We start from the raw sequence: 57,212 nt of genomic DNA, 5'->3' as shown, positions 1-57,212 counted from the left end.
CCTGCCGTTAGAAGACGCCAGCCAATGCTCGATGTATCCCGCCCTACCCCTCCGCCAGTCGCCAATGCTGTGTTCCAGGCCGTGCAGCAGCATTTTCACAAGGTGATCGTGCCCCTGTGGCAAGGGCCGGGCTGGAACCCGCAACTGGCGCTGCCCTACGAGGCGCTGGACACCGAGCACCAGCCCCTGCCGCCGCAGCGCTATCGGGCCATGGCCTGCGCCCGACAGTTGTACGTGTTTTCCCAACTGATCGGCGAGGCCAGCGCGCCCTTCGCCGCGGAGCGCGCCGCAGCACTGTTCCGCTCGCTGCAACGGCATTTCCACGATGCCGAGCACGGCGGCTGGTTCTACAGCATCGACCCCGAAGGCGCGCCGCTGGACCGGCGCAAGGACCTCTACACCCACGCGTTCATCGTCTTCGCCTGCGCCCACTACTGGGCCAGGGTCCGCGAACCGCTGGTGGAGTCGACACTCAATGCAGCCCTGGAAGTGGTGGCCCAGCGTTTCGCCCAGGGCGAGGGGCTCTACGAAGCCAGCCTGGGCGAGGATTGGTCCTTGCTGGGCAGCGGTCCGTTGCAGAACCCCTCGATGCACCTGGCCGAGGCCTTCCTCGCCACCCTCGCGGCCCGTGACGATGCCTCGGTGGAGGCAGCCTTGCTCGAGTTGTGCCAGGCCATGCAGCAGCACTTCATCGAGCCACAGCAGGGCGTGATGATGGAGAAACCCCTGTGGGCTGTGGATAACTGGTTCGAGCCAGGACACCAGTTCGAGTGGTATTTCCTCCTCGCCTCCTCGCCCCTGCTGCGCCAGGGGCCGCTGCACGCCTGCCTGGAACGGGCCTTCACCCTCAGCGAACGGCTGGGGGTCGATCCCCAGAGCGGCGCGGTATGCGCGATGCTCGAACTGCCCCCCCAGGCCAGCCCCAGGGATGCCACCCAGCGTATCTGGGCCCAGGCCGAATATCTGCGCGCGCTGACCTTGCGCACCGATGGCCAGGCCTTCCTGGAGCGCCAGCTACAGGCGCTGCAAGGCAACTTCCTGCATGCCGGCGGCTGGTACGAATGCCTGGACGCCAATGGCGCGGTCAGCCGCCAGGACATGCCTTCGACTACGCCTTATCACCTGGCCACCTGTTATCAGGCCCTGGCTGGCTACTTCGGCTGAAACGCCTGGCCGGCCCACAGGCCGGTCAGGCGATCCACTTGCGATCGCCGGTGAAGCTGATGGTCAGCCAGCGTGCGGCATCGGCTCCGCCCAACTGGCGGGAGATGTCCTCGCGCAAGCGGTCCAGGGTCGCGACATCCTGTAGCGGATAGTCGGCCGGCAGCACCACGTGGATCTCGATGAAACGCGCCCGGCCGTGCTTTTGCACATAGCTGACATAGTCCTCGAAACCATGGGTGGCCTTGGCTTGTTCCATCACTGTGCGCACGGTCTCGTCCAACTGGTCGGGAGCGATGCCCAGCACCTCGCGCAAGGCCGGGCGCAGGATCTTCAGGGCCGGCGCCAGCATGCTCAGGGCCAGGGCGATCAGGATCAGCGGGTCGACATACACCGCCCACTGGTCATGGCCGTAGTGTTTGAGCAACAAGGCGCAGAGGAAGCTCACCAGCAGGCCCACCGACAGCATGGCGTCCACCAGCCAGCTGATATTGTCGAACTGGATCAGCGACGACTTGAGCTTGCGGTTGCGATGGCGCACGTAGAAGAAGTAGGCGAACTCCACCACGGTGAACACTGCAGCGTAGACGATCACCAGGCCAAGCTCGATTTCCCGGCCCCCATTGATGATGCCGAACACACCGTTGAGAAAGGCGTAGATGGCGATCAGCAGCAGGAAGCTGCCCTCGATCAACAGCACCATGGGTTCCAGGTGCCAGAAGCCGAACTGGAAGCGCTGGTTGCCCGGCTTGGTGATCAGCCTGGCGGTGATCAGCATCAGCACCTTGATGAAGGTGGCGATCAGAGAAAAGAAACCATCGAACAGGATGGATTGGGCGCCAGAAACAAAACCTGTGGCGATACCGGCGATCGCCACGGCGAACATCAGTACGGTCGATTGCTTGAGCAGAGCCTGCTCACCTCGGTTACTCACGATTCCTCCCACGGAACTTGGAAAACACCGCCTCGATAACAGCGGCAGTACAAATTTAGGGGAGGAATTCTAGCGTGCCTCGGCTTCGGCAAGCTGAAACGAATCAGCTTATATATTTCCGCGTGCGTCCAACCTCGCTGCGAGGCTGTGGATAACGGCTGTTGCTGGGCATGATCATGAGCGCCGTGCAAGGTCCCGCGGACCTTGGCGCAGCCTCGCCAGCTCAGCAGCGGCAAGAGTACCGCGCACTGCCCGCGAAGCTGCACCGTGGCAGGTCAGGCCTTGGCGTTGCGGTCGATGGCGAAACCGGCCCAGGACTGGCTGACCGGCATCAGTTCCAGGCTGTTGATGTTGACGTGGGCCGGGGTGTTCATGACCCAGAAGATGGTCTCGGCGATGTCTTCGGGCTGGATCGGCTCGGCGCCAGCGTAGGTGGCGTCATAACGGGCCTGGTCGCCGGCGAAGCGCACCAGCGAGAACTCGCTTTCGCATAGGCCCGGCTCGATGTTGGTCACCCGTACCCCAGTGCCCTGCAGGTCGCAGCGCAGGTTCAGGGAGAACTGTTTGACGAAGGCCTTGGTGCCGCCATACACATGGCTGCCAGGGTATGGGTAGTTGCCGGCGACGGAGCCCAGGTTGACGATCCCGGCACCACGGCCATGGGCGATCAGCCGCGGCAGCAGCAGGCGGGTGCTGTACATCAGGCCCTTGATGTTGGTATCGACCATGGTGTCCCAGTCGTCCAGGTCGCACTTGGGCGCCGGATCCGTACCCAGGGCCAGGCCGGCGTTGTTGATCAGGCCGCGCAGCTTGGCGAACGTCGGCGGCAGGTTGTCGATGGCCTGTTCCATGGCCTTGCGGTCCCGCACGTCCAGCACCAGGCCATGGACTTCGGTCTGCTTGGAGAGCTCCGCGCACAAGGCATCGAGGCGCTCCTGGCGGCGACCGGTCAGTACCAGCGACCAGCCGGCCTCGGCAAAGCGCCGGGCACAGGCCTCGCCAAAACCGGAAGTCGCGCCTGTGATGAACAGAGTGGAAGTCATGGTGTTCTCCTTGCTGGGGGGCGGGCCGCCATTTCAATAAAAAAGCGTTTCGCAGCATGCCCGGCCCGGCCTCGGGCGGCAACCGGCCCTGAACCCAGGAAGCGTCATGGCCACAGCGCCCACAGTCGCAGTGGATATCCCCAGGTGCCTGTACAAAAAACAACCACCAGGCGCAAAGCCAGGCCCTGCGGGGCCTGTAGCCAGGTGCGCGCACCTTATCCACAGGCCGGTCCACAGTCTTTGGGGGCAACTGGCAAATACTCCAGGCCACGATCCACAAGGCCTGCGCGGGTACAGGCAAAGTTTTTCCCTTGACCTGGGCCGGCCGTCCGTGCCGCCGCAGCCTGAAAAGATGACCGAACGGTCAAACAATAGAAGGCCAGAGGCCAGTAACCACGCCGCCCCGGGAGTTCTTTCCAGAGTTTAATCACAGACTTATCCACAGGCTTGTACAGGGCTTCGCCCACCGCCTGCTGCGACAATAAAAAGGTTGACAAAGCCGTCCTGAAGATCGCCAAAAGCCACTGATCAAAAAACCAACGATTGCCTACAAGCCACGTCCTGCAAGGCTTTCAGCCAGCTACTCCCACGTTACCCACAGCCCGTTCCACAACAAACGGGGACAACTCAAAACGGTGGAAAAACAACCGTTTGCGGCATCTTCATGCGGCGTTTTGGCAACTTGCCCAAGAGGTTTTCCACAATTGTCGGACGCAAATCAGTACCCTCCTCACAGCCAGCCCCGGAAATCAGGCTGAACCTGCGGGTGTGGATAAAAAAGGCCCCGCCGGCGCGAACCGGCAGGGCCTTTTCATCCACAGCCGGTCAGTGACCGCCCAGGTAGGCGTTGCGCACCTCCTCGTTGACCAGCAGTTCCTTGCCGCTGCCGCTGAGACGGATCTCGCCGTTGACCATCACGTAGGCGCGGTCGGACAGCTTGAGTGCATGGTTGGCATTCTGCTCCACCAGGAAGATGGTCATGCCGCTGGCCGCCAGCTCCCGCAGGGTGGCGAAGATCTGCTTCACCACGATCGGCGCCAGGCCCAGGCTCGGTTCATCCAGCAACAGCAACTTGGGCCGGCTCATCAAGGCCCGGGCGATGGCCAGCATCTGCTGCTCGCCGCCGGACATGGTCATGGCGCGCTGGTTGCGCCGCTCCTTGAGCCTGGGGAACAACTCGAACATGCGCTGCATGTCCTCGCTCGCGTACTTGTCGCCGATGGGAATGGTGCCCATCAGCAGGTTTTCCTCCACGGTCATGTCGGGGAACACCCGGCGCCCTTCAGGGGACTGGGCGATGCCGTTGGACGCGATGTAGTGGGACGACTTGCGGGTGATGTCCACACCGCGATAGAGGATCTGTCCGGACTCGGCCCGGGGCTGGCCGAAAATCGACATCAAGAGGGTCGACTTGCCAGCGCCGTTGGAGCCGATCAGGCTCACGGTTTCCCCTTCGTCGATGTGCAGCGAGACCTTCTTCAAGGCCTGGATCGGCCCGTAGTACACATCCAGGTCCTTGAGCTCGAGGATAGGTTGAGTCATGCCAGTTCCTCTTCGTCGGCACCCAGGTAGGCGGCGATCACCTTCGGATCGTTGCGGATCGCCTCCGGCCCGCCTTCAGCGATCACGTTGCCGTGGTCCAGTACCACGATATGGTCGGAAATGCTCATCACCATGCCCATGTCGTGCTCGATCAACACCACGGTCAGGTCATGTTCGTCGCGCAGCAACCGGATCATCGCGCTCAGCGCCTCGGTTTCCTGGGGGTTGAGGCCCGCGGCCGGTTCGTCGAGGCAGATCACCTGCGGCCGCGTGCACATGGCCCGGGCGATCTCCAGGCGCCGCTGCTGGCCGTAGGACAACTCGCCGGCCAGGCGGTTGGCGCAGTCCACCAGGTCCACCACTTCCAGCCAGTAGAAGGCCTGGTCCAGGGCATCGCTTTCCGCCTTGCGATAGCCCCTGGTGTTGAGCACTCCCGCCAGCAGGTTGCGATTGACCCACATGTGCTGGGCCACCAGCAGGTTCTCCACCACCGACATTTCCCGGAACAGGCGGATGTTCTGGAAGGTCCGCGCCAGGCCGGCCCGGTTCACCAGGTGGGTGCCGCCGAACATCTTGTAGTACAGGCGGCTGGAGAAGTTTTTCGGCGACACGAAGTCGCTGGCACGGAACGGCTCGCCCAACAGCTTGATGACGTTGGTCTGCTGGCCCCGGGTATTGAGTTCGATGCGGCCACCGGATGCCTTGTAGAAACCGGTGAGGCAGTTGAACACCGTGGTCTTGCCGGCACCGTTGGGGCCGATCAGGGCGAAGATCGAGTTGCGCTTGACCTTGAGGCTGACATCGCTGAGGGCCTTGATGCCGCCGAAATGCATCATCAGGTTCTCGACCGAAAGAATGTATTCGCTCATGGTGCGCTCCTTGGGGTCAAAACGCCTTTGCGCGGGGTCACCCCGGTGCGGCTGATGCGGATCAAGCCCCGCGGCCGCCAGATCATCATCAACACCATGAGGATGCCGAACAGCAGCACCCGGTATTCGGAGAAGCTGCGCAGCAGTTCAGGCGCCACGGTGAGCACGAATGCGGCGATCACCACGCCCACGGTGGAACCCATGCCCCCCAGCACCACGATGGCGAGGATCAGCGCCGACTCGAAGAAGGTGAAGGACGACGGGTTGACGAAGCCCTGGTAACTGGCGAAGAACACCCCGGCCAGGCCCGCGGTGGAGGCACCCAGGGTAAAGGCCGAGAGCTTCACCAGTACATGGTTCAGCCCCATGGCGCGGCAGGCGATCTCGTCCTCGCGCAAGGCTTCCCAGGCCCGCCCCACGGGCATGCGGGTCAGCCGGTGCTTGATGTAGAGCACCAGCAGCACCACCAGGAACAGCACGATGTAGATGAACAGGAACTTCAGGTTGGGGTTGTATTCCAGGCCGAAGAACTCATGGAACGGCACTCCACCGTCCTTGGCCTTGCGCCCGAACTCCAGGCCCAGGAAGGTCGGCGACGGCACCGGCATGCCGTTGGGACCACCGGTGAAGGACAGCCAGTTGTTGAGTACCAGGCGGATGATCTCGCCGAACCCGAGGGTCACGATGGCCAGGTAGTCGCCATGCATGCGCAACACCGGGAAGCCCAATATGCATCCCGCCAGTGCCGCGGCGACCGCCGCCAGCGGCAGCACCGTCCAGAAGCCCAGGCCCAGGTACTGGTAGCCCAGGGCCAGGCCGTAGGCACCGATGGCGTAGAACGCCACGTAGCCAAGGTCCAGCAGCCCGGCCAGGCCCACCACGATGTTCAGCCCAAGGCCCAGCAGCACGTAGATCAGGCCGAGGATCACCACGGTCAGCAGGTACTTGTTGGCGAAGAACGGAAAGACGATGGCGATCACGATCAGCGCCGGGATGATCCAGCGCAGCCGCGATTTGTAGTCCGGCGCCAGCACATGCACGCCCGAGCCACTGCTTTCGAAACCCTGGAGGATCTTCAGCCCGCGCGGGGTCTGCAGGAACAGGCTCAGGGCCAGGCGCCCGGCCATGACGATGGCCACCAGCCAGGCGACCCGGGTCGGTTCCAGGTTGAAACTGTAGCCGTCCAGGACCACGCCCACGATGGGGCCGAACACGATCAGCGAGATCAGCCCGGCGAGCACGGCGTCGACGACGCTCTTCTTGATGTCTATCGGTTTATTGGCAGCAGACATACTTACACCTTCGCCACGAGTGGGCGACCCAGCAGGCCTTGGGGACGGAAGATCAGGATCAGCACCAGCAGCGAGAAACTGAACACGTCTTTGTAGTCGGAGTTGATCAAGCCGGAGAACAACGACTCGGAGATACCGAGGATGATCCCGCCGAGCATGGCCCCGGGCAGCGAGCCAATGCCGCCAAGCACCGCGGCGGTGAAGGCCTTGATGCCGATGACGAAGCCGGCGTAGAAGTCGAAGGTGCCGTAGTTCATGGTGATCAGCACCCCGGCCAGGGCGGCCATGGCCGCGCCGATGATGAACACGTAGGAGATCACCCGGTCGGTGTTGATCCCCAGGATCGAGGCCATCTTGCGGTCTTGCTGGGTGGCCCGGCACATGCGCCCGAGCTTGGTGTACTTGATGATGTAGGTCAGCAGTGCCATGCCGGCGAAAGCCGCCACCAGGATGAAGATCTTGGTGTAGGTCAGTTGCACGAAGCCACTGCCGATATCCACCTTCCAGGCTCCGGCCAGCAGGGTGGGCACGCCCTGCTGCTTGGCGCCCTGGCTGATCTGCGCGTAGTTCTGCAGGATCAGCGAGATGCCGATGGCGCTGATCAGCGGCGCCAGGCGGGTGGAGTTGCGCAGGGGCTTGTAGGCGACGCGCTCGATGACCCAGCCGTAGATCCCGGTGACCACGATGGTGAAGATCAGGGTGCCGAGGATGAGTAGCGGGAAGGATTCGATGCCGAAGTAGGCCAGCAAGGCCAGGCTGATTGCCGCCAGGTAGGCGGAAATCATGTACACCTCGCCATGGGCGAAGTTGATCATGCCGATGATGCCATAGACCATTGTGTAGCCGATGGCGATCAGACCGTAGACGGACCCGAGGGTCAGTCCGTTGATCAGTTGCTGCAGGAAAATACCATCCATAACGCAATCTCACGGACTTGAGAGACGGCACAGGGCGTCGACGCCGGACAGGGATCACCCATCCGCGCAACACGTCCGTTGTGCAGCTCTACGAGAAAAGGCAAGTACTGCACGAGTACGGACCGATACCAGGGGCCGGTATCGGTCCGTGCGGACTCATGTCACTTCTGTTTTTCCAGCTGGTGGTATTTGCCGTCCTTGTCCCACTGGTAGACCACGTAGTCGGAGACCTTCAGGTCGCCCTTGGCATCCCAGGTCTTCTCGCCCATCACGGTCTTCACCGGATTGGCCTTGAGCCACTTGGCGGCGTCCTCGCCCTTGTTCGACTTGGCACCATTGAAGCCGGCGGCCAGGGCCTGGATCGAGGCGTAGGCGTACAGGGTGTAGCCCTCGGGCTCGGTGCCGGCCTTGCGGAAGGCGTCCACCACGGCCTTGCTGTCCGGCAGCAGGCGTGGGTCGGCGCCGAAGGTCATGTACACGCCATCGACGTACTGCGGGCCACCGGCGGTGGTCACCAGTTCGTCGGTGACGATACCGTCGTCGGACATGAACTTGACGTCCTTCAGGCCCTGCTCGCGCAGTTGGCGCACCAGCGGGCCGGCCTCGGGATGCAGGCCGCCGAAGTACACCACGTCGGCACCGGCGGCGCGGATCTTGGTCACCACGGCACTGAAGTCCTTCTCGCCCCGGGTCAGGCCCTCATACAGCACCGGGGTCACGCCGCGCTTGGTCAACTGCGCCTTGGTGGCGTCGGCCAGGCCCTGGCCGTAGGTGTCCTTGTCGTGCAGCACCACGACCTTCTTGCCCTTGAGCACATCGATGATGTAGTCGCCGGCCACCACGCCTTGCTGGTCGTCACGCCCGCACATGCGGAACATCGCCGACAGGCCACGCTCGGTGACCTGGGGGTTGGTGGAGCCCGGAGTGATGGCAATCACCCCGGCGTCGCTGTAGACCTCGGAAGCCGGGATGGTCGACGAGGAGCAGAAGTGCCCGACCACGCCGGCCACCTTGTCCTGGTCCACCAGGCGGTTGGCCACTGCGACCGCCTGCTTCGGCTCGCAAGCGTCGTCGCCCTTGACCAGGACGATCTTCTCGCCGTTGACCCCGCCCTTGGCGTTGATTTCGTCAGCCGCTGCCTGTGCACCCTTCATGTACTGCTCGCCAAATGCCGCGTTGGCGCCTGTCATGGGACCCGCTACGCCGATCTTCAGGTCGGCTTGAGCAAACGCAGAAACACCCAGCGCAGTTGCCACTGCGAGGGCCAGGAAGCCTTTCTTGTAAAACGTCTGGGACATGAGGTGATGCTCCAAGGTTTTTTTAGTTGGCACTGCGACTTACATCAATGCTCAGAGCAAGCGCCGTGCCAGTGGTTTTTTATTCTTAGAAAAGTCGCTGTCTTATTGTTATTTCGACTGTTTCGAGCCCATTTTCATTGGGCGTGCAACCGTCTAAACCGCGGAAGGTAAAACCCTGTTTTCCAGTGGGCGCAACCCACTCGTGCCATCATTGCAACCGCGACACAATTCAACGTGCAACCCTCTTGTAACAGCCTGCGTCACCGAACTGCACACCAGTGGTGCGCAACTGCTACGAGCCGCACCACTACAGGCTAGTCGCTGCATCGAAAAGCGTCGTCAATGGCTGTGCATTTCCTCATTCAGATAACGATTCGCAGGCATTGGCCGGCGTGGTAGAGAGAGAACCCGGCCTCGTACAGGCAACTGCGCAGGGCCGCGCCAGGCAACGGCTGCATGGGCGCAAAGGGGATCGGCAAGGCCTGCGGGTCGCCATTGCACAGGTAGTCGGCGAAAGCCTTGCCGACCACGGTGCCGGTGGTCACCCCACGGCCGTTGTAACCGGTGACGGCCACCAGCCCCGGGGCCGGCTCGAACAGGCGCATCAGGTGGTCGGGGGTGAAGGCGATGCAGCCGGTCCAGGTGCACTCCCACTCCACTGGCTTGAGGTAGGGGAAGTAATGCTGTTGCACCCGGTCGGCCCAGGCCTTGAGGAACCACAGGGGCTTCTGGTTGCCATTGCCCAGGCTGCCCAGCAGCAAGCGGCCCTCGGCATCCCGGCGGATGCTGCTCAGCACCTGGCGGGTATCCCAGGAACCCTGGCCACCGGGCAGGATCTGCTGGGCAGCCTCTTCGGTCAGCGGCACCGAGGCCACCTGGTAGTAGTAACCCGGGAAGAAATTGCGCCGCAATTCGGTCCAGTCGCCCTCGGTGTAGGCATTGGAGGCGATCACCACCTGCTCGGCCAGCACCGAACCCTGGTCGGTCTGCACCGACCAGCGCTGGCCCTGGCGTTCCAGGCGGGTTACCGGCGAATGATCGAACAGCCGGCCGCCCAGGTCGGCCGCGGCCTTGGCCAGGCCGCTGACATAGGCCATGGGGTTGATGGTCCCGGCCCGGCGATCGAGCAAGGCCGCGGCGATCTTCCTGGTCCCGGTGGCGGTTTCACAGGCCGCGCCGGTGAGCAACTCCACCGGCGCGCCCCGACGCTTCCATTGCTGCTCGCGGCTGCGCAGGTCGGCCTCGCCCCGGGCGTTGTGGGCCATGTGCAAGGTGCCTTCGCGGCGCAACTGGCAATCGATGCGGTACTTGTCCACCAGGCTGAACACCAGCGATGGCGCCGCACCGAGCATGCGATTGAGCTGGCTGCCGACTTGTTCGCCGAAGCCGGCCTCGATCTCGTCCGGTGGAATCCACATGCCGGCATTCACCAGGCCGACGTTACGCCCCGAGCCCCCCTGCCCGGCACGCTGGGCCTCCACCACGCAGACCCGCTTGCCCTGCTCCAGCAGATGCACCGCCGCCGACAAGCCGGTGAAGCCGGCGCCGATGATGCAGACATCCGCCGTCTGCTCGCCCCGCAGCGGTGCGTGATCAGGCCTTTGCGGAGTCAATCGTTCCCATAGACATTGTTCTTGTAGTGCCATCGCCAACTCCGAAATCAACCCACATGGACCAACCGCCCCTGGCACGCCTGGCCGGCAGGCGTGCCGCGCGGGGCTCAGTCGAAGGTAATGCCCTGGGCCAGCGGCAGCTCGCGGGAGTAGTTGACGGTGTTGGTCTGGCGACGCATGTAGCCACGCCAGGCATCGGAGCCGGACTCGCGCCCGCCGCCGGTTTCCTTCTCGCCACCGAAGGCACCACCGATTTCCGCACCGCTGGGGCCGATGTTGACGTTGGCGATGCCGCAGTCGCTGCCCACCGCCGACATGAAGCGCTCGGCCTCACGCACATCGGTGGTGAAGATGCACGAGGACAGGCCCTGGGGCACGGCGTTGTTCAGGCGCAAGGCCTCATCGAAGTCCTGGTAGCCGATCACGTAGAGGATCGGGGCGAAGGTCTCGCTGCACACCACGTCGCTCTGCTCGGGCATTTCCACGATCGCCGGCGACACGTAGTAGGCGTTGGGGTACTGGTCCTGCAACTGGCGCTGGCCGCCGAACACCCGCCCGCCCTCGCTCAGCGCCTGCTCCAGGGCATCCTGCATGGCCTCGAAGCTGTGCTTGTCGATCAGCGGGCCGACCAGGTTGCCTTGCAGCGGATGGCCGATGCGTACCTTGGCATAGGCGGTCTTGAGGCGAGCGACGATCTCTTCCTTCACCGATTCATGGGCGATCAGGCGGCGCAGGGTGGTGCAACGCTGGCCGGCGGTGCCGACGGCGCTGAACAGGATCGCGCGCACGGCCATGTCCAGATCGGCGCTGGGCCCGAGGATCATGGCGTTGTTGCCACCCAGCTCGAGAATGCTGCGGGCGAAGCGCGCGGCGACCTTGGGCGCCACTTCACGGCCCATGCGGGTGCTGCCGGTGGCGCTGACCAGGGCCACGCGCGGATCGTCCACCAGCGCCGCGCCGGCATCGCGACCGCCGATGATCACCTGGCTCAGGTATTCGGGGGCGTCATGGAAGTTCTTCAGCACTCGCTCCAGCAAGGCATGGCAAGCCAGGGCGGTCAGCGGAGTCTTTTCCGAGGGCTTCCAGATCACCGGGTTACCGCAGACCAGGGCCAGGGCGGTGTTCCAGGACCAGACCGCCACCGGGAAGTTGAAGGCGCTGATCACCCCCACCACCCCCAGTGGATGCCAGGTTTCGCGCATGTGGTGGCCGGGGCGCTCGGAGGCGATGGTCAGGCCATAGAGCTGGCGCGACAGGCCGACGGCGAAGTCGCAGATGTCGATCATCTCCTGCACTTCCCCCAGGCCTTCCTGGGTGATCTTGCCGGCCTCCCAGGACACCAGCTCGCCGAGGTCGGCCTTGTGCTCGCGCAGCACTTCGCCGAACTGCCGCACCAGCTCGCCACGGCGAGGGGCCGGGACATTGCGCCAGAGGGCGAATGCATGCTCGGCGCGACTGACCTGCTGCTCCACTTCGGCGGCCCCCTGCCAGTTCACCGCGGCGATCCGGCTGCCGTCGATGGGCGAATGCACAGGGTGTGCGCCCGACTGGTAGAGGGCCGGGTTCACGCCCAGACGATCAAGCAATGCGGCAACCATGGGTGACTCCTTACAGGTGGCAAGCGAAAGACCAGGACCGCCGTGGCGGTCGTCGAGACCTGTAGTTGTAGCTGGCCGCAGACTTGCCAACAAACGACCTTTAAGCGAGATATCATTCCGTTTATTCATGCTGGGCCGGCATCCAGCACCGATAAGAACAAGGACAAGCCATGCTGAACAAACGCTACCTGCCGTCGATCACGGCCCTGCAGTGCTTCGAGGCCGTGACCCGGCACCTGAGCTTCACCCGCGCGGCCGAGGAGCTGAACCTGACCCAGAGCGCGGTGAGCAAGCAGGTGGCGCAGCTGGAAGAGCTGCTCCAGCACTTGTTGTTCCGCCGCGTGCGCCGGCGCCTGCAGCTGACCCCGGCCGGCGACCTGTACCTGGTGGAAGTGCGCAAGATCCTCACCCAGGTGGAGATGTCCACCCACTACCTGCGCTCCTACGGCGGCGAGACCGAAGTACTGCGGGTCTCCACGCCCTATACCTTCGGCGCCCGCTGGCTGGTGCCAAGGCTCAAGGGCTGGCGCCTGCGCCACCCGCACATCCACCTGGACCTGTGCAACGAACAAGAGCCCGACGAACTGCTTCAGGGCCATAGCGACCTGGCGTTCTACTTCGGCCAGGGCGCGCGCCCCGGCACCGAGAGCCTGAAGCTGTTCAGCGAGGAATTGGTGGCAGTATGCGCCCCCGACAGCCTGCCGGCCGAACCGCTCACCGATCCCCGGCAACTGGCCGACCTGGTGTTGCTGCAAAACGCCTCGCGGCCCCAGGGCTGGCACGAGTGGTTCGAGCAGCAGGGCTACCAGACCGAGCACAGCTACCACGGCCCGCGCTTCGAGACCTTCTACATGTGCATCCGCGCCGCCCAGGTCGGCTGCGGTGTGGCCCTGCTGCCGCGGTTCCTGGTGGAGGAAGAACTGGCCGAGGGCAAGCTGGTGATCGCCTGGGAGTACGCCATGCCCAGCCAGGATGCCTACTACCTGGCCTACCCCGAGCATGCGGCGGAAGTGCCCAAGGTTCGCGATTTCGTGCGCTGGATGCTGGAGCGGATCGATCCGTAGTTCCCCGACTTCAGCCCCGGGCGAAAAAACACTGGCAAAGCCCAAGGCGTCTATGCGCCACTAGCGCCTTCACTGAAAGAGCTGAGTGCCGCACCTGTCAGTCGCGGCCAGCATGGAGATTCCCGTTATGAGCGAGAGTGTGTTTGCCGATCGCATCGTGCAGAACCTGCTCGACACCGACTTCTACAAACTGACCATGATGCAGGCGGTGCTGCACAACTACCCCAACGCCGAGGTGGAATGGGAGTTTCGCTGCCGTAACAGCGAGGATCTGCGGCCCTACCTGGCGGAGATCCGCTATCAGTTCGAGCACCTGGCGGAGTTGAGCCTGAGCCCCGACCAGCTGGGCTTTCTCGAGCGCATCAGTTTCCTCAAGGCGGATTTCCTGCGCTTTCTCGGGCTGTTCCGCTTCAACCTGCGCTACGTGCACACCGGCATCGAGAACGGCGAGTTGTTCATCCGCCTGCGTGGCCCATGGCTGCATGTGATCCTGTTCGAAGTGCCGATGCTGGCTATCATCAGCGAGGTGCGCAATCGCTACCGCTACCGGGAAACCCAGCTGGTGCAGGCCCGTGAGCAGTTGTATCGCAAGTTCGACTGGCTGACCGCCAACGCCAGCAGCGAGGAGCTGGGCGAACTGCAGGTGGCCGACTTCGGCACTCGCCGGCGCTTTTCCTATCGCGTCCAGGAGGAGGTGGTGAATGTGCTCAAGCATGACTTCCCCGGACGTTTCGTCGGCACCAGCAACGTGCACCTGTCCCGCGAGCTGGGCATGAAGCCCCTGGGCACCATGGCCCATGAATGGATCATGGCCCACCAGCAGCTGGGGCCACGGTTGATCGACAGCCAGATCGCCGCCCTCGATTGCTGGGTCCGCGAGTACCGGGGCCTGTTGGGCATCGCCCTGACCGACTGCATCACCACCGATGCGTTCCTGGGGGATTTCGACCTGTTCTTCGCCAAGCTGTTCGACGGCCTGCGCCATGACTCGGGGGACCCGATCCTCTGGGCGGAAAAGGCCATCGCCCACTACCACAAGCTGGGCATCGACCCGATGAGCAAGACCCTGGTGTTCTCCGACAGCCTGACCCTGCCGCGCTCCCTGGAGATCTTCCGGACACTGCGCGGGCGGATCAATGTCAGCTTCGGCATCGGCACCAACCTGACCTGTGACATCCCCGGTGTGGAGCCGATGAGCATCGTGCTTAAAATGGCCGCCTGCAATGGCCAGCCCGTCGCCAAGATCTCCGACGAAGCGGGCAAGACCCATTGCAAGGACCCGAACTTCGTCGCCTATTTGCGCCACGTTTTCCAAGTACCTGCCCTACCTGGCAAGGAGTGAATCATGCAAGCCGTACAGCTTGAGATTGCGCAGCAGCTCAAGGTCCAAGCACCTTTTCCCGACCACGCCGCCCTGGAAGCGGAAATCGCCCGGCGCGTGCGCTTCATCCAGGACTGCCTGGTCAATTCCGGCCTCAAGACCCTGGTATTGGGCATCAGCGGCGGGGTCGACTCGCTGACCGCCGGCCTGCTGGCCCAGCGGGCCATGGTCGAGCTACGTGCCAGCAGTGGTGACCAGCGCTACCGCTTCATCGCCGTGCGCCTGCCCTACGAGACCCAGTTCGACGAGCATGACGCCCAGGCCGCGGTGGACTTCATCAACCCCGACGAGCGCCACACGGTGAACATCGGCCCGGCGGTCAAGGCCCTGGCCAATGAAGTGGCGGCCTTCGAAGGCCAGCACGCGGTATCCCGGGACTTCGTACTGGGCAACACCAAGGCGCGGATGCGCATGGTCGCCCAGTACACCATCGCCGGCGCCACCCAGGGACTGGTGATCGGTACCGACCATGCCGCCGAGGCCGTGATGGGCTTCTTCACCAAGTTCGGCGACGGCGCCTGCGACCTGGCCCCCCTGAGCGGCCTGGTGAAAAACCAGGTGCGCGCCATTGCCCGGTATTTCGGGGCCCCCGAGTCGCTGGTGGAGAAGATCCCCACCGCCGATCTCGAGGACCTGTCGCCGGGCAAGCCGGACGAAGCCTCCCATGGCGTCACCTATGCCGAGATCGATGCCTTCCTGCACGGCCAGCCAGTGCGCGAGGAAGCCTTCAAGACCATCTGCGACACCTATCGCAAGACCCACCACAAGCGGGTCATGCCCTTCGCGCCCTGAGCGCCAGGCACAAAAAAGCGCCCCTAGGGGCGCTTTTTCGTTGCAGCCGGGCCTGATTACTTCAGGATCACGGCGCCTTTCATCATCGAGTTGTGGCCCGGGAACGAGCAGAAGAACTGGTAGCTCTCGCCAGCGGTCAGCTTGGACACGTCGAAGGTCACCGAATCCTTTTCACCGGCACCGATGATCTTGGTGTGGGCGATGACGCGGGTGTCGCCTTCCTTCAGGTAGTTCTTGTCGATGCCAGCGGCCATGCCGTCGGCAGCGATGCCAGCCATGTCTGCGGTCTTGCTCAGTACCCAGTTATGACCCATGACGTTCTTCGGCAGGCTGCCGGAGTGGCCCAGGTTCACGGTGAAGGTCTTGCAGCTCTTGTCGATGGTGATTTCCTTGGTGCTGAAGGACATCTGGTCGGTAGAGTCGACGTCGATCTTGCACTCGGCGGCCATCAGTTGGCTGCTGGCCAGTGTCAACAGGGATGCTGCAACGAGTTTGGCAAACATGGTGAATCTCCAAGGCAGGGTTAACAAAATCCATCTGAATCCATGGGAGGCAAGACTGCCTGAATTTCTCGCTACTGCCTATGATTTGCATCAAGAAACTGTATACAACTCTCTGCTATCAGGCCGATCGAAACAATCAAGCAGTCAGCCCCGGGAGCTGTCCCTAGAATCACCGCCACCACCCCACCGGAGCCTGGATCATGTCGTTCAACAGCCTGTTTCGCAGCTTGCTCGCCGCCTACGCCTGTGGTGCCAGTGGCACCCACGAGACCCCGCAACGCGACGTTTAATGCTTGGACTCGACTCATCGAGCCTTTACCCTGAGGCGATCTTTGAGCTGGGAGCAAGACATGTCGTTAACTTCAGTCTGTGTATTTTGCGGCGCCAGCGCCGGCGCCAATCCTGCCTACCGTGAAGCCGCCCAGGCCATGGGCCGGGCCATCGCCGAACGCAACCTGACCCTGGTCTACGGCGGTGGCGCGGTGGGCCTGATGGGCATCGTCGCCGATGCGGCCATGGCCGCTGGCGGGGAAGTCGTGGGCATCATTCCGCAAAGCCTGAAAGACATCGAGATCGGCCATAACGGCCTGACCCGCCTGGAAGTGGTGGATGGCATGCATGCGCGCAAGGCACGCATGGCCGAACTCAGCGATGCCTTCATCGCCCTGCCCGGAGGCCTTGGCACCCTGGAAGAACTGTTCGAAGTCTGGACCTGGGGCCAGCTGGGTTACCACCGCAAGCCCCTGGGGCTGCTGGAAGTGAACGGCTTCTACGAAAAACTCGGAGGTTTCCTCGACCATATCGTCGGCGAGGGGTTCGTCAGTACTGCGCACCGCCAGATGCTGCAGATCAACCAGTCGCCGGCCGGCCTGCTGGATGCCCTGAGCGCCTGGCAACCTTCGGTCTCGGCCAAGTGGGTCGATTCAAAGCCGAGCTGAACCACTCCCCCAGGCGCCCCACAGTGATTCTCAGGGGCGCTTGCGCTGCGGCTTCAACGACGCCTTGAGCAGTTGCCGCTGATGGCGGATCTCCACCAGCTTTCCACGCATTTGCCGGTGACGGCGGCTGTTGAGCAAAAGTAATCCCAGCAAGGGCAGCAACAGCCCCACCAGGTAGATGCTCTGGTGGGGATGGTATTGGAACATCGGCGCCACCAGGGCCAGGCACAGGGCGAAGTAACCGGCCACCAGCCACACGCCCCAGGCAATGCCGCGCACCACCAGCAGATTGCCAACCACCAGCAGCAGGATCAGTACCAGCAGGCCCAGGCCCATGTAGTCGTTGCTCTGCTCTGGTGCCATGCCGCGCCAGTAGGTGACTTGCGCCAGCGACAACAGCAACGATGCGCTGAAGCAGCCCAGCAGCACCGTGAGCATGAAGGTCGGGAAATAGCGCGCCAGGAACTCGCGCATGCTGCCCCCGCCGATCATTCGTCGAACTCCTCGTAGAGCCCCACGGCCAGGGTCTTCGCCGTGCCCAGGTTGCCGGAACGAATGCTGCCGGTGGTGCTCAGGACCGCGCCCAGGGCATCTTGCATCTGCGTCAGGGTCGCGTGCCTGATCTGCGTCGTCGAATAGCGCTTGGTCAATCCTTCGGTGCGCTGCTTGAGCTTCAGCAACTTGGGGGTCAGGCTCGGATCGCGCAGGGTCAAGAGCTCCTTGGTCAGCCTGGCCCGCTCCTGGCGGTTGAGGCCCTTGAGCAACTGGGTCCAGCTCTTGCCGGTATTGGCCGCCTTGCTGGCCTTGAGCAGCTTGACCGTGGTCAGCGCGGAGCCCCCCACGCCTACCAGGGAAATGCCATCCAGGATCGGCGAGACGATGGTGTACCACTCGGCATCGTCCATCCGGTCGTTGGCCGCCGGGTCCTGGATCTCGTTGATCACCCGCGCCCCGCCGATCACGCACTGGGCGGTCCCGGCCACCGCCGCCGACACCCCGAGCGCCACCATCCAGGCGCTGGCACCGGCGGTGAAGGGCACGGCGACGGTGCCGCTGAACACCACCAGCCAACCGATCACCGCGGCGGCACAGGACAGCGAGGTATTGAAGGATTCGGTAGCCAGGCGTGACTCGCGGGGGTTGTTCTTCACCTGGTCGACGAACTGCTGGGGCGCGATGTACCTCTTCGCTTCCCGCAGGACCACACGCTTGGGGGTGATGCTGCAAATCGGCCTGAACTCGCGCAGGGTAATCACGTTGAAGTCGGCATCGATGTACACCACCCCCGCCCCGGCGATCGCCGGATCGGTATCGATGGCGGCGAACAGCCGTGGCAGGTTGAGCTGGCTTTCGATCCGCTGGCGGGCGAGGACCTGGGTGATGTTGAGGTCCCTGATGACTCCGTCGATAACGCTGGCCACGAGATTCGTCCTTGGTCTGGCGGTGGAAGGTTGCCTGATGGCTTGAGGCCACCTCGGCATCACACTGAATGCAGGTCGCCAACCTTAACAAAGCACCGGGCTTTTGTTGCCCTGTACCCGTTAAAAATCCATGGGGGAGAAAGCAAGACGCCAGCTTCACAGCTGGCGTCTTGTTGTATCAGCGCGGCACCACCGGCTTGCGGGCCGGCTTCTTGCCCTTGCCCTTGGCAGCGTCCGCTCGCTCCTTGGCAGCCTGCTTGTTGCGGGCGAAGGCCGCGGCCTTGGCCTGCTCGCGCTTGTCCCAGGCGTTACCGCCATCGCTGGCACGGGGCGGCAAGCCGGTGTGCTGGGTCAGGATCCGGGTTTCCTTGGCCACCTTGTGGCTGCCGGCCGGGGTCGAGTTCTTGCGTCGGGCACTCTGGTAGCTATCGGTAGACGGCTGGTGCGCCGGGATCAGCTGCTGCTTGCCCGAACCGATCAGGTCGCCACGGCCCATGCGCAGCAAGGCCTCGCGCAGCATCGGCCAGCCCTTGGGATCGTGATAGCGCAGGAACGCCTTGTGCAGACGGCGCTGCTCCTCGCTCTTGACGATGGTCACCGCGTCGCTCTTGTAGGTGACCTTGCGCAGCGGGTTCTTGCCCGAGTGGTACATGGCGGTGGCGCTGGCCATCGGCGACGGATAGAACGCCTGCACCTGGTCGGCGCGGAAGCCGTTGCCCTTGAGCCACAGGGCCAGGTTCATCATGTCTTCGTCGGTGGTGCCCGGGTGGGCAGCGATGAAGTACGGAATCAGGTACTGCTCCTTGCCCGCTTCCTTGGAGTACTTCTCGAACATCCGCTTGAAGCGGTCATAGGTGCCGATCCCAGGTTTCATCATCTGGTTCAGCGGACCTTCCTCGGTGTGTTCCGGGGCGATCTTCAGGTAGCCACCGACGTGGTGAGTCACCAGCTCCTTGACGTATTCCGGCGATTCCACCGCCAAGTCGTAACGCAGGCCGGAAGCGATGAGGATCTTCTTCACGCCAGGCAAGGCGCGGGCACTGCGGTACAGCTGGATCAGCGACGAGTGGTCGGTGTTCAGGTTCGGGCAGATGCCGGGGAACACGCAGGACGGCTTGCGGCACGCGGATTCGATTTCCGGGCTCTTGCAGGCGATGCGGTACATGTTGGCGGTCGGGCCGCCAAGGTCGGAAATAACTCCGGTAAAACCCGGGACCTTGTCACGAATTTCTTCGATCTCGCGAATGATCGACTCTTCGGAGCGGTTCTGGATGATCCGCCCTTCGTGCTCGGTGATGGAGCAGAAAGTGCAGCCACCAAAGCAGCCACGCATGATGTTCACCGAGAAGCGGATCATATCGTAGGCCGGGATCTTCTCCTTGCCATAGACCGGATGCGGGATGCGCTGATAAGGCATGCCGAACACGTAGTCCATTTCCTCGGTGGTCATGGGGATCGGTGGCGGGTTGAACCAGACATCCTGTTCCCCGTGCTTCTGCACCAGCGCACGGGCGTTGCCCGGGTTGGTCTCCAGGTGCAGCACGCGGTTGGCGTGGGCATAGAGCACCGGGTCGTTACGCACCTTTTCCATGGACGGCAGGCGGATCACGGTCTTTTCCCGGGTCATCTTCGGGCTGGCCAGGATCTGCACCACCTTGGCTTCGTTCGGATCCTCGACCGGGCCCTTTTCCTGCTCGATGGCGCAGGCGGCGGTGTCCTGGGTGTTGACGTAGGGGTTGATGATCTTGTCGATCTTGCCCGGACGGTCGATGCGGGTGGAGTCCACTTCGTACCAGTCCTTGGGCGTGTCACGACGGATGAACGCGGTGCCGCGCACATCGGTGATGTCTTCGATCTTCTGGCCGTAGGACAGGCGCTGGGCCACCTCGACGATGGCGCGCTCGGCGTTGCCGTAGAGCAGGATGTCGGCGCTGGCATCGATCAGGATCGAGTTGCGCACCCGGTCCTGCCAGTAGTCGTAGTGGGCGATTCGGCGCAGGGAAGCCTCGATGCCGCCGAGGATGATCGGCACATGCCTGTAGGCTTCCTTGCAGCGCTGGCTGTACACCAGACTGGCGCGGTCCGGACGCTTGCCCGCCAGGCCACCCGGGGTGTAGGCATCGTCGGAGCGAACCTTCTTGTCGGCGGTGTAGCGGTTGATCATCGAGTCCATGTTGCCCGCCGCGACACCGAAGAACAGGTTCGGCTCGCCGAGCTTCATGAAGTCGTCCTTGGACTGCCAGTTGGGCTGGGCGATGATCCCTACGCGAAAGCCCTGGGCTTCCAGCAGCCGGCCGATGATCGCCATGCCGAAGGACGGGTGATCGACATAGGCATCACCGGTGACGATGATGATGTCGCAGGAGTCCCAGCCGAGCTGATCCATCTCCTCCCTGCTCATGGGCAGGAACGGTGCTGGCCCGAAACATTCGGCCCAGTACTTTGGATAGTCGAATAACGGCTTGGCTGCTTGCATGTCGATGACCGGTGTTGGCGCAGATAAGGACGCGCTGAATGACAGGGAAATTCGCGGGCGCGGAATATAGCACAAAAAATGACCAATTCCGACTGCGCCAGTCGGAATTCATGGCCAGGACAATCCGCGGCGAAGAGACCTGCGCTCTCGCCGCATTCAACCGGTGCCGGAAGAGACGTGGTTACTCGTCGTCGTCGAAGTTGTAGCTGCCCGGGGCCAGGTTCTCGAAGCGCGTGTACTTGCCGATGAAGGCCAGGCGGATGAAGCCGATGGGACCGTTCCGCTGCTTGCCGATGATGATTTCAGCGATGCCCTTGTGCTCGGTCTCCGGGTGATACACCTCGTCCCGGTACACGAACATGATCACGTCGGCGTCCTGCTCGATCGCTCCGGATTCCCGGAGGTCGGAGTTCACCGGACGCTTGTTGGGACGCTGCTCCAAGGAGCGGTTGAGCTGGGACAGCGCCACCACTGGGCAGTTGAATTCCTTGGCCAGGGCCTTGAGGGAACGGGAGATCTCGGAAATCTCGTTGGTCCGGTTGTCGCCGCTGGAGCCCGGGATCTGCATCAACTGCAGGTAGTCGATCATGATCAGGCCGATATCACCGTGCTCACGCACCAGGCGCCGGGTCCGGGCCCGCATTTCCGAAGGGCTGATACCTGCGGTGTCGTCGATGAACAGCTTGCGGTCGTTGAGCAGGTTGACCGCCGAGGTCAGGCGCGGCCAGTCATCGTCTTCCAACTGGCCGGAACGGACCTTGGTCTGGTCGATCCGGCCGAGGGAGGACAGCATACGCATGATCAGCGATTCGCCTGGCATCTCCAGGGAGTACACCAGGACGGCCTTGTCGCTACGCAGCACCGCATTCTCCACCAGGTTCATGGCGAAGGTGGTCTTGCCCATCGACGGACGGCCGGCGACGATGATCAGGTCGGCCGGCTGCAGGCCACTGGTCTTCTCGTCAAGGTCGGTATAGCCGGTGGAAAGGCCGGTGATGGCGTCGGACGTGTTGAACAGGGTATCGATGCGGTCGATGGCCTTGGTCAACAGTTCGTTGACACCCACCGGACCACCGGTCTTGGGCCGCGCTTCGGCGATCTGGAAGATCTGCCGCTCGGCCTCGTCGAGGATTTCCTCGGCGGTACGCCCCTCGGGGTTGAACGCGCTGTCGGCGATCTCGTTGCTGATGCCGATCAGCTGGCGCAGGGTCGCCCGCTGGCGAACGATCTGCGCATAGGCCTTGATGTTGGCGACCGACGGGGTGTTCTTCGCCAGTTCGCCCAGATAGCCAAGGCCACCGACCTGGGAGGTCTGGCCTTCCTTGTCCAGTTGCTCGGACAAGGTCACCACGTCGATGGGCAGGTTCTGGTCGGCCAGGCGGGCGATGGCGCGGAAAATCAGGCGGTGGTCATGTCGATAGAAATCGCCGTCGGAGACCTGATCCAGCACACGCTCCCAGGCGTTGTTGTCCAGCATCAGACCACCGAGCACGGCCTGTTCGGCCTCGATGGAGTGCGGCGGCACCTTCAGGGCAGCGGTTTGCAGATCGTATTGCTCGGGAGCGGAAATATCGTTCATGGCCACTTGGAATTCTAGAGACGGAAATCAGGATCGGCAGAAAGACAAAGGGCACGACCTGTGAACAGGATCGTGCCCGATGTTAACCGTCAGCCACACGAGGTGCCAGACGATTTAGTACTGCTTAAGCAGCCACCACGACAACGCGTACGGTAGCTTCGACTTCAGCGTGCAGGTGCACGGCTACGTCGAACTCGCCCACGTTACGGATGGTGCCGTTCGGCAGACGAACTTCGCTCTTGGCAACTTCAACGCCAGAGGCGGTCAGTGCGTCAGCGATGTCGTGGGTGCCGATCGAACCGAACAGCTTGCCTTCGTCACCAGCGGTGGCAGTGATGGTCACTTCCAGCTCAGCCAGTTGCGCAGCGCGAGTTTCGGCAGAAGCCTTCTTCTCTGCAGCCAGTTTTTCCAGCTCGGCACGACGCGCTTCGAATGCAGCCAGGTTGGCAGCGGTAGCAGCGGTGGCTTTGCCGAAAGGCAGCAGGTAGTTACGGCCGTAACCAGCCTTAACGTTTACCTTATCGCCCAGGTTGCCCAGGTTGGCGATTTTTTCCAGCAGGATCAGTTCCATTTGGTAATAACCTCTTAACTTTTAACCTTCACCGTTCGCAGAACCGTTATCGGCGTCTTTCGGCGCCAAACGACCGCGAAAATCAATCAGGCTGTCGACAATGGCCAGGACCACGAGCAACGGATAGATCAGCTGCATGAACGGCAGCATCGTGATGTACACCCCAACCAGCCAGAACCTGGCCAGTCGCCCTTGCGCCACCAGCCCGTGGATCAGGGCCAGCCCGGCGAAGGCCAGCGGCACACTGCACATCGGCGTCAGCATGGCCAGTTGCGGCCCGAAACTCGGCCCGACCAGCATGCACGCCAGCAGCAACATCGCTGGCCCAAGGGGGATTCTGATGGCGCGAAACTCGCGACCAAAACCACCCGGGTTATACAACACAGCTTGCCAGTAACGCCCAAGAATCAGGCTCAGCACGCTGATGGCTTGCAGCAAGGCCGCTATCAGGCCGGTCAGGATCGGGGCGATCAGCGTGGCGAGGCGCGCTCGCTCTTCCACCGAAAGCTGCTGGTAGACCTCACCCAAGGCCATCGGCAGGATCTTGATCAGTTCCTGTGACAGCGCTTCGATCTGAGGGCGGAATGCCGCACCCAGGACTCCAGCGAACACCAATCCCATCGCTATGCTGACCAGCAGCACGCGGTTCCAGGATTCGCTTGCGCGTAAAACCAACGCAAGGCTCGAAGACCCCAGCAGCACCAGAAGCGCTCGTGGATCATCGAACGTCAGCCACCAGAGCAACGCCGGCAGCACTCCCAGAGCCAGGACACCAATGGCGCCCTGCAACCCGCGCCGCAGCAGCACAAGGCTTGCAGCGGCAGCACCCAACCAATACAACAACGGCAATGCCGAACAGCCAGCCACTACCAGAGTGGCCTGCACACGACCGCGCATGATGAACTCAGCTAAGGCGCGCATGCATTCAATCCCTTACTACTTGTCGACTGCCCGGTCTCAGCGGCCGTGGCTGTCGGTGTAGGCCAGCAGGGCCAGGAAGCGGGCGCGCTTGATAGCGGTGGCCAGCTGACGCTGATAACGAGCTTTGGTACCGGTGATGCGGCTTGGAACGATTTTGCCGGTCTCGGATACGTAGGCTTTCAGAGTGTTGAGATCTTTGTAATCGATCTCTTTCACGTCTTCAGCGGTGAAGCGGCAGAATTTACGACGACGGAAGAAACGTGCCATGTGATTGGCTCCTCAAAAGATCCGTGGATTACTCGTCAGCGTTATCGCTGTTGTCGCTGTCATTGCTGTCGTCGCCATCGGCGCTGTCAGCATGCTCAGGACGGTCACGACGCTCACGGCGCTCGCTGCGGTTTTCTTCGGCCTTGAGCATCTCGGATTGGCCAGTGATGGCTTCTTCGCGACGGATGACCAGGTTACGGATCACTGCATCGTTGTAACGGAAGTTGTCTTCCAGCTCAGCCAGGGCTTTACCGGTGCACTCAACGTTCAGCATCACGTAGTGAGCCTTGTGAACATTGTTGATTGCGTAGGCCAGTTGACGACGGCCCCAGTCTTCCAGACGGTGGATCTTGCCGCCGTCTTCTTCGATCAGCTTGGTGTAACGCTCAACCATGCCGCCGACTTGCTCGCTCTGATCCGGGTGGACCAGGAAGATGATTTCGTAATGACGCATGAATGCTCCTTACGGGTTGTAGCCTGCCGCCTGTAAGCGGTCAGACAAGGAGTGAATGACACTTTGTGTGTCTTGCCTGGTCGCAGGCCCCCAAGAAACGAACAAAGGGATACCTGCCGTACGGCAAGGGGCGCAATTGTAGAGAAGGGGAAACAGCGGCGCAAGGAAATTGGTGAATATTTGAACAACAACTGCAAACCATGGGTCGCGAGCGACAGGCAATAGCACCTGCCGCCCATGACTCGCCGCTTGTTACTTGCGCGCGGCCTTGGCCTTGGCGCCGCGCTGGCGCATGGCCTCGAACAGGCAGACGCCTGTGGCCACGGAGACGTTGAGGCTGCTGACACTACCGGCCATCGGCAAGCGCACCAGATAGTCGCAGTGCTCGCGGGTCAGGCGGCGCATGCCCTTGCCCTCGGCACCCATGATGATGATGGTCGGCCCGGTCAGGTCCTGATCGTACAGTTCCTGCTCGGCTTCGCCGGCAGTGCCGACGATCCACAGGCCACGCTGCTGGAGCTTCTCCAGGGTGCGGGCCAGGTTGGTCACCGCCACCAGCGGAATCACTTCTGCAGCGCCACAAGCGACCTTGCGCACGGTTGGCGTCAGGGTCGCCGACTTGTCCTTGGGCACCAGCACCGCCAAGGCCCCCGCAGCATCGGCGGTACGCAGGCAGGCACCGAGATTATGCGGGTCGGTCACGCCATCGAGCACCAGCAAGAGCGGTGCACCCTCAGTGCGATCCAGCAGCTCATCGAGCATGGCTTCGCCCCAGACCTGGCTGGGACTGACTTCCGCCACCACGCCCTGGTGTACGCCTTCGACCCAGGCGTCCATCTCACGACGCTCGGCCTGGCCGACCGCAACCCGGTTCTGCCCCGCCAGGTCCAGCAGCACCTGGACCCGGGGATCACTGCGGCCTTCAGCCAGCCAGATCTGCTTGACCCGCTTGGGATGGTGACGCAGCAATGCTTCCACGGCATGTACGCCGTAGATCTTTTCCAACTGACTCATGGCTTGGCCTTAGGTTTACGCGCCCCACCGCTCTTTGCGCCGGAGCCTGACTTGGACGGCCCCTTGCGATGCTTGGTGGGCTTGGCAGGCTTGTCGAACGCCGGCTTGCCGGACTTTCCAGCCGCGGGCTTGCCGCCGGCCTTGGCCTCGGCCAGCAACGCCTTCTTCATCTCCCGGCTTTTGCGCACCTCGGCGTTTTTCGCCGCGGCATCGCTGGGACGGTAGGCATCGGAGGCCTTTTCCTTGCTGGAACTGCGCCGAGCGGGTTTGGCCGGAGCGCGCTCCTCGACCACCTTGCTCGCCGGAGCATCGGCCGCGCCGCGCTTCTTGCGGCCAACAGGGGCGCTGAAGGTTTTTTCCGCCATTTCGAAGTCGATCTTGCGCTCGTCCAGGTCGACGCGCATGACCCGCACTTCCACCGTGTCGCCCAGGCGGAAGCTGCGACCCGTGCGCTCGCCCGCCAAGCGGTGGTGCACAGGGTCGAAATGATAGTAGTCCGCCGGCAGCGCGGTGACGTGCACCAGGCCCTCGACATAGATATCGGTCAGTTCGACAAACAGGCCGAAACCAGTCACGGCGGTGATCACACCTGGGAAGGACTCGCCTACGCGATCCTTCATGAACTCGCACTTGAGCCAGTTCACCACGTCCCGCGTGGCTTCGTCGGCACGCCGCTCGCTCATCGAGCATTGCTCGCCGAGCTGCTCCAGGATGGCTTCGTCGTATGGATAGATACGCGCCTTGGGGATACTCGTCGCGCCAGCACGACGCACATGCGGCGTCTCCTGCCGGGAGTGGATGACGCTGCGAATGGCCCGATGGGTCAACAGGTCCGGATAGCGACGGATCGGCGAGGTGAAGTGGGTATAGGCTTCGTAATTCAGGCCGAAGTGGCCCTGGTTATCGGCGCTGTACACCGCCTGGCTCAACGAGCGCAGCATCACGGTCTGGATCAGGTGGTAGTCCGGGCGATCCTTGATCTTTTCCAGCAGGGCCTGGTAGTCCTTCGGCGTCGGACCTTCCTTGCCCTTGTGCAGGGTCAGGCCAAGCTCGCCGAGGAAGGCCCGCAGTTTTTCCAGGCGCTCCGGCGGCGGGCCATCGTGCACCCGGTACAACGCTGGAATTTCATGCTTCTTGAGGAACTCGGCGGTGGCCACGTTGGCCGCCAGCATGCACTCCTCGATCAGCTTGTGGGCATCGTTGCGCGTAGTCGGCCGGATCTCGGCGATCTTGCGCTCGGAGCCGAAGATGATCCGGGTTTCCTGGGTCTCGAAATCGATGGCGCCACGGGTATGGCGCGCGCCCAGCAACACCTTGTACAGCGCGTAGAGCTGCTTGAGGTGCGGCACCACGTCGGCATATTCGCCGCGCAGTTGCTTGGCTTCGCCGGTCTTGGGGTGCTCGAGCATCGAGCTGACCTTGTTGTAGGTCAGGCGCGCCTTGGAGTGGATCACCGCTTCGTAGAACTGGTAGTCGGTCATTTCGCCGGACTTGGAGATGGTCATTTCACAGACCATGGCCAGGCGATCGACCTTCGGATTCAGCGAGCACAGGCCGTTGGACAACTCCTCCGGCAGCATCGGAATCACGCGCTCGGGGAAGTACACCGAGTTGCCGCGCACCTGGGCCTCGGCATCCAGGGCCGAACCGATCTTCACGTAGCTGGAGACGTCGGCGATCGCCACGTACAGCTTCCAGCCACCGCCGAACAGGCGCAGCTTGCCGGGCTTGGCTTCGCAATAGACCGCATCGTCGAAGTCCCGGGCGTCCTCGCCGTCGATGGTGACGAAGGGCAGGTCTCGCAGGTCGATGCGTTTTTCCTTGTCCTTCTCTTCTACCTCCGGCTTGAGCCGGCCGGCTTCCTTGAGCACGGCCTGGGGCCAGACATGGGGGATATCGTAGGTGCGCAGGGCGACATCGATCTCCATGCCCGGCGCCATGTAGTTGCCGACCACTTCGATTACATCGCCTTGCGGCTGGAAGCGCGGGGTTGGCCAATGGGTGATCTTCACCGCGACGAACTGGCCGATCTTGGCATTGGCATTGCGGCCCGGGGTCACCAGCACTTCCTGTTGGATCTTCGGATTGTCCGCGACCACGAAGCCGATGCCACCTTCTTCGAAGTAGCGACCCACGATGCTTTCATGGGCGCGCGATACCACCTCGACGATCACGCCTTCACGACGACCGCGGCGATCCACGCCGGAAACCCGGGCCAGAGCCCGGTCGCCGTCGAATACCAGGCGCATTTGCGCCGGGCTCATGAACAGGTCTTCGCTGCCGTCGTCCGGCACGAGGAAGCCGAAACCGTCGCGGTGACCGCTGATGCGGCCGAGAATCAGGTCGAGCTTGTCGACCGGCGCATAGGTGCCGCGGCGGGTATAGATCAGTTGAGCGTCGCGCTCCATGGCACGCAGGCGGCGGCGCAGGGCTTCGAGCTGGTCTTCGGTGGTCAGACCGAACTCTTCCACCAACTGCTCGCGACTAGCTGGCGAACCCCGGTCAGCCAGATGCTGGAGGATGAGTTCGCGGCTAGGAATAGGGTTTTCGTATTTTTCCGCTTCACGAGCGGCCTCGGGATCGAGGGACTGCCAATCGGCCATTAGATAGATTTCACCTTGTCTATATCCCGGTTAGTTTGGCATACGCGTATTGAAACGGGAAATTTCAGGCTTGGACAAAGCTGGAAAACACCTCGTCACTCCCCTGATACATCCTTCCGTCTACCCCCGGAGCATTTTTTCAAACTTTTTTGAATCCAGGGGTTTACAGCTCAAAACAGCGTCCGTATAGTGCGCGCCATCGACGACGGAGACGTCAGCGATACTGCCCAGATGGTGAAATTGGTAGACACGCCAGCTTCAGGTGCTGGTGGCCGCAAGGCCGTGGAAGTTCGAGTCTTCTTCTGGGCACCAATTCAAGAGCTTGAGATTAGATCAATTTCAAGACTCGAACAAAAACCCGCGAAAGCGGGTTTTTGCGTTCTAAGCCCCTGATTTTATTAAGTATTTGATTTAATAAAAGCAAAACAGGGGTTTACAGATCAAAATACTGCCCGTATAGTTCGCCCCATCAACGACGGAGACGTCAGCGATACTGCCCAGATGGTGAAATTGGTAGACACGCCAGCTTCAGGTGCTGGTGGCCGCAAGGCCGTGGAAGTTCGAGTCTTCTTCTGGGCACCAATTCAAAGCTTCAGGATTTTTTCTGAAGTCTCACAAAAACCCGCGAAAGCGGGTTTTTGCGTTTCTGTCCTCCAATTTTTTCCTCTCTCCACCAGACTCGCCCTCCGCAAAGCGCACATGAGAAACGATATCGTTTATGATTGTTACAAGTTTTTGCAATGCAAGAGTGAGGAAACCTGCGAATGATGTTCAGAAATACCCTCCTACCGACATCCCTTCTGCGTGGCTTGACCATCACTTTGCTGGGATTGACCCTGGCAACCCCAATCACCCAAGCCGCTGAACCCGTTTCCCTGACCCTGTACAACGGCCAGCACAAGGAAGTCGGCGAAGCGGTCGCCAAGGCCTTCGAAGCCAAGACCGGCATCCACGTCAATGTTCGCAAGGGCAGCAGCAACCAGCTGGCCAGCCAGGTAGTCGAAGAAGGCGAGCGCTCCCCCGCCGACGTGATCTATTCCGAAGAATCCCCACCCCTGAACAAACTGGGGGAACAGGGGCTGCTGGCCCAGACCGACACCGCCACCCTGGCCGTACTGCCCAAGGAGTATGTGGCCAGCAACGGTACCTGGATCGGCATCACCGCCCGCGTCCGCGTGGTGGCCTTCAACCCCAAGCTAGTCGCTGAAAAGGACCTGCCCACATCGGTACTGGAATTCTCCCAGCCCCAATGGCAAGGCAAGATCGGCTTCGTCCCCACCAGCGGCGCTTTCCAGGAACAGGCCGTGGCGATCATCAAGCTGCACGGCATGGACGCAGCCGAAGAATGGCTGACCGGGCTACGAGCGTTCGGCAAGGTCTACAGCAACAACATGGTCGCGCTCAAGGCCGTGGAAAACGGCGAAGTGGCCGCGGTCCTGGCAAACAACTACTACTGGTTCGCCCTGCAACGGGAAAGAGGCCAGCTGGACTCCAAGCTGCACTACTTCACCAATGGCGACGCCGGCGGCCTGATCACCGTCTCCAGTGCTGCGGTACTCAAGTCCAGCAAGCATCCCAAGGAAGCCCAGCAATTCCTCGCCTACATGGCCAGCGAAGAAGGCCAGCGCGTGATCACCCAGACCACCGCGGAATATCCGCTGCACAAGGGCATGGAGTCCAACCGCGGGCTCAAGCCCTTCAGCGAGCTGAACCCTCCACGGGTGACACCCGCCGACCTGGGCAATGCCGAACAGGCCCTGGAGCTGGAACGTGATGTCGGCCTGAACTGATGGGCCCTTCGTTTTCCGCCGCACGCGCCCATCGCGCACCGGGGCGCAAGCCCCCTCCTGCCTGGCTGCTACTGCCGGTCCTGCTATTGGTCTGCCTGAGCCTCCTGCCCCTGGGTTATGTGGTGCTCAAGGCCTGGCAAGCCGGCTGGGCAGAAGCCTGGCACCTGCTATGGCGCCCCTACGTATTCCGCCTGCTACGCAACACGCTGTTGCTGATGTTCGGAACGACCGGCGCCTGCGCGATCATCGGCCTGTCCCTGGCCTGGCTGCTGGAGCGCAGCGACCTGCCGGGCCGGAGGATCTGGGGCGTGGTGCTGTGCCTGCCGTTCGCCGTGCCGGCTTTCGTCAGCAGTTTCACCTGGGTATCCCTGAGCGCCAGCTTCGAAGGATTGGGCGGGGCGATCCTGGTGATGACCCTCTCCAAGTACCCGCTGGTATTCCTGCCAGTAGCCGCCACGCTGCGCAATCTCGACCCATCCCTGGAGGAGTCCGCGCGCACCCTGGGGCAGGACCGCTGGGGAGTGTTCTTCAAGATCACCCTGCCCCTGCTCTGGCCATCGCTACTAGCGGGATCGCTGCTGATTGCCTTGCACATGCTGGTGGAGTTCGGCGCCCTGTCGATCATGGGCCTGCAGACCTTCACCACGGCGATCTACCAGCAATTCGAGCTGGAATTCAGCAACGCCAATGCGGCGATGCTGTCGGCCGTCCTGCTGCTGTTGTGCCTGGCCCTGCTGTGGCTGGAGCTGCGAGCCCGCGGCAAGGGCCGACACGTACGCATCGGCCAGGGAGTCGCCCGTCATGCCGAACAGGTGCGCCTGGGAGCCTGGAGCCTGCCCGGACAGCTCTATTGCCTGGCACTGGCACTGATCGGCAGCGGCGTTCCCCTGGCAATGCTGGCCTACTGGCTGGCGATAGGTTCATCGGCCGCCTTTCCCATGGCCGCCATCGGTGAAGCCCTGCTTTCATCCCTGGCGCTCTCCCTTGGCGGCGCGGCGCTGTGCCTGCTGCTGGCGGTACCGGTGGGCCTGCTGGTGGTGCGCTACAAAGGGCGACTGGCGATCTGGGCCGAACGCCTGCCTTACTTGCTGCACGCTTTGCCAGGCCTGGTGATCGCCCTGACCCTGGTGTACTTCGCCTTGCACTATGTGCCGGCGCTGTACCAGACCTCGGCGCTGCTACTGATCGCCTACGCCTTGCTGTTCCTGCCACTGGCCCAGGCACCGATTCGCACAGCCTTGAACAAGGCAGCACCACAGCTGGAAGAGGCGGCGCGAACCCTGGGAGCTTCGTCGTTCAGGGCCTTTTGCCGGGTCACCCTGCCGATCATCTTCCCGGCACTGGGTGCGGCCTTCGCCCTGGTATTCCTGGATGCGATGAAGGAACTCACCGCGACCCTGCTACTCAGCCCCACGGGGCTGAACACCCTGGCCACCGCAGTCTGGGCCCATACCTCGAACCTGGAGTTCGCCGCAGCGGCGCCCTATGCGGTGCTGTTGATCCTGGTCTCGGGCCTGCCGGTGTACCTGCTGACGACGCGCATGTACCTGAGCCGCTGAAAGCACCCTACCGGCCGATGGCTCGCCAGAGCCATCGGCCAGTACCGACCTCAGGCGCGAAACTGGCCCAGGCTGGCCTTGAGCTGCGCCGCCAGGCTGTCCAGCACCTTGCCGCTAGCGGTGGTTTCCACCACTGCCTGGGCCGCACGCTCGGCCTGGGCATGAATGGTCTCCACTCGCCCACGCACCGCCTGCGCGCCCTGGGCTTGTTGCGCCGCAGCCTGGGTAGCCAAGCCAATGGCAGCGTGCACCTGCTCCACCGATGACTGCACCGACTGCTGCAATCGAGCGCTGTCGCGCAGCACCAGCAAGCCTTCGCTGGCCTGGCGCCCAGCCTGGCCGATAGCCGCCACCGCTTCGCGCGCACCTTGCTGCAGAGCGCCGATATGGGCCTGGATATCGCCAGTGGAACTCTGGGTCTTGCTGGCCAAGGCCCGTACTTCGTCCGCCACTACCGCGAAACCGCGTCCGGTCTCGCCGGCCCGAGCCGCCTCGATCGCCGCATTCAGCGCCAGCAGGTTGGTCTGCTCGGCGATGCCATGGATCACCGTCAGCACCACCTCGATCTGCTCGCTTTGCTGGGCCAAGCGCTCGATCACCTTGGCCCCGGTATCCACCTGCCCGGCCAGGGCCTCGATCAAGCTACCGACCTGCTCCGAAGTCCGGGTGGTCTCATCAGTGGCCTGGCGGATCTCCACCACCTGCTGCAACGCAGCCTGCATGGCCTGGCTTTCCGCCTGGGCCTCGTCAGCCATGTGCGACAGGGCCCGCAGGCTCTCCGCCACCTCGTCGCGCTGGGCCTCGGCCGCCGCATCGGCGCCGGCATTACGCAAGCTCATCGCGCCAATCTCGACGCCAGTGCGCTGCGCCACATCACCCGCCTCACGGACGATCGGCTGCAACTTGTCGACGAAGCGATTCACCGCCGAGGCCATGTCGCCGATCTCATCGTTGCTGTTGAGTGGCACGCGCTTGGTCAGGTCGCCCTCACCGGCCGCCAGGTCATTGAGCGCGGCAATCAGCAGGTGCAGCTTGTTGACCACCCGCCGCCCCAGCACAACCGCCAGCAACAGCAGCAACGCCAGGCCTACCAAGGCCAGGCCTACGCCAATCTGCCAACGCAGGGTGGCCGCCGCCTCTTGCACGGTACTGGCAGTGTTGGCCTGCATCTCGGCCGCCGTGCCCTGGGCCGACTGCAGCCGTGAACGCATCGCCGCCGAACTGTCGGCGGAGGCCCCCTTGAGACTGTCGCCAACGAGTTGGTCGCTGCTCGCGATCAAGGCCGTGAAGCGCTGGTCCAACGCCGCGATGTCTGCCTCCACGGAAGCCGTGGATACCCCCATCAGCACCTTGCCGATCTCCACCCCATTGGGATTGATCGAGGCCTCGATGTAGTAGACCGAAGGATCGTTCTTCGCCGCATCCAGGACCTTGTCCAGGGCCCGATCGCCCTTGCCCTTCTCTAGCAGGGCGCGGTTGATGGGGTTTTCACGGTTCAGGTAGCGAGTCAGGTGCGCCCCCGTGGCATCGTCATACACCACGAAGAGCACGCTAGGATTGCGCTGGGCCCGCCGCGCGAACTCGGACAAGGTTGGCACATCGTTGTCCCACATGGCCCGAGGCGCCACCGAGGCCAGCAACTGGGCCATATCGTTGGCGGAATCCTTCAGGTCTTTCTCCAGCGCATCGCGCAGCTGTACCTGCTCCTCCTTGAGCCGCGACGACAAGCCAGCCGTAAGCCGCTGGCGAGTACTGGCGGACAGGCTCTCCAGGCTGGAGGTGACCTCCTTGCCCGCCTGTTCCAGCTCACCCGCGAGCTTCTGGCTGTCACCGCCCAGGCGCGAAGCCAGGTTTGCCTCCAGGGCTGTCACCGTGCTCCGGGTCAGGGCAACGGCGACCAGCACTTGCACCAAAAGGGCGATACCGAGAGTAACGAATACAGGCCGTAGTAAACGGCTTTGTAACAGTGAGAGAACGGCCGACACAGGAAATCCCTCTACTTTTGACGCCATTATTCTGATGGCACTCTAGAAGTGGATTTCCCAGCAAGGGTCGTGCCGTGCGGCAGGCAGAAACGACAAAGGGCCCCATGAGGGGCCCTTTGTTTGCTACATCAACAGCTTATCAAGCGAACGGATGGCGCAGGACGATGGTCTCGTTGCGGTCCGGGCCTGTCGAGATAATGTCGATCGGCGCGCCGACCAGCTCTTCGATGCGCTTGATGTAGGCCAGGGCGGCGGCCGGCAGCTCTTCCAGGGTCTTGACGCCCAGGGTCGACTCGCTCCAGCCCGGCATCTGCTCGTACACCGGCTCCAGGCCGATGTAGCTGTCGGCGTCGGTTGGCGCGTCGATGACTGCACCATCCTGGTTCTTGTAGCCAACGCAGATGTTGATGGTTTCCAGGCCGTCCAGTACGTCCAGCTTGGTCAGGCACAGGCCCGAAATGCTGTTGACGTCGATGGCGCGACGCAGGATCACGGCATCGAACCAACCGCAGCGGCGGGCACGGCCAGTGGTGGCGCCGAACTCGTGGCCACGCTTGGCCAGGAAGGCACCGACGTCATCGAACAGCTCGGTCGGGAATGGGCCCGAGCCAACACGAGTTGTGTAGGCCTTGGTGATGCCCAGGATGTAGTCGATGTACATCGGACCCACGCCAGAACCGGTGGCAATGCCGCCAGCGGTGGTGTTGGAGCTGGTGACGTATGGATAGGTACCGTGGTCGATGTCCAGCAGCGAACCCTGGGCGCCTTCGAACATGATGTCCTTGCCATCGCGACGCAGCTGATGCAGTTCGGCGGTGACGTCGAGCATCATCGGCTTGAGCTGCTCGGCGTACTCCATGCACTCGTCCAGGGTCTTCTGGAAGTCGATGGCCGGCTCTTTGTAGTAATTGACCAGGACGAAGTTGTGGTAGTCCAGCAACTCGCCCAGCTTGGCGGCGAAACGCTCGCGGTGGAACAGGTCGCCGATGCGCAGGCCGCGGCGAGCCACCTTGTCTTCGTAGGCCGGGCCGATGCCACGACCGGTGGTGCCGATCTTGGCTTCGCCGCGGGCTTTCTCGCGGGCCTGGTCCAGCGCTACGTGGTAGGACAGGATCAGCGGGCAGGACGGGCTGATGCGCAGGCGCTCGCGTACCGGTACGCCTTTTTCTTCCAGCTTGACGATTTCACGCATCAAGGCATCCGGAGCCACCACTACGCCGTTGCCGATCAGGCACTGCACGCCTTCGCGCAGCACGCCGGACGGGATCAGGTGCAGAACGGTCTTCTCACCGTCGATCACCAGGGTATGGCCGGCGTTGTGGCCACCTTGGTAGCGCACTACGGCGGCGGCATGTTCGGTCAGCAGATCAACGATCTTGCCTTTGCCCTCATCACCCCACTGGGTGCCCAGGACTACGACATTCTTACCCATAACATTTGTCCTCATTCGCGCAAACTTGGTGCCGGCGAGAGCCGGCAGGAAAACTCAGGAAACCAGTGGCAATACTTGCCAAATACCATCTTGCTGAACCAATTGCCGGTCGCAGTCCGCTTCCGCGGCAGCGGCCAAGGGTTGCCCAGGCAAGGCTTGGACTACGCGCTGGCCTTCGCTGCGCAACTGGCAGACGGTCTGCCAGAGTGCTGCGTCGGTGTTGTCGGGCATCCAGATACCACCCGACGGCAATTCGATCTCGGCACGCCCCAGGGTCACCAGGGTCTTGAGGTCGGTGGAGAAACCGGTAGCCGGCCGGGCACGCCCGAAATCCGCGCCGATGTCATCGTAGCGACCGCCCTGGGCGATGGATTGACCCACGCCAGGGACGAATACCGCGAACACCACGCCGGTGTGGTAGTGATAGCCACGCAGTTCGCCAAGATCGAAATACAGCGGCAGATCCGGGAAACGCACCGACAGGCGCTCGGCAATCGTCAGCAGCTCATCCAGGGCCACCAGCACCGGAGTCGGCGCGCCGGCCAGGCGACGGCGAGCATCGCTCAGCACTTCACGGCTACCGCACAGGTCCACCAGGGAACGCAGCATCTGCGCCAGGTCCGCCGGCAGCCCTTCGGTCAGGCTGATGACTTCATCGACCGCCTTGCGCTGCAAGGCGTCGAACAATTGTTGCTCCACGGCGCCGGACAGGCCGGCAGCCTGGGCCAGGCCGCGGTAGATCCCCACGTGGCCCAGGTCCATGTGCACATCCGGCACCTCGGCCAGCTGCAGCATGGCCAACATCAGACTGATGACCTCGACGTCGCTGCTTGGGCTCGCGTCGCCGTACAACTCGGCACCCAGCTGGATCGGGCTACGGGAAGTCGACAGGGCCCGCGGCTGGGCATGCAGCACGCTGCCGGCGTAGCACAGGCGGCTCGGCCCTTCACGACGCAGGGTGTGGGCGTCGATACGCGCCACTTGTGGCGTGATGTCGGCACGGAACCCCATTTGCCGGCCCGATTGCGGATCGATGACCTTGAAGGTGCGCAGGTCCAGGTCCTGGCCGGCGCCCGTCAACAGGGATTCCAGGTATTCGATATGGGGAGTGACGACAAACTCGTAACCCCAGCTCTGAAACAGATCCAACACCTGACGACGCGCTACTTCGATGCGCGCCGCTTCCGGCGGCAATACTTCTTCGATGCCATCTGGCAGCAGCCAGCGGTCTACCGTTGCCATTACGCCATTCCCCTATGGTCCGGGCGGCAAGCCTGGGGCCAGCCTTAGAGTGAAGCAGAAAACAGTCGCATCCGACGCGAGCTCAGCCGGACAGGCAGCCAGAAATCGGCTGTACAGACCCTTTTCCTCGAAAAATCTCGCCGGACTCTTGAACGAGCCACGGCCAATCAAACATGCAGACGCAAAAAAGCCGGGAATTTCCCGGCTGCCGCATCATACACCCGTTTTCCCAAAGGATCACCCCGCGAGGCGTTTTAGCCGCCCGGCGGGGTGCCCTTGGGTCAAGGGCGGATCAAGGCTTGGACTTTTCCAGGTAGTGGAAGAAGTCGCTGCTCGGATCCAGGACCATGACGTCGGATTTGTTCGCGAAGCTTTCACGGTAGGCTCGCAGGCTACGGTAGAACGCGTAGAACTCCTGGTCCTGGCCGTAGGCCTTGGCATAGATAGCCGCAGCCTGGGCATCGCCATCACCGCGCGCCTCTTCGGACTCACGATAGGCTTCGGCCAGCAGTACACGGCGCTGACGATCGGCGTCGGCACGGATACCTTCGGCCAGCTCGTTACCCTTGGCACGATGCTCGCGAGCCTCACGCTCACGTTCGGTGCTCATCCGCTCGAACACGCTGCGGTTCACTTCCTTGGGCAGGTCGATAGCCTTGACCCGGACATCCACGACTTCGATGCCCAGTTCCTTCTCCGCCATCTTGTTCAGCGAGCCGGTGATGTCGGCCATCAGCGCATCGCGCTCGCCCGACACCACTTCGTGCAGGGTGCGCTTACCGAACTGGTCGCGCAGGCCCGATTCCAGACGGCGGGACAGGCGCTCGTCAGCGATCTGCTTGAGACCGGAAGTCGCGGTGTAGAAACGCTCGGCGTCCTTCACCCGCCACTTGGCATAGGCATCCACCATCACCGCTTTCTTTTCCAGGGTCAGGAAGCGCTGAGTCGGTGCATCCAGGGTCATCAGGCGTGCATCGAACTTACGCACCTGGTTCACGTAGGGCACTTTCACATGCAGGCCAGGCTGGACATCGGCCTGGACCACACGACCGAACTGCAGCAACACCGCGCGCTCGGTCTGAGCCACGATGTAGAAGCTGTTCCAGGCAACCACCGCCACGACTACACCCACGATCAGGGCGATCAGCGATTTATTGCTCATCAGCGACTCTCCCTAGAACGCGTCTGCTGCTGTTGCTGCATATGCTCAACCGCCGCGCGCGCATTCGCTTCATTGCTGGAGGTAGAAGCAGAGCCCGCTACCGGGGAGCCACCGCTACGACCACTGTCGATCATCTTGTCCAGCGGCAGGTACAGCAGGTTGTTCTGCCCGCCCTTGCCACCGGTCACCAGCACCTTGCTGGTATTGCTGAAGACTTCCTGCATGGTGTCCAGGTACAGGCGCTGGCGAGTGACCTCTGGCGCCTTGCGGTACTCGGCGACCAGCTTGGTGAAGCGATCGGCCTCACCCTTGGCGCGCGAGACCACCTCGTCGCGGTAACCGTTGGCATCCTCGAGAATGCGCTGGGCCTGACCGCGAGCTTCAGGAACCACGCCGTTGGCGTAAGTTTCAGCCTGGTTGCGCGAACGCTGCTCATCTTCACGAGCACGGATCACGTCGTCGAAGGCTTCCTGCACTTCACGCGGGGCCGCCGCGCTCTGCACGTTCACCTGGGTCACGGTGATACCGGTGCGATAGTTGTCGAGGAAACGCTGCAGACGCTCCTTGATCTCGCTGGCCATGAGTTCACGACCCTCGGTCAACACCTGGTCCATGGCGGTGGAGCCCACCACATGGCGCAGGGCACTGTCGGTCGCGTGCTGCAGACTGATCTCCGGCTGGTCGACGTTCAGCACGAAGTCCTGCAGGTTACTGATCTTGTACTGCACGGTCAGCGGCACCTCGACGATGTTCTCGTCCTCGGTCAGCATCTGGCCCTGCTTGGTGTAGGCACGCTCACGCGTGACGTTTTCCATGTACTTGCGATCGATCGGCGGGAAATAGATGTTCAGGCCCGGGCCAACGGTCTCGTAATACTTGCCGAAGCGCAGCACCACGGCCTGCTCCTGCTCGTCGACGACGTAGACGGCGCTGTACAGCCATGCCGCCGCCAACACCACAAGACCAATGCCCAGCAAGCCGAAACCACCGCCCTTGCCGGAGCTGGGGCCGTCATCACCACGTTTCTTACCACCACCGAACAACCCATTCAGGCTTTCCTGCAGCTTACGGAAGGCCTCGTCGAGATCTGGCGGGCCCTTGCGATCGCCGTTATTGCGGCGCTTACCGCCCCAAGGGTCCTGATTATTCGAGTTGCCACCCGGCTCATTCCAAGCCATAGCGCTCTCCATCTGATAAAGCAAAGACGCGCCCACGGCGCGCCGGCCAATGCTACAGAATGCCTGCTACAGCGGCACAACCGCATGCCCAGGCTTTTATTGCAAAGTGTGTTGCTCGATGAAGTCCGACGGTTGCCATCCTTCGCGACTGACCAGCCGATTCAACTCGGTACGGGGCAGGCGAACGGCCAGCAAACTGACACCCTCGTCGTCGTGGTCTTCTTTCTGCACAGCGTTCAACTGGAAAAACTGTGCTCGCAGTCGAGCAAAACGCTGGGGCAAGCGCAAGGTGCCCACGAACAAATCTTCACCCAAAAGCTCGGCGATGGCCTGCTTGAGCAGGTCAAGCCCTTGCCCGTCACGGGCCGAAAGCCAGACCCGCTGCGGCTTGCCATCGGGATCACGCTGGATCTGCGGCTCAACCCCCTCGAGCAAATCGAGTTTGTTATAGACCTCCAGGATCGGCAAGTCTTGAGCCCCGATCTCTCCCAGCACCACCATGACCTGCTCGATCTGGGCCATGCGCTCAGGCTCATGGGCGTCGATCACATGCAGCAGCAAGTCGGAGTTGCTCGACTCTTCGAGAGTCGCACGGAACGCCTCGACCAGTTTGTGCGGCAAGTGACGAATGAAGCCCACGGTATCGGCCAGCACGATCGGCCCCAAGTCATCCAGCTCAAGCCGGCGCAAGGTAGGGTCGAGGGTGGCGAAAAGCTGATCTGCCGCGTAGACATCGGACACGGTGACAGCGTTGAACAGGGTGGATTTACCGGCGTTGGTATAACCCACCAGCGATACCGAGGGGATATCGGCCCGTTTGCGGCCGCGACGAGCCTGCTCACGCTGGCTGCGGACCTTTTCCAGGCGCGCCTTGATCTGACGCAAACGCACTCGCAGCAGGCGTCGGTCGGTTTCCAGCTGGGTTTCCCCCGGACCACGCAGACCGATACCGCCTTTCTGTCGTTCGAGGTGAGTCCAGCCACGAACCAATCGGGTGCTCATGTGCTCAAGCTGGGCCAGTTCGACCTGGAGCTTGCCTTCATGAGTACGGGCTCGTTGAGCGAAGATATCGAGAATCAGCCCCGTGCGGTCGATCACGCGACACTCGAATGCGCGTTCGAGGTTGCGTTCCTGGCTGGGCGTGAGGACGTGATTGAAAATCACCAGGTCTACCTGTTCGGCTTTGACCAGGTCGCGCAATTCCTCGACCTTGCCGCTGCCAACCAGGTATTTGGCGGTTGGCCGATGACGCGGCACGCTGATAAACGCGACGGTCTCGGCGCCGGCCGATACTGCCAGCTCCTGAAACTCCTGCGGATCTTCGCGCGCCTCAGGGTCCTGACCTTCCAAGTGAACGAGGATGGCTCGCTCACCACCACCGTGGCGCTCAAAGAACAAAGGAGACTCCTATCAGGCGTTACCTGGCTCAGCGTCACCCTGTTCGGACTCGGATGCACTAGGCAGGCGAATCGGGCGAACTGGAACCACTGTCGAGATAGCGTGCTTGTACACCATCTGGCTGACGGTGTTTTTCAGCAGGATGACGAATTGGTCGAAGGACTCGATCGTACCTTGCAGCTTGATGCCGTTGACCAGATAGATGGAAACCCCAACTTTCTCTTTACGCAATGTATTCAAGTAAGGGTCTTGTAGCGAATGCCCTTTTGACATGTGCCGCACTCCTTTAAGGATCAATAATAAAAACCGGAAAACAGATGGCCAAAGCCGTCACACCCCCAAGGATAGACGGCAATTGCAAGGACTCAGCCCAATATGGAGATCGTCCCTAAGTATTTCAAGGCGCGTGGCAGATTGTCGCAATCCAAGCTGTCCAACCATTGCAGGCCGGACCAGCTGCGTAACCAGGTAAACTGGCGTTTCGCCAATTGGCGCGTGGCGATGATGCCCCGCTCCTGCATTTCGGCGAACGTCAACTTGCCATCCAGGTGATCCCAGACTTGGCGGTAGCCCACTGCACGTATAGACGGCAACCCGGCATGCAGGTCACTTCTGGAACGCAGAGCTACGACCTCATCGATGAATCCCTGTTCCAACATTTGTGTGAATCTTTGTGCAATACGTTGGTGCAGTACCTGGCGATTCGCCGGAGCGATGGCCAGATTGGCGACAGTATAGGGCAATTGGCCGTGTCCCGAAGCGCCTGCTTCGGTACTTTGCGCCAATTGACGCTGGCGATGGGCGGTCATCGTCAGGCCACTGGCCCGATAGACTTCCAATGCCCGGGTCAAACGCTGGGGATCATTGGGATGGATTCTCGCCGCGGACTCCGGGTCTACCGCCGCCAACTGGTCGTGCAGCGCCTGCCAACCAAGGCGCGCCGCCTCTTCTTCCAGCTCGGCGCGGATCTGCGGGTCCGCCGGCGGCATATCCGCCAGGCCTTCGAGCAGCGCCTTGTAATACAGCATGGTGCCCCCCACCAGCAGCGGGATTTTGCCCCGAGCGGTGATATCGGCCATCGCCGTCAGGGCATCGGTACGAAAATCCGCCGCCGAATAACTTTCGGCCGGGTCGAGGATATCGATCAGGCGATGGGGAAACTGCGCCAGCAGCTCCCTGGAGGGCTTGGCGGTACCAATATCCATGCCGCGATAGACCAGCGCCGAGTCGACACTGATCAATTCGCAGGGCAATACCTTGGTCAGCTCGATGGCCAGGTCGGTCTTGCCCGCCGCGGTCGGGCCCATCAGGAAAATCGCGGGAGGAAGCTGGGTCATCAACGGCCGCGCAAAAAGAGTTTGTCCAGGTCGTCCAGGCCCATCTGGGTCCAGGTCGGCCGGCCGTGGTTGCACTGGCCGCTACGCTCGGTGTTTTCCATGTCGCGCAGCAGTGCGTTCATCTCCGGGATGGCCAGGCGCCGATTGGCGCGCACGGCACCATGGCAGGCCATGGTTCCCAGTAATTCGTTGAGGTGGGCCTGGATACGATCACTGGTACCGTATTCCATCAGGTCCGCCAGTACGTCCTGCACCAGGCGGTTGGCCTCGGCCTGCTTGAGCAACGCGGGAATCTGCCGGATCGCCAGGCTCTCAGGACCCAGGCGCTGCAATTCGAAGCCCAGGCGCTGGAACCACTGGGAGTGCTCCTCGGCGCAATCGGCTTCGCGCTGGCTCAACGCCAACGACTCGGGCACCAACAACGGCTGGCCACTGAGCCCCTCGCTGGCCATGGCCACCTTCAGCCGTTCGTACATGATCCGCTCATGGGCGGCATGCATGTCCACCAGCACCAGGCCAATGGCGTTCTCGGCCAGGATATAGATGCCCTTGAGCTGGGCCAGGGCATACCCCAGGGGAGGGATGTCGCCCTGGCTTTCCGGCAACGCGCCGCTCGCGCTCGGGGCATTTTCCAGCGGCGCATAGAATTCGCGGTAGACCGCCTGGCTCTCCTCGGCATTCACTGGCTGCGCTGGGCGTGGCGTGTACTGATATTGATAACCCACACCCGCTGCGCTCGAGGAAAACGCCGGACGTTGCTCGCCCTGGGGCTGCTCGAGTACCGGCGAAGCCAGGCGCATCTCGCCCTGGGGCCCGAACTCACCAGCCTGCAGGCCGCTTGGGCGGACCATTTCGGCAGTCGAGGCAGGTGCCGCCAGCTGATCCTCCGGACGCACATCAGCCAAGGCCCGGTGCAGGGTGCCATACAGAAAGTCGTGGACCATCCGGCCTTCACGAAAGCGTACTTCGTGCTTGGTCGGATGCACGTTGACGTCGACCCCAGTAGGATCGAGCTCTAGGAACAGCACGAAAGTCGGGTGCCGGCCGTTGAACAGCACGTCACGGTAAGCCTGGCGCACCGCGTGGGCCACCAGCTTGTCGCGGACCGCGCGGCCGTTGACGAAGAAGTACTGCAGGTCCGCCTGGCTGCGCGAGAAGGTCGGCAAGCCGACCCAACCCCACAGGCGCAGGCCGTTGCGTTCGACTTCGATCGGCAGCGCCTGCTCGAGGAAGCCCGGACCGCAGATGGTGCCCACGCGCCGGGCCCGAGCCATCTCGTCGGCGGCCTCGTGCAGGCTGAAGATGGTCTTGCCATTGTGGCGCAGGTGAAAAGCCACGTCGAAGCGCGCCAGCGCCAGGCGCCGGATAACTTCCTGCAGGTGATCGAACTCGGTCTTCTCAGCCTTGAGGAACTTGCGCCGGGCCGGGGTATTAAAGAACAGGTCGCGCACTTCCACCGAGGTGCCGACCGGATGCGCCGCTGGCTGCACCCGCGGGGTCATGTCGCGGCCTTCAGTCTCCACCTGCCAGGCCTCGCTGGCCTCGGCAGTACGTGAAGTCAGGGTCAGCCGGGCCACCGAACTGATCGACGCCAAGGCCTCGCCGCGAAAACCGAGGCTGAGCACGCCTTCGAGATCTTCCAGCTCACGAATCTTGCTGGTGGCGTGACGTGCCAGGGCCAGCGGCAAGTCGTCAGGGGCGATACCACCGCCGTTATCACGTACCCGCAACAGCTTCACGCCACCTTGCTCGACCTCCACCTCGATCCGCCGGGCGCCGGAGTCAAGGCTGTTTTCCAGCAGTTCCTTGGCCACCGAGGCCGGGCGCTCGACCACCTCGCCGGCGGCGATCTGGTTGGCAAGGCGCGGGCTGAGCAGCTCGATGCGCGAACCGCCGACTACTGACTCACTCATTCCTTGGCCGCCAGTTCAGTACCGGGGATGGTCAGGACCTGCCCCACTTTCAATTCATCGCCCTTGAGGTTGTTGGCACTGCGCAAGGCAGCGGCCGGAACCTGGTAGCGCACCGCGATCATGGCCAGGGTTTCTCCCGGGTTGACCCGGTGGTCACGGGGACCCTGGGCGATCTTTCCGGAATCCCGCAGCCAGGCGATATAGGTGCCTGGGGGCGGATTCTGCTGGAAGAACTGCCGCACGCCGCTGCTGATGGAGCGCGCCAGGGCCTGCTGGTGGCTGGCGGTGGCCAGTTTCGAGGCCTCGTTGGAGTTGGAGATGAAGCCGGTCTCCACCAGGATCGAAGGAATGTCCGGCGACTTGAGCACCATGAACCCGGCCTGTTCCACCCGCTGCTTGTGCAGTGGCGTGACCCGGCCGATGTTGTTCAACACCTTCTGCCCGACGTTCAGGCTGGAGGTCAGGGATGCGGTCATCGACAGGTCCAGCAGTACCCCGGCCAGCATCCGGTCCTTGTCATCGAGGCTGACGTTGCCGGCACCACCGATCAAATCGGAACGGTTTTCGCTATCCGCCAGCCAGCGCGCGGTTTCCGAAGTGGCACCGCGCTCGGACAGGGCGAACACCGAGGCACCGAAAGCCGCCGTGGACGGCGCGGCGTCGGCGTGGATCGAAACGAACAGGTCGGCGCCCTTCTTGCGGGCGATCTCGGTCCGGCCACGCAGAGGAATGAAGTAGTCGCCGGTACGGGTCAACTCGGCACGGTAGCCCTTGACGCCGTTGATCTGGCGCTGCAGTTCGCGGGCGATGGACAGCACCACGTCCTTCTCGTGCTGGCCACGGGATCCGGACGCGCCCGGGTCCTCGCCGCCGTGACCGGCATCGATCACCACGATGATGTCGCGCTTGCCCGCCGGGGCCGGAGGCAGCTTTATCGCCGGTTCTGCCGGCGTGACAGGCACTGCCGGGACGGTAGCCACGGCTGGCGGCGGCGCAGTCGGTGGCGCTGCGTCGGCCGGGTTGTCGAACAGGTCGACCACCAGGCGGTTGCCGTACTGGGCATTGGGGGCCAGGGTGAAGCTCTTCGGCGTGACGGCCTTCTTCAGATCCACCACTACCCGCAGGTCCGTGGGAGTCCGCTGCGCCGAGCGCATGGCAGTGATCGGGGTATTGGCCGTGGCGACATTCAGCGAACCACCGAGGGTGGCGCCATTGATATCGATCACCAGGCGATCCGGGGCCGTGAGGGTAAAGACGCTGTGTTGAACCGGGCCGGAGAGGTCGAATACCAATCGCGTGTTATCCGGTGCCCGCCAGAGGCGGACGCTGCGAACCTGTGTAGCGGCCACAGCATCGACGGCCAATGCCGTAAGCAACAGTCCTACGACAGCAACCAACGCGCGAATGCGCATACCTAACCCCATCAATTATTTGAATTCCAACGCCAAAGCGGCACACCAGGACTCGCCTCGCGAGCCTTGGGACAATAGATGTACGCAACGCCCATTGTTTTGCGGGGTAATGGTAATGGTCAGGTCGGGCTTTGGCAAAAAGCCTGCACCGCGCTGGGGCCACTCCAGAAGGCACAGGGCATCGCCTTCGAAATAGTCGCGGATCCCCAGGTACTCCAGTTCCTCCGGATCGACCAGGCGATACAGGTCGAAGTGGAAGGCCCGCACCGCACCGATCTCGTAGGGCTCCACCAGGGTGAAGGTCGGGCTCTTCACCGCGCCGGTGTGCCCCAGGCCGCGGATGATCCCCCGGGACAAGGTAGTCTTGCCCGCCCCCAGGTCGCCTTCGAGAAAGATCACTCCCACGCCACCGGTGATTTGAGCAATGCGTGCACCAAATTCCACCATGGCCTGCTCGTCGGCCAGATAAAGGGTTAGCTCAGACACGGTGCTTGCTCCTCCAACAACTGACGAATGGCTGGAATCAGATCACTGGCCGCCAGCCCACGGCCCATTTTTCCTTGCTGCTCGCCGGCACTGGCATGCAGCCAGACCGCCAGGCAAGCTGCCTCGAACGCCGGCAGGCCCTGGGCCAGCAACGCGCCGAGCAAACCAGCCAGGACATCGCCCAGGCCGGCCGTAGCCATCGCCGGATGCCCGGCATCGCAGCGGGCCAAACGCCCATTGGGGCTGGCCACCAGGCTGCCCGCGCCCTTGAGCACCGCCACCACACCATACTTGCGACTCAAGGCAAGGGCCGCAGCCGGGCGATCGGCCTGGATATCCGCAGTGGCCAGCCCCAGCAGTCGCGCCGCTTCCCCCGGATGCGGGGTCATCACGCTGCCGCTCGGCACCTGCAGGCCACCCAGGGCCAGCAGGTTCAGGGCATCGGCATCCCAGACCTGGGGCAACGGTGCATTGGCCGCCGCCGACAGCAGGCTGCGCCCCCAGGCGCCCTGGCCCAGGCCAGGACCGGCGACCAACACCGTGGCCCGAGCCAGCAGCTCCATCAACTGGTTGGCCGAGTGCGTACCCAGGGTCATGACCTCGGGCAGCCGGGCGCCGGCTGCCGCCACGTGCTCGCTGCGAGTGGCCAGCGACACCAGGCCCGCACCGCTGCGCAAGGCACTTTCGGCCGCCAGCAGCGCAGCACCGGCAAAACCCCGGTCGCCACCGATCAACAGCACATGGCCGAACTGGCCTTTATGGGCATCCATTGGACGGGCAGCCAGACGCGGCAACTGACCGGCCGTCAGCAGTTGGATGTCTGGCAAGGGGTGTTTTGTCTGCGGCATGCGTCTTCCGGCTCCGATGTCTGGCAGAATTATACGCACCTCAGTAGTCGGTTTCTCTCGCCTCATGTCCGTCATCACCCAGGATCTTCCCGCCCTCGCCCAATCCATCAAGGACTGGGGCCGCGAACTGGGCTTCCAGCAAGTCGGCATCAGCGGCCTGGACCTTGCCGAACACGAAAGCCATCTGGAACGCTGGCTCGCCGCTGGCTACCACGGTGAAATGGAATACATGGGCGCCCACGGCAACAAACGCTCGCGCCCTGCGGAACTGGTGCCCGGCACCCTGCGCGTGGTTTCGCTGCGCATGGACTACCTGCCCGGCGACACCCAGATGGCCCAGCGCCTGGCCCAGCCGTCCAAGGCCTACGTCTCGCGCTATGCCCTGGGCCGCGACTACCACAAGCTGATCCGCAAGCGCGTGCAGCAACTGGCCGAGCGCATCCAGCAGGTCATCGGGCCCTTCGGCTACCGCGCCTTCGTCGACAGTGCGCCAGTGCTGGAAAAAGCCATTGCCGAACAGGCCGGCCTGGGCTGGATCGGCAAGAACACCCTGGTCCTCAACCGCAAGGCCGGCAGCTACTTCTTCCTCAGCGAACTGTTCGTCGACCTGCCGCTGCCAGTGGACGAGCCCCATGCCAGCGAGCATTGCGGGCGTTGCAGCGCCTGCCTGGATATCTGTCCGACCAACGCCTTCGTCGGCCCCTACCAGCTGGATGCCCGGCGCTGCATTTCCTACCTGACCATCGAGCTGAAGAACGCCATCCCCGAAGAATTGCGCCCGCTGATCGGCAACCGGGTATTTGGCTGCGACGACTGCCAGATCGTCTGCCCCTGGAACCGTTTCGCCCGCACCTCGGGCGAGGGCGACTTCAAGCCCCGGCACAACCTGGACAACGCCGAGCTGGCGGAGCTGTTCCTGTGGGATGAAGAGCAGTTTCTCAGCAGCACCGAAGGCTCACCGCTGCGGCGCGCCGGCTACGAGCGCTGGTTGCGCAACCTCGCGGTGGGCCTGGGCAACGCGCCGTCCACCATTCCAGTACTGGAGGCCCTCAAGGCCCGCCAGGACTACCCGTCGGAGTTGGTGCGCGAACATGTGCAGTGGGCCCTGGCCCAGCATGCCAGCCGTCAATGCTCGTCGTTGTAGACGAACTTGGGCATTTCCCAGTGAAAGCGAATCGCCAGCAAGCGCAGCAGGAAGCCGCCGAACAACGTGATCAGGATCGACTGTTCGCTGGGTAGTTGCAGGTAGATGCACAGCATGTAGCACCAGGCCGCGGCGAAGGACACGCTGGCGTACAGCTCACGACGGAAAATCAGCGGAATATCGTTGCAGAAGATATCCCGGAGAATGCCGCCGAAGACCCCGGTGATCACCCCGCTGACCGAAGCCACCAGCATGCCGTGGCCCATCTCCAGGGCCGTCATGCAGCCGATCAGGGTGAAGGCCACCAGACCGACCGCATCGAGCACCAAAAACAGCGAGCGCAGGTGGCGCATCAAGGGGGCGATGAAGATCGTCACCAGGGCCGCCACCGATGTCAGCACCAGGTACTCGGGATGCTTGACCCAGGTCAGGGGGTAATGTCCGAGAAGCACGTCGCGTACCGAACCGCCGCCCAGGGCGGTGACGCAGGCGATCAGCACCACGCCGAACCAGTCCATGCCGCGACGTCCGGCAGAAAGGGCGCCAGTCATGGCTTCGGCGGTAATGGCGATCAGATAAAGCATCAGCAACATGTTGGCGGTCCCTTCAAGAAGGCGCGCAGTCTACTCAGTTGGCGCGGGCACCAAAAGAGGGCGGCAGCGGGCGCGAGGCAACCCGCCCGCTCGCCTGCATGTTCAGAGCTTGATGAAGTGCTTGCGGTAGTGCTGCAGCTCGGCGATGGATTCGCGGATGTCATCCAGGGCCAGGTGAGTGCTGCCCTTCTTGAAGCTGTCGCGCACCTCGGGTGCCCAGCGGGCAGCCAGTTCCTTGAGGGTCGAGACGTCGAGGTTGCGGTAGTGGAAATAGCTTTCCAGGCTCTTCATGTGGCGATAGAGGAAGCGCCGGTCCTGGCAGATGCTGTTGCCACAGATCGGCGACTTGCCCTTGGGCACCCATTGCTCCAGGAAGGCGATGGTCTGGGCTTCGGCCTCGGCCATGTCGATGCGGCTTTCACGCACCCGCTGGGTCAGGCCGGAATTGCCGTGCTGGCGAGTGTTCCACTCATCCATGCCGGCAAGGATCTCGTCGCTCTGGTGGATGGCGATGACCGGTCCTTCAGCCAAGGTGTTCAGGTTGCTATCGGTGACAATGGTCGCCATCTCGATGATGACGTCGGTGTCGGGGTTCAGACCGGTCATTTCCAGATCGATCCAAATCAGGTTCTGCGGGTTCTGCATGGGTGGGCTCCTCGGCGTAGTTGCGCAGTTTAGCCTAGAGGGCCTGCCTGGCGTGCTAAACTCGCCGCCGTTTTACCCAATCGCCGTAATTATCGACACGGAACATCAATGGCCAAACGCCAGCTCAATCGTCGCCAGAACTGGCGCATCGAAAAGATCCAGGGTGAGCGCGCAGCCCGCGCCGCCAAACGTGAGTCCTCCGTCATGGAGGCGCTGGAAGGGGGCGACCTGGGTCCGGAACAGACCGGCCTGGTGATCGCCCACTTCGGCGTCCAGGTCGAAGTCGAGGCCCGCGAAGGCGAATTGGCCGGCCAGGTGTTTCGCTGCCACTTGCGGGCCAACCTGCCAGCGCTGGTGACCGGCGACCAGGTGGTCTGGCGCGCCGGCAACCAGGGCATAGGGGTGATCGTCGCCCAGCTGCCCCGCAGCACCGAGCTCTGCCGCCCCGACAGCCGTGGCCAGCTCAAGCCGGTAGCGGCCAACGTCGACATGATCGTGATCGTCTTCGCGCCCATGCCAGAACCCCACGCCAACCTCATCGACCGTTACCTGGTGGCCGCCGAGCACGCCGGGATCCGCCCCTTGCTGCTGCTGAACAAGGCCGACCTGATCGACGAGCAGAACGCCCCGGCGCTCAACGCCCTGCTGGCGGTCTATCGCCAGCTGGGCTATCCGCTGCTGGAAGTCTCGGCCCATCACGGCGACGGCATGGAGCAACTACAAGCGCTGCTCGATGGCCGCATCAGCGTGTTCGTCGGCCAGTCGGGGGTGGGCAAGTCGTCCCTGGTCAACAGCCTGCTGCCGGACGTCTTCACCCGGGTCGGCCCGCTGTCGGAGTTTTCCGGACAGGGCACCCACACCACCACCACCGCCCGGTTGTTCCACTTCCCCGGTGGCGGCGAACTGATCGACTCCCCCGGTATTCGTGAATTCGGCCTGGGCCACGTCAGCCGCGCCGACGTCGAAGCGGGTTTCATCGAGTTCAACGACCTGCTGGGCACCTGCCGCTTCCGTGACTGCAAGCACGACCGCGAGCCCGGCTGCGCCCTGCTCAAGGCCCTGGAAGATGGCCGCATCCAGCAACAGCGGATGAACAGCTACCGCTCGATCATCGCCAGCCTGCCCGACGACAGCTACTGACCCTGCCCCACGCAGAAACCACAAGGCCGCGATGATCGCGGCCTTGTGCTTTTTACCTGGCAGTTCCCGGTGTCACCGGGGCGCCGCTGCCGGCGCCGCAGGTGCAGGTGCAGGTGCAGGTGCAGGTGCAGGTGCAGGTGCAGGAGTCTGGCCCGCTGCGCCCTGCTCATCCATCTTCAGCACGCCGTCTTCGAAGATGTTCAGGCGCTGGCGCACTTCGTGGGCCGGCAGTGACTCGCTGCCCGGCGGCAAGGCGTGCGGATCGGCCGCTGCACCCGGTACTTCGCCAGGGGCTCCAGTGCCCTGGGTCGGCGCCGGAGTCTTCTGGTCGCCCTGTTCGCCCTCGATGGCGCGCTGGGCGCGCTTGGTCAGCACCACGATGTCGATACGCCGGTTGACCGGATTGAACGGATCCTTGCGATCGAACAGCGCCGAAGAAGCAAAACCCACTACCCGCGCCACTTGCGGATCAGGATAACCACCGGCCACCAGTGCTCGACGAGCGGCGTTGGCACGGTTGGCCGACAGCTCCCAGTTGCCGAACTCGCCACTGCCCGAATAAGGCGTGGCATCGGTATGGCCGCTGATGCTGATCTTGTTCGGCACCGCCTTGATGGTGTCGGCCATGGCCAGCAGGATGTCTTCGAAATACGGCTTCAGGCGGGCGCTGCCGGAGTCGAACATCGGCCGGTTCTCGGCGTCCATGATCTGGATGCGCAAGCCGTCAGGCGTGATCTCGAAAAGAATCTGGTCCTTGAACTTCTGCAGTTGGGGGTTTTCCTCGACCTTGTTCTGCAGCTCCTGCAGCAGCAGTTCGAGACGCTCGCGCTCGACCTGCTCGGCCATGCCCTCAACTTGCTCGGAGTCCACCGTGACCTTGTCCGGCTGGGGCTGGGACTGGATCTCGGGGTTCAGGGTGTTTTCCGGCGCCAGTTCCGGCGAGCCGCCCAGGTCGATGATGTAGGGCGTACCGCTTTCGGAAAAGCCGATCGGGTCCTTGAAGTAACCGGCGATGGCGATCTTCTGTTCCGGGGTGGCCGTGGACAACAGCCACAGCACCAGGAAGAACGCCATCATCGCCGTGGCGAAGTCGGCGAAGGCGATTTTCCAGGCGCCCCCGTGATGACCGCCAGCGAAGCGCTTGACGCGCTTGATGATAATCGGCTGATTGTTTTCCATGACTTAGCGACCGCGAACCGCTTGTTCCAGCTCGGCGAAGCTCGGACGATGCGCCGGGTACAGGACCTTGCGCCCGAACTCCACCGCCAGCGAAGGCGGCATGCCGGAAGCGGAGGCCACCAGGGATGCCTTGATGGCTTCGTAGACGTTCAGCTCTTCCTTGGCATCGTGGGCCAGGGAATGGGCCAGCGGACCGAAGAAACCATAGGCCGCGAGAATACCGAAGAAGGTACCTACCAGCGCCGCACCCACGTGCAGGCCGATGGACTTCTGGTCACCGTCGCCCAGGGACGCCATGGTCACCACGATACCCAGTACCGCCGCGACGATACCGAAACCGGGCATGCCGTCGGCGATGCCGGTTACCGCATGGGAGGGGTGCTCGAGTTCTTCCTTGAGGCTGAACAGCTCCATGTCGAACAGGCCTTCGAGCTCGTGGGGAGCCATGTTGCCGGAGGACATGATGCGCAGGTAATCACAGATGTAGGCGGTCATGCGCTCGTCTTTGAGCACCGCCGGGTACTTGGCGAAGATCGGGCTGGCTGCCGCGTCCTCGATGTCGCCCTCGATGGCCATCATGCCTTCGCGGCGGCTCTTGTTGAGGATCTCGTAGATCAGGCCCAACACTTCCAAGTAGAAGGTATGGGTGAAACGCGAGCTGAACATCCCCAGGGATTTCTTGACGACGTGCATCGTCATGTAGCCGGGGTTGGCCTGGAGGAACGCACCAAAGGCCGCACCACCGATGATCAACACCTCGAAAGGCTGGATCAGCGCTGCGATCTTGCCGTGGGAAAGCACGTATCCGCCGAGCACGCTAGCGAATACGACGATGATGCCGATGATTTTAGCCATAGATAGGAGAGTACTTATGAGTCGGGTTCAAGGTCATATTCGGAAGTTCTTAAAACTCTTCTTCTACTTATCGGCAAAACTGCGCCAGACTATAGCCAGTTAAGGTGAAAAGCCAGTTTGGCCCGCTCAGGGCGTGTTCACAGCAGACGATGATTGCGCCCGACCATGTCCAATGAAACCAGCACCCCGCACTCTGCCCCCAGCTCTCTAGAGGCCTGGCTCAAGCTTCTCGGCGCCGTGCGCCTGCCGGTGCCGCAAGCCAGCCACGACCGGGTCTGCAAGGCCATCGCCAACAACCGCAGTTCGCTGCGGGAAATCGCCGACCTGATGCAGAATAGCCCGGCATTGGCCCTCAGCGTGATCCGCGAGGCCAACCGGCACACCCATGGCAGCATGAGCGAGCCGGCGGAGAACCTGGAGATCGCGGTCAACCGCCTGGGCCTCAAGCGTACCCAGGAACTGCTGGAACAACTGCCGACCCTGCCCGAAGAGCAAATTCCCCAGGCCTTGCGGCAATTGCAGCTGATCAGCCAGCACGCCACCCAACAAGCCAACGGTTTCTTCGCCGGGCGCCTGGCCCGCTTGTGGCAGGACATCCACTGGGGCAGCCTGCTGTTCCTCTCTCCTCTATGGGCCATCGCCTTGAGCTACCCCAAGCTGATGGAAGAGTGGGAGCTGCGGGTCATCTACAAGCATGAGTCGGCGCGCAAGGTTGAACTGCAATTGTTCGGCGTACGCCTGATGGAGGTCTGCCAAGCCCTGGTTCAAGCCTGGCACCTGCCGATCTGGGTGCAACAGGGCTACCGCCTGCTGACCAGCGAGCAACACCTGCTGGCCAAGGTCATGCTGATCGCCCGCGACAGCGATAACCCGCTGCGCCAGCAACAGCGCCTGGACGACGACCCGGAGCTGCGGCGCTGGCTGAACCAGCCTGCCAACTGCGTCCTGCTGGCCAACGGCATGGCCCTGGCGGCGCAATTTTCCTGGAACAACCCCCACGGCCAACGCTGGCAGAACCTCACCGCCCTGTACCTGCAGATACCAGTCGCCGAGGTCCAGCAACAGTTGCACCAACAAGCAGCCAACAGCGCCCGCAACGACAGCCAGCCCGATCTCTGGCACCCGGCCCAGGCCCTGCTCTGGCCCTGGAACGCGCGCCGCCTGCACAACGGCGAGCTGCCGGCACCCGCGCCAACGCCCCTGGAACTGGCCAAGTGGCGCCAGCTGTGCAGCGAGCTGCTGCTCGAACCGAGTCCCTTCACCAATGCCGTGCACCTCACCGGGTTTGCCCGGGATGCCCTGGCGGCATGTGGCATGCGGCGGATCATGCTGCTGATGGTCGATCGCAGCCACAGCCAGTTGCGAGTGCAGCAGTTGCATGGCCTGCCCAGGGAAGCCGCCGGACTGAGCCTGCAAGCCAAGCAAAACCCGCTGCTACAGCGCTTGCTGGAGAAATCCGCGCAGATTCGCCTGACCCCGGACAACTATCGGCAATTCGCTCCCCACCTGCCCGGGGCCCTGCGCCAGTTGTTCCGTGGCGAGCACCTGCTGATCCGCTCGCTGTCCTGCAATGGTCGGGTTCTACTGCTGGCGATCGCCGACCAGGACGGCGTGCCCTTCGCCGAAACCAGCGTCCAGGCCTTCGGCAAGACCGCCCAGTGCATCGAGAAGGCCTTGCACAGCTTTACCAACCGCAGCCAGTAACGCTTGCGCTACAATTCCACCCTTTGTGCCCTGGGGACCTGACATGTCTGATTTTTCCGGCTTGCCGCTGGTCATCGAACCCGGCGACCTGCTCGCCCGCCTCGACGCCCGCGAACTGATCCTGGTCGACCTGACCAGCGCCGCCCGCTACAGCACTGGGCATATTCCCGGGGCACGCTTCGTCGATCCCAAGCGTACCCAGATCGGCCAGGCGCCAGCCCCGGGACTGCTGCCACCCAAGGCCGCCCTCGAGGCGCTGTTCGGTGAACTCGGACACAACCCCGACGCGGTCTACGTGGTGTATGACGATGAAGGCGGCGGCTGGGCCGGACGCTTCATCTGGCTACTGGATGTGATCGGCCACCGCCACTATCACTACGTCGATGGCGGCCTGCCGGCCTGGCTGGCGGAAAGCCTGCCGGTATCCACCGAGGTACCGGAAATCGTCGGCGGCCCGGTACCTCTGACCCTGCACGACGAACCTACCGCCACCCGCGAGTACCTGCAGAGCCGCCTCGGCGCTGCCGACCTGGCCATCTGGGACGCCCGCGGCCCGCTGGAGTATTCGGGCGAGAAGGTCCTGGCCGCCAAGGGCGGGCATATTCCCGGCGCAGTGAATTTCGAATGGACCGCCGGCATGGACCAGGCCCGCCACCTGCGCATCCGCCGTGACATGCCGCAGATCCTCGAGCGCCTGGGCATCAGCAAAGACAAAGAAGTGATCACCCACTGCCAGACCCACCACCGCTCCGGCTTCACCTACCTGGTGGCCAAGGCGCTGGGCTATCCACGGGTCAAAGGCTACGCCGGCTCCTGGGGCGAATGGGGCAATCATCCCGATACGCCCGTAGAGATTTAAGGTTTTTTAAGGACACCCAATGAAAAAGCGTTTGTTCATCATCAGCCAGTACCTGCTGCCTCACCACCTGCTGTCGCGCCTGGCCGGCTGCATCGCCGAGTGCCGCGTGCGCTGGTTCAAGAATGCCTTCACCAGCTGGTTCGCCAAGCAGTACCAGGTAGACATGTCCGAGGCCCAGCTCGAGGATGTGACCGCCTACGAGCACTTCAACGCTTTCTTCACCCGCGCCCTGAAAGACGGCGCACGACCGCTGGACCCGACTCCAGGCGCGGTGCTGAGCCCCGCCGACGGCGCCGTCAGCCAGCTCGGGCCGATCGAACATGGCCGGGTATTCCAGGCCAAGGGCCACAGCTACAGCGTGTTGGAGCTGCTGGGCGGTGATCCGACCCTGGCCGCACCGTTCATGGGCGGCGACTTCGCCACCATCTACCTGTCCCCCAAGGACTACCATCGTGTGCACATGCCGCTGGCCGGCACCCTGCGGGAAATGGTCTACGTCCCCGGACGGATCTTCTCGGTCAACCAGACCACCGCGGAAAACGTCCCCGAGCTGTTCGCCCGCAACGAGCGTGTGGTGTGCATCTTCGACACCGAGCGCGGCCCCATGGCCCTGGTGCTGGTGGGCGCGATGATCGTCGCCTCGATCGAAACCGTCTGGGCCGGCCTGGTGACGCCACCCAAGCGCGAGCTCAAGACCGTGCGCTACGACGAGGCCGCCCGCGCCCCGATCCACCTGGAGAAAGGCGCCGAGATGGGCCGCTTCAAGCTGGGCTCCACCGCCATCGTGCTGTTCGGCCCAGACCAGGTGCAGTGGGCCGAAGGGCTGGCGGCCGGTTCTCCAGTCCGCATGGGCCAAGGCCTGGGCGCGCCCAAGGCTTAATGCCTGGCTGACACCGCAAACAAAAAACGCCGCTGATCAGCGGCGTTTTTCATGGGCGAAGACTCGTTCCCGATCAAGGCTGCCCGTCACGATCGCGCAAGCCCAACAGGTACAGCACGCCGTCCAGGCCCAGGGTCGAGATCGCCTGCTTGGCCGACTGCTTGACCAGCGGCTTGGCACGGAACGCCACACCCAGGCCGGCGATACCCAGCATCGGCAGGTCGTTGGCACCGTCGCCGACCGCGATGGTCTGCTCCAGGCGCAAGCCTTCCTTCTGGGCCAGTTCACGCAGCAGATCGGCCTTGCGCTGTGCATCGACGATCGGCTCCACCGCCACGCCGGTGACCTTGCCATCCACCACTTCCAGCTCGTTGGCGAACACGTAGTCGATGCCCAGCTTGGCTTGCAGCTGCTTGGCGAAATAGGTGAAGCCACCGGACAGGATCGCGGTCTTGTAGCCCAGGCGCTTGAGTTCGGCGAACAGGGTCTCGGCGCCCTCGGTCAGGCGCAGGGAGGCGCCGATGGAGTCCAGCACGCTGACGTCCAGCCCCTTGAGCAGAGCCAGGCGCTCCTTGAAGCTGGCGCGAAAATCCAGCTCGCCGGCCATGGCCCGCTCGGTGATTTGCGCGACCCGATCGCCGACCCCGGCGGCCTTGGCCAACTCGTCAATGACCTCGGCCTCGATCAGCGTCGAGTCCATGTCGAACACCGCCAGGCGCCGGTTGCGGCGGAACAGCGAGTCTTCCTGGAAGGCGATGTCGACGTTCAACTCCTGGGCCACGCTGAGGAATTCGGCCCGCAGCGCCTGGGGATCGGCAGCTTCGCCGCGCACCGAGAACTCGATGCAGCCCTTGCCCTGGTCGGCGGGCATATCCAGGGGCATGCGCCCGGACAGGCGATCGATATGGTCGATGTTCAAGCCGTACTTGGCAGTGATCGAACTCACCCGCTGCAACTGCTCGGCGGTGACCTTGCGGGTCAGCAGGGTGACGATGTGGCGCTGCTTGCCCTGCCCTGCCACCCACTGCTGGTAATCCTCCTCGGATACCGGGGTGAAGCGCACCTGCTGGTCGAGCTTGTAGGCGGTGAACAGGATGTCCTTGAGCACCGAGGAGCTGCGCTCGTCATCCGGGATCTCAACCAGGATGCCGAACGACAAGGCGTCGTGGATCACCGCCTGACCGATGTCGAGAATGTTCACACCACCCTGGGCCAGGACGCCGGTAATGGCCGCAGTCAGACCGGGACGATCTTCGCCGGTGATGTTTATCAGGACAATTTCGCGCAAGGCGCACCCCCGAGGTGGAAAAAAAGCGCATTCTACCCACTTTCGCTGACCATCGGGCACAGCCAGCGCTTTGCCGGCCTAGGGCCTCTCGCTATACTGCGCGTCAACTTCACGGACTAAAGAGCCGAGCTCAGTGAACCGGCCCACGCCAGTTAAAAACGATAACTTCTTCTTGCTGATCTTCCGTGCACTGCGCCACCGCCGTGTACCGATTGCATTGCGTATTGCCAGCCATAACGTGATCCTGGTCGCCCTGGCCCTGGTGATCTATGCCGGCGTGATGGGCCTGCAGTTCAAGCAAGCCATGCATGAGCAGGCGGACGCCCTGGGCCAGAGCCTGACCACCCAGACCGCCACCTCGGCCACCGAGCTGCTGGTGTCCAACGACATCCTCAGCCTCAACGTCTTGCTCAACAACCTGACCAAGAATCCGCTGGTGGCCCACGCGGCGATCTACAGCGTCGACAACCGCATCCTCGCCGAGGCCGGCCAACGGCCCAAGAGCAGCCTGCTGGGCGAAACCGAGGGTGTGTACCAGACCAAGATCACCTTCCAGGATGTCACCGCCGGCAACCTGCGGATCAGCCTGGACATGGCCCAGTTCCAGCAGCCGATGACCATCAGCCTGCAGAGCATGGGCATCCTCAGTGCCATCCTGCTGGCCCTGGCGCTCGCCCTGAGCCTGCGCCTGGGTCGCCATATCTCTACCCCGCTGCTGCAGCTGCGGGTCTGGCTGCGGGACCTGGACGAACATACTCCGGCGATCCAGCGCCAGGACGAAATCGGCGACCTGGCGCGCCAGCTGCACGCCCGCCTCGCCCCGGAAATCCCCGAGCCCGAGCCACAGCCAGAACCGCAAGAACAGGACGAGGAAGAAGACGCCCCGGCTTTCGAGATCCGCAACCTGCGCGATCCGAGCTTCGATGAAAGCA

50 protein-coding genes and 2 tRNA genes (1 of these 52 running past the window's edge) are annotated in these 57,212 nt (G+C 63.0%); 15 read left to right on the top strand and 37 right to left on the bottom strand.

Annotated elements, in window-relative coordinates; translation table 11 throughout:
- Positions 1–24: 24 nt before the first annotated feature.
- A complete protein-coding gene (locus tag GDH07_RS24215) occupies positions 25–1,164 on the top strand; it encodes an AGE family epimerase/isomerase (RefSeq protein ID WP_152899119.1) in 1,140 nt (379 codons plus the stop codon).
- A gap of 25 nt (positions 1,165–1,189) precedes the next feature.
- Here the strand turns inward: GDH07_RS24215 and GDH07_RS24210 are convergent, their stop codons facing one another.
- From GDH07_RS24210 to amaB, 9 genes are all read right to left on the bottom strand, one after another.
- Entirely contained in the window at positions 1,190–2,095 is a 906-nt protein-coding gene (locus tag GDH07_RS24210; protein ID WP_103325702.1) for a cation diffusion facilitator family transporter, read from the bottom strand.
- A 275-nt stretch (positions 2,096–2,370) separates the two neighbouring features.
- Positions 2,371–3,138 (bottom strand): SDR family oxidoreductase, encoded by a 768-nt coding sequence (locus GDH07_RS24205; protein ID WP_053132321.1) that lies wholly within the window; start codon positions 3,136–3,138, stop codon positions 2,371–2,373.
- Between the two features lie 825 nt (positions 3,139–3,963).
- Positions 3,964–4,680, bottom strand: coding sequence for an ABC transporter ATP-binding protein (locus tag GDH07_RS24195; protein ID WP_022641911.1), 717 nt, complete (start codon positions 4,678–4,680; stop codon positions 3,964–3,966).
- Positions 4,677–5,549: an ATP-binding cassette domain-containing protein gene (locus tag GDH07_RS24190; protein WP_022641910.1), complete on the bottom strand. Its 873-nt coding sequence runs from the start codon at positions 5,547–5,549 to the stop codon at positions 4,677–4,679. Before GDH07_RS24190 ends, GDH07_RS24195 begins: the two co-directional genes overlap by 4 nt.
- Positions 5,546–6,841: a high-affinity branched-chain amino acid ABC transporter permease LivM gene (livM, locus tag GDH07_RS24185; protein ID WP_152899118.1), complete on the bottom strand. Its 1,296-nt coding sequence runs from the start codon at positions 6,839–6,841 to the stop codon at positions 5,546–5,548. Before livM ends, GDH07_RS24190 begins: the two co-directional genes overlap by 4 nt.
- A 2-nt stretch (positions 6,842–6,843) precedes the next feature.
- On the bottom strand, positions 6,844–7,758 hold the full coding sequence (locus tag GDH07_RS24180) for an ABC transporter permease subunit (RefSeq protein WP_022641909.1): 915 nt from the start codon (positions 7,756–7,758) through the stop codon (positions 6,844–6,846).
- Between the two features lie 161 nt (positions 7,759–7,919).
- On the bottom strand, positions 7,920–9,056 hold the full coding sequence (locus GDH07_RS24175; RefSeq protein ID WP_022641908.1) for a branched-chain amino acid ABC transporter substrate-binding protein: 1,137 nt from the start codon (positions 9,054–9,056) through the stop codon (positions 7,920–7,922).
- Between the two features lie 362 nt (positions 9,057–9,418).
- Entirely contained in the window at positions 9,419–10,702 is a 1,284-nt protein-coding gene (amaA, locus tag GDH07_RS24170) for an L-pipecolate oxidase (protein WP_152899117.1), read from the bottom strand.
- 74 nt (positions 10,703–10,776) lie between these two features.
- On the bottom strand, positions 10,777–12,267 hold the full coding sequence (gene amaB / locus GDH07_RS24165) for an L-piperidine-6-carboxylate dehydrogenase (protein WP_022641906.1): 1,491 nt from the start codon (positions 12,265–12,267) through the stop codon (positions 10,777–10,779).
- 170 nt (positions 12,268–12,437) lie between these two features.
- Here amaB and GDH07_RS24160 point away from each other — a divergent pair, with 170 nt between their 5' ends.
- The 3 genes from GDH07_RS24160 to nadE all read left to right on the top strand — a co-directional run bounded on the left by GDH07_RS24160 (position 12,438) and on the right by nadE (position 15,504).
- The gene (locus GDH07_RS24160; RefSeq protein ID WP_022641905.1) at positions 12,438–13,331 is read left to right on the top strand and encodes a LysR family transcriptional regulator; all 894 of its coding nucleotides are present in this window, start codon (positions 12,438–12,440) and stop codon (positions 13,329–13,331) included.
- A 127-nt stretch (positions 13,332–13,458) separates the two neighbouring features.
- The gene (gene pncB, locus GDH07_RS24155) at positions 13,459–14,673 is read left to right on the top strand and encodes a nicotinate phosphoribosyltransferase (protein WP_022641904.1); all 1,215 of its coding nucleotides are present in this window, start codon (positions 13,459–13,461) and stop codon (positions 14,671–14,673) included.
- A 3-nt stretch (positions 14,674–14,676) separates the two neighbouring features.
- Positions 14,677–15,504 carry an ammonia-dependent NAD(+) synthetase gene (gene nadE / locus GDH07_RS24150; RefSeq protein ID WP_022641903.1) on the top strand — a complete coding sequence of 276 codons (828 nt, stop codon included), beginning with the start codon at positions 14,677–14,679 and terminating at the stop codon, positions 15,502–15,504.
- 56 nt (positions 15,505–15,560) lie between these two features.
- Here nadE and azu read toward each other — a convergent pair whose 3' ends face one another.
- Positions 15,561–16,007: an azurin gene (gene azu / locus GDH07_RS24145; RefSeq protein ID WP_022641902.1), complete on the bottom strand. Its 447-nt coding sequence runs from the start codon at positions 16,005–16,007 to the stop codon at positions 15,561–15,563.
- Between the two features lie 350 nt (positions 16,008–16,357).
- Between azu and GDH07_RS24140 the strand changes: the two genes are divergently transcribed.
- Positions 16,358–16,945, top strand: coding sequence for a cytokinin riboside 5'-monophosphate phosphoribohydrolase (locus GDH07_RS24140; protein ID WP_152899116.1), 588 nt, complete (start codon positions 16,358–16,360; stop codon positions 16,943–16,945).
- A gap of 30 nt (positions 16,946–16,975) precedes the next feature.
- On the opposite strand, the gene GDH07_RS24135 is transcribed toward GDH07_RS24140, so the two are convergent.
- From GDH07_RS24135 to rnr, 10 genes are all read right to left on the bottom strand, one after another.
- Positions 16,976–17,437, bottom strand: a complete 462-nt coding sequence (locus tag GDH07_RS24135) for a hypothetical protein (RefSeq protein ID WP_152899115.1) — start codon at positions 17,435–17,437, stop codon at positions 16,976–16,978.
- On the bottom strand, positions 17,434–18,366 hold the full coding sequence (gene ssp4, locus GDH07_RS24130; RefSeq protein ID WP_053132331.1) for an Ssp4 family T6SS effector: 933 nt from the start codon (positions 18,364–18,366) through the stop codon (positions 17,434–17,436). The genes GDH07_RS24135 and ssp4 overlap by 4 nt, the downstream gene beginning before the upstream one ends.
- A gap of 178 nt (positions 18,367–18,544) precedes the next feature.
- Positions 18,545–20,842 carry a YgiQ family radical SAM protein gene (locus GDH07_RS24125; RefSeq protein WP_152899113.1) on the bottom strand — a complete coding sequence of 766 codons (2,298 nt, stop codon included), beginning with the start codon at positions 20,840–20,842 and terminating at the stop codon, positions 18,545–18,547.
- A 181-nt stretch (positions 20,843–21,023) separates the two neighbouring features.
- Positions 21,024–22,421, bottom strand: coding sequence for a replicative DNA helicase (gene dnaB / locus GDH07_RS24120; RefSeq protein ID WP_053132335.1), 1,398 nt, complete (start codon positions 22,419–22,421; stop codon positions 21,024–21,026).
- A gap of 124 nt (positions 22,422–22,545) precedes the next feature.
- Complete coding sequence (gene rplI / locus GDH07_RS24115) at positions 22,546–22,992, bottom strand: 50S ribosomal protein L9 (protein WP_007921484.1); 447 nt, start codon at positions 22,990–22,992, stop codon at positions 22,546–22,548.
- A 21-nt stretch (positions 22,993–23,013) separates the two neighbouring features.
- The gene (locus GDH07_RS24110) at positions 23,014–23,913 is read right to left on the bottom strand and encodes a hypothetical protein (protein ID WP_031320687.1); all 900 of its coding nucleotides are present in this window, start codon (positions 23,911–23,913) and stop codon (positions 23,014–23,016) included.
- 36 nt (positions 23,914–23,949) lie between these two features.
- Entirely contained in the window at positions 23,950–24,180 is a 231-nt protein-coding gene (rpsR, locus tag GDH07_RS24105) for a 30S ribosomal protein S18 (RefSeq protein ID WP_002551829.1), read from the bottom strand.
- A 28-nt stretch (positions 24,181–24,208) separates the two neighbouring features.
- Positions 24,209–24,634, bottom strand: a complete 426-nt coding sequence (gene rpsF, locus GDH07_RS24100; RefSeq protein ID WP_022641809.1) for a 30S ribosomal protein S6 — start codon at positions 24,632–24,634, stop codon at positions 24,209–24,211.
- A gap of 252 nt (positions 24,635–24,886) precedes the next feature.
- Positions 24,887–25,648, bottom strand: a complete 762-nt coding sequence (rlmB, locus tag GDH07_RS24095) for a 23S rRNA (guanosine(2251)-2'-O)-methyltransferase RlmB (protein ID WP_022641808.1) — start codon at positions 25,646–25,648, stop codon at positions 24,887–24,889.
- The gene (gene rnr, locus GDH07_RS24090) at positions 25,645–28,251 is read right to left on the bottom strand and encodes a ribonuclease R (protein ID WP_022641807.1); all 2,607 of its coding nucleotides are present in this window, start codon (positions 28,249–28,251) and stop codon (positions 25,645–25,647) included. The genes rlmB and rnr overlap by 4 nt, the downstream gene beginning before the upstream one ends.
- A gap of 225 nt (positions 28,252–28,476) precedes the next feature.
- Between rnr and GDH07_RS24085 the strand changes: the two genes are divergently transcribed.
- The 4 genes from GDH07_RS24085 to GDH07_RS24070 all read left to right on the top strand — a co-directional run bounded on the left by GDH07_RS24085 (position 28,477) and on the right by GDH07_RS24070 (position 31,600).
- Positions 28,477–28,563, top strand: a tRNA-Leu gene (locus tag GDH07_RS24085).
- A gap of 183 nt (positions 28,564–28,746) precedes the next feature.
- Positions 28,747–28,833, top strand: a tRNA-Leu gene (locus GDH07_RS24080).
- 182 nt (positions 28,834–29,015) lie between these two features.
- Positions 29,016–30,041, top strand: coding sequence for an extracellular solute-binding protein (locus GDH07_RS24075; protein WP_031320655.1), 1,026 nt, complete (start codon positions 29,016–29,018; stop codon positions 30,039–30,041).
- Positions 30,041–31,600, top strand: coding sequence for an ABC transporter permease (locus tag GDH07_RS24070; protein WP_152899112.1), 1,560 nt, complete (start codon positions 30,041–30,043; stop codon positions 31,598–31,600). The genes GDH07_RS24075 and GDH07_RS24070 overlap by 1 nt, the downstream gene beginning before the upstream one ends.
- Positions 31,601–31,650: 50 nt before the next feature.
- Here the strand turns inward: GDH07_RS24070 and GDH07_RS24065 are convergent, their stop codons facing one another.
- The 12 genes from GDH07_RS24065 to GDH07_RS24010 form a co-directional block, all read right to left on the bottom strand.
- On the bottom strand, positions 31,651–33,585 hold the full coding sequence (locus GDH07_RS24065) for a methyl-accepting chemotaxis protein (RefSeq protein ID WP_031320654.1): 1,935 nt from the start codon (positions 33,583–33,585) through the stop codon (positions 31,651–31,653).
- A 139-nt stretch (positions 33,586–33,724) separates the two neighbouring features.
- Positions 33,725–35,017, bottom strand: coding sequence for an adenylosuccinate synthase (locus GDH07_RS24060; RefSeq protein ID WP_022641569.1), 1,293 nt, complete (start codon positions 35,015–35,017; stop codon positions 33,725–33,727).
- A 54-nt stretch (positions 35,018–35,071) separates the two neighbouring features.
- Positions 35,072–36,259: an ATP phosphoribosyltransferase regulatory subunit gene (locus GDH07_RS24055; RefSeq protein ID WP_152899110.1), complete on the bottom strand. Its 1,188-nt coding sequence runs from the start codon at positions 36,257–36,259 to the stop codon at positions 35,072–35,074.
- Positions 36,260–36,551: 292 nt separating this feature from the next.
- The gene (hflC, locus tag GDH07_RS24050; protein ID WP_022641567.1) at positions 36,552–37,421 is read right to left on the bottom strand and encodes a protease modulator HflC; all 870 of its coding nucleotides are present in this window, start codon (positions 37,419–37,421) and stop codon (positions 36,552–36,554) included.
- Positions 37,421–38,599, bottom strand: coding sequence for an FtsH protease activity modulator HflK (gene hflK / locus GDH07_RS24045; RefSeq protein WP_152899109.1), 1,179 nt, complete (start codon positions 38,597–38,599; stop codon positions 37,421–37,423). Before hflK ends, hflC begins: the two co-directional genes overlap by 1 nt.
- A gap of 96 nt (positions 38,600–38,695) precedes the next feature.
- On the bottom strand, positions 38,696–39,997 hold the full coding sequence (gene hflX, locus GDH07_RS24040) for a ribosome rescue GTPase HflX (protein WP_022641367.1): 1,302 nt from the start codon (positions 39,995–39,997) through the stop codon (positions 38,696–38,698).
- A gap of 12 nt (positions 39,998–40,009) precedes the next feature.
- A complete protein-coding gene (gene hfq, locus GDH07_RS24035; protein WP_007921378.1) occupies positions 40,010–40,270 on the bottom strand; it encodes an RNA chaperone Hfq in 261 nt (86 codons plus the stop codon).
- A 92-nt stretch (positions 40,271–40,362) separates the two neighbouring features.
- Positions 40,363–41,334 (bottom strand): tRNA (adenosine(37)-N6)-dimethylallyltransferase MiaA, encoded by a 972-nt coding sequence (miaA, locus tag GDH07_RS24030; RefSeq protein ID WP_152899108.1) that lies wholly within the window; start codon positions 41,332–41,334, stop codon positions 40,363–40,365.
- The gene (gene mutL / locus GDH07_RS24025) at positions 41,334–43,247 is read right to left on the bottom strand and encodes a DNA mismatch repair endonuclease MutL (protein ID WP_152899107.1); all 1,914 of its coding nucleotides are present in this window, start codon (positions 43,245–43,247) and stop codon (positions 41,334–41,336) included. The genes miaA and mutL overlap by 1 nt, the downstream gene beginning before the upstream one ends.
- On the bottom strand, positions 43,244–44,671 hold the full coding sequence (locus tag GDH07_RS24020) for an N-acetylmuramoyl-L-alanine amidase (RefSeq protein WP_201770013.1): 1,428 nt from the start codon (positions 44,669–44,671) through the stop codon (positions 43,244–43,246). Before GDH07_RS24020 ends, mutL begins: the two co-directional genes overlap by 4 nt.
- Before the next feature lie 3 nt (positions 44,672–44,674).
- A complete protein-coding gene (tsaE, locus tag GDH07_RS24015; protein WP_031320622.1) occupies positions 44,675–45,145 on the bottom strand; it encodes a tRNA (adenosine(37)-N6)-threonylcarbamoyltransferase complex ATPase subunit type 1 TsaE in 471 nt (156 codons plus the stop codon).
- Positions 45,133–45,993, bottom strand: a complete 861-nt coding sequence (locus GDH07_RS24010; RefSeq protein WP_053132355.1) for an NAD(P)H-hydrate dehydratase — start codon at positions 45,991–45,993, stop codon at positions 45,133–45,135. The genes tsaE and GDH07_RS24010 overlap by 13 nt, the downstream gene beginning before the upstream one ends.
- Before the next feature lie 64 nt (positions 45,994–46,057).
- Between GDH07_RS24010 and queG the strand changes: the two genes are divergently transcribed.
- Complete coding sequence (gene queG, locus GDH07_RS24005; protein ID WP_053132359.1) at positions 46,058–47,137, top strand: tRNA epoxyqueuosine(34) reductase QueG; 1,080 nt, start codon at positions 46,058–46,060, stop codon at positions 47,135–47,137.
- Here queG and GDH07_RS24000 read toward each other — a convergent pair.
- Both GDH07_RS24000 and orn read right to left on the bottom strand, forming a co-directional pair.
- Positions 47,119–47,730: a trimeric intracellular cation channel family protein gene (locus tag GDH07_RS24000; protein WP_022641361.1), complete on the bottom strand. Its 612-nt coding sequence runs from the start codon at positions 47,728–47,730 to the stop codon at positions 47,119–47,121. The genes queG and GDH07_RS24000 overlap by 19 nt on opposite strands.
- A 102-nt stretch (positions 47,731–47,832) precedes the next feature.
- Entirely contained in the window at positions 47,833–48,375 is a 543-nt protein-coding gene (orn, locus tag GDH07_RS23995) for an oligoribonuclease (protein WP_022641360.1), read from the bottom strand.
- Positions 48,376–48,483: 108 nt separating this feature from the next.
- Here orn and rsgA point away from each other — a divergent pair, with 108 nt between their 5' ends.
- Entirely contained in the window at positions 48,484–49,515 is a 1,032-nt protein-coding gene (rsgA, locus tag GDH07_RS23990) for a small ribosomal subunit biogenesis GTPase RsgA (RefSeq protein ID WP_085595508.1), read from the top strand.
- A gap of 72 nt (positions 49,516–49,587) precedes the next feature.
- Here the strand turns inward: rsgA and motB are convergent, their stop codons facing one another.
- Complete coding sequence (gene motB, locus GDH07_RS23985; protein WP_152899106.1) at positions 49,588–50,694, bottom strand: flagellar motor protein MotB; 1,107 nt, start codon at positions 50,692–50,694, stop codon at positions 49,588–49,590.
- A 3-nt stretch (positions 50,695–50,697) separates the two neighbouring features.
- Positions 50,698–51,549: a flagellar motor stator protein MotA gene (gene motA, locus GDH07_RS23980; protein ID WP_022641357.1), complete on the bottom strand. Its 852-nt coding sequence runs from the start codon at positions 51,547–51,549 to the stop codon at positions 50,698–50,700.
- A 165-nt stretch (positions 51,550–51,714) separates the two neighbouring features.
- Here motA and GDH07_RS23975 point away from each other — a divergent pair, with 165 nt between their 5' ends.
- The 3 genes from GDH07_RS23975 to asd are packed head-to-tail and all read left to right on the top strand — an operon-like array spanning position 51,715 to position 54,992.
- Positions 51,715–53,253, top strand: a complete 1,539-nt coding sequence (locus GDH07_RS23975; protein WP_152899105.1) for an HDOD domain-containing protein — start codon at positions 51,715–51,717, stop codon at positions 53,251–53,253.
- A 43-nt stretch (positions 53,254–53,296) separates the two neighbouring features.
- Positions 53,297–54,112, top strand: coding sequence for a thiosulfate sulfurtransferase (rhdA, locus tag GDH07_RS23970; RefSeq protein ID WP_152899104.1), 816 nt, complete (start codon positions 53,297–53,299; stop codon positions 54,110–54,112).
- Positions 54,113–54,131: 19 nt separating this feature from the next.
- Complete coding sequence (gene asd / locus GDH07_RS23965; protein ID WP_152899103.1) at positions 54,132–54,992, top strand: archaetidylserine decarboxylase; 861 nt, start codon at positions 54,132–54,134, stop codon at positions 54,990–54,992.
- Between the two features lie 73 nt (positions 54,993–55,065).
- On the opposite strand, the gene serB is transcribed toward asd, so the two are convergent.
- The gene (serB, locus tag GDH07_RS23960; RefSeq protein WP_022641353.1) at positions 55,066–56,280 is read right to left on the bottom strand and encodes a phosphoserine phosphatase SerB; all 1,215 of its coding nucleotides are present in this window, start codon (positions 56,278–56,280) and stop codon (positions 55,066–55,068) included.
- A 133-nt stretch (positions 56,281–56,413) separates the two neighbouring features.
- On the opposite strand from serB, the gene GDH07_RS23955 reads away from it, so the two are divergent.
- Positions 56,414–57,212, top strand: partial view of an AhpA/YtjB family protein gene (locus GDH07_RS23955; protein WP_343038328.1) — the 5' portion only. 734 nt of this gene lie beyond the right edge of the window; 799 of the gene's 1,533 nt are visible here — the first part of the coding sequence; its start codon is at positions 56,414–56,416; its stop codon lies beyond the right edge, outside the window.

The sequence above is a fragment of the Pseudomonas piscis genome, assembly GCF_009380155.1.
In the GTDB taxonomy this organism is placed as follows: Bacteria; Pseudomonadota; Gammaproteobacteria; order Pseudomonadales; family Pseudomonadaceae; genus Aquipseudomonas; species Aquipseudomonas piscis.
The sequence above is the reverse complement of the archived record's forward strand: the minus strand, read 5'-3'. Positions and strand labels throughout refer to the sequence as shown.

Bases quoted from the DNA above. Each gene is read 5' to 3' on its own strand.
- GDH07_RS24215 (WP_152899119.1), top strand. From the start codon at position 25: ATGCTCGATGTATCCCGCCCTACCCCTCCGCCAGTCGCCAATGCTGTG.
- GDH07_RS24205 (WP_053132321.1), bottom strand. From the start codon at position 3,138: ATGACTTCCACTCTGTTCATCACAGGCGCGACTTCCGGTTTTGGCGAG.
- GDH07_RS24195 (WP_022641911.1), bottom strand. From the start codon at position 4,680: ATGACTCAACCTATCCTCGAGCTCAAGGACCTGGATGTGTACTACGGG.
- GDH07_RS24190 (WP_022641910.1), bottom strand. From the start codon at position 5,549: ATGAGCGAATACATTCTTTCGGTCGAGAACCTGATGATGCATTTCGGC.
- livM (WP_152899118.1), bottom strand. From the start codon at position 6,841: ATGTCTGCTGCCAATAAACCGATAGACATCAAGAAGAGCGTCGTCGAC.
- GDH07_RS24180 (WP_022641909.1), bottom strand. From the start codon at position 7,758: ATGGATGGTATTTTCCTGCAGCAACTGATCAACGGACTGACCCTCGGG.
- GDH07_RS24175 (WP_022641908.1), bottom strand. From the start codon at position 9,056: ATGTCCCAGACGTTTTACAAGAAAGGCTTCCTGGCCCTCGCAGTGGCA.
- amaA (WP_152899117.1), bottom strand. From the start codon at position 10,702: ATGGCACTACAAGAACAATGTCTATGGGAACGATTGACTCCGCAAAGG.
- amaB (WP_022641906.1), bottom strand. From the start codon at position 12,267: ATGGTTGCCGCATTGCTTGATCGTCTGGGCGTGAACCCGGCCCTCTAC.
- GDH07_RS24160 (WP_022641905.1), top strand. From the start codon at position 12,438: ATGCTGAACAAACGCTACCTGCCGTCGATCACGGCCCTGCAGTGCTTC.
- pncB (WP_022641904.1), top strand. From the start codon at position 13,459: ATGAGCGAGAGTGTGTTTGCCGATCGCATCGTGCAGAACCTGCTCGAC.
- nadE (WP_022641903.1), top strand. From the start codon at position 14,677: ATGCAAGCCGTACAGCTTGAGATTGCGCAGCAGCTCAAGGTCCAAGCA.
- azu (WP_022641902.1), bottom strand. From the start codon at position 16,007: ATGTTTGCCAAACTCGTTGCAGCATCCCTGTTGACACTGGCCAGCAGC.
- GDH07_RS24140 (WP_152899116.1), top strand. From the start codon at position 16,358: ATGTCGTTAACTTCAGTCTGTGTATTTTGCGGCGCCAGCGCCGGCGCC.
- GDH07_RS24135 (WP_152899115.1), bottom strand. From the start codon at position 17,437: ATGATCGGCGGGGGCAGCATGCGCGAGTTCCTGGCGCGCTATTTCCCG.
- GDH07_RS24125 (WP_152899113.1), bottom strand. From the start codon at position 20,842: ATGCAAGCAGCCAAGCCGTTATTCGACTATCCAAAGTACTGGGCCGAA.
- dnaB (WP_053132335.1), bottom strand. From the start codon at position 22,421: ATGAACGATATTTCCGCTCCCGAGCAATACGATCTGCAAACCGCTGCC.
- rplI (WP_007921484.1), bottom strand. From the start codon at position 22,992: ATGGAACTGATCCTGCTGGAAAAAATCGCCAACCTGGGCAACCTGGGC.
- GDH07_RS24110 (WP_031320687.1), bottom strand. From the start codon at position 23,913: ATGCGCGCCTTAGCTGAGTTCATCATGCGCGGTCGTGTGCAGGCCACT.
- rpsR (WP_002551829.1), bottom strand. From the start codon at position 24,180: ATGGCACGTTTCTTCCGTCGTCGTAAATTCTGCCGCTTCACCGCTGAA.
- rpsF (WP_022641809.1), bottom strand. From the start codon at position 24,634: ATGCGTCATTACGAAATCATCTTCCTGGTCCACCCGGATCAGAGCGAG.
- rlmB (WP_022641808.1), bottom strand. From the start codon at position 25,648: ATGAGTCAGTTGGAAAAGATCTACGGCGTACATGCCGTGGAAGCATTG.
- rnr (WP_022641807.1), bottom strand. From the start codon at position 28,251: ATGGCCGATTGGCAGTCCCTCGATCCCGAGGCCGCTCGTGAAGCGGAA.
- GDH07_RS24075 (WP_031320655.1), top strand. From the start codon at position 29,016: ATGATGTTCAGAAATACCCTCCTACCGACATCCCTTCTGCGTGGCTTG.
- GDH07_RS24070 (WP_152899112.1), top strand. From the start codon at position 30,041: ATGGGCCCTTCGTTTTCCGCCGCACGCGCCCATCGCGCACCGGGGCGC.
- GDH07_RS24060 (WP_022641569.1), bottom strand. From the start codon at position 35,017: ATGGGTAAGAATGTCGTAGTCCTGGGCACCCAGTGGGGTGATGAGGGC.
- GDH07_RS24055 (WP_152899110.1), bottom strand. From the start codon at position 36,259: ATGGCAACGGTAGACCGCTGGCTGCTGCCAGATGGCATCGAAGAAGTA.
- hflC (WP_022641567.1), bottom strand. From the start codon at position 37,421: ATGAGCAATAAATCGCTGATCGCCCTGATCGTGGGTGTAGTCGTGGCG.
- hflK (WP_152899109.1), bottom strand. From the start codon at position 38,599: ATGGCTTGGAATGAGCCGGGTGGCAACTCGAATAATCAGGACCCTTGG.
- hfq (WP_007921378.1), bottom strand. From the start codon at position 40,270: ATGTCAAAAGGGCATTCGCTACAAGACCCTTACTTGAATACATTGCGT.
- miaA (WP_152899108.1), bottom strand. From the start codon at position 41,334: ATGACCCAGCTTCCTCCCGCGATTTTCCTGATGGGCCCGACCGCGGCG.
- mutL (WP_152899107.1), bottom strand. From the start codon at position 43,247: ATGAGTGAGTCAGTAGTCGGCGGTTCGCGCATCGAGCTGCTCAGCCCG.
- GDH07_RS24020 (WP_201770013.1), bottom strand. From the start codon at position 44,671: ATGGGGTTAGGTATGCGCATTCGCGCGTTGGTTGCTGTCGTAGGACTG.
- GDH07_RS24010 (WP_053132355.1), bottom strand. From the start codon at position 45,993: ATGCCGCAGACAAAACACCCCTTGCCAGACATCCAACTGCTGACGGCC.
- queG (WP_053132359.1), top strand. From the start codon at position 46,058: ATGTCCGTCATCACCCAGGATCTTCCCGCCCTCGCCCAATCCATCAAG.
- GDH07_RS24000 (WP_022641361.1), bottom strand. From the start codon at position 47,730: ATGTTGCTGATGCTTTATCTGATCGCCATTACCGCCGAAGCCATGACT.
- orn (WP_022641360.1), bottom strand. From the start codon at position 48,375: ATGCAGAACCCGCAGAACCTGATTTGGATCGATCTGGAAATGACCGGT.
- rsgA (WP_085595508.1), top strand. From the start codon at position 48,484: ATGGCCAAACGCCAGCTCAATCGTCGCCAGAACTGGCGCATCGAAAAG.
- motB (WP_152899106.1), bottom strand. From the start codon at position 50,694: ATGGAAAACAATCAGCCGATTATCATCAAGCGCGTCAAGCGCTTCGCT.
- motA (WP_022641357.1), bottom strand. From the start codon at position 51,549: ATGGCTAAAATCATCGGCATCATCGTCGTATTCGCTAGCGTGCTCGGC.
- GDH07_RS23975 (WP_152899105.1), top strand. From the start codon at position 51,715: ATGTCCAATGAAACCAGCACCCCGCACTCTGCCCCCAGCTCTCTAGAG.
- rhdA (WP_152899104.1), top strand. From the start codon at position 53,297: ATGTCTGATTTTTCCGGCTTGCCGCTGGTCATCGAACCCGGCGACCTG.
- asd (WP_152899103.1), top strand. From the start codon at position 54,132: ATGAAAAAGCGTTTGTTCATCATCAGCCAGTACCTGCTGCCTCACCAC.